Annotated in this window: 58 protein-coding genes and 1 riboswitch (1 of these 59 running past the window's edge); of the genes, 22 read left to right on the top strand and 36 right to left on the bottom strand. The window is 38.3% G+C overall.

Going from position 1 to position 57,671, the window contains the following annotated elements; translation table 11 throughout:
- Nucleotides 1–260 precede the first annotated feature (260 nt).
- Nucleotides 261–1,262, bottom strand: a complete 1,002-nt coding sequence (locus FFM51_RS05065; protein WP_137597556.1) for an NAD(P)/FAD-dependent oxidoreductase — start codon at nucleotides 1,260–1,262, stop codon at nucleotides 261–263.
- 180 nt (nucleotides 1,263–1,442) lie between these two features.
- Between FFM51_RS05065 and FFM51_RS05070 the strand changes: the two genes are divergently transcribed.
- The 5 genes from FFM51_RS05070 to FFM51_RS05090 all read left to right on the top strand — a co-directional run bounded on the left by FFM51_RS05070 (nucleotide 1,443) and on the right by FFM51_RS05090 (nucleotide 5,645).
- Nucleotides 1,443–2,399 carry a nucleoside hydrolase gene (locus tag FFM51_RS05070; RefSeq protein WP_137597557.1) on the top strand — a complete coding sequence of 319 codons (957 nt, stop codon included), beginning with the start codon at nucleotides 1,443–1,445 and terminating at the stop codon, nucleotides 2,397–2,399.
- A 43-nt stretch (nucleotides 2,400–2,442) separates the two neighbouring features.
- Nucleotides 2,443–2,531, top strand: a riboswitch (TPP riboswitch).
- A gap of 94 nt (nucleotides 2,532–2,625) precedes the next feature.
- Entirely contained in the window at nucleotides 2,626–3,189 is a 564-nt protein-coding gene (locus FFM51_RS05075) for an ECF transporter S component (protein ID WP_137597558.1), read from the top strand.
- Nucleotides 3,190–3,198: 9 nt separating this feature from the next.
- Nucleotides 3,199–4,605, top strand: a complete 1,407-nt coding sequence (locus tag FFM51_RS05080) for an ABC transporter ATP-binding protein (protein WP_137597559.1) — start codon at nucleotides 3,199–3,201, stop codon at nucleotides 4,603–4,605.
- Nucleotides 4,605–5,258 (top strand): energy-coupling factor transporter transmembrane component T family protein, encoded by a 654-nt coding sequence (locus FFM51_RS05085; protein ID WP_137597560.1) that lies wholly within the window; start codon nucleotides 4,605–4,607, stop codon nucleotides 5,256–5,258. Before FFM51_RS05080 ends, FFM51_RS05085 begins: the two co-directional genes overlap by 1 nt.
- 57 nt (nucleotides 5,259–5,315) lie before the next feature.
- Nucleotides 5,316–5,645, top strand: a complete 330-nt coding sequence (locus tag FFM51_RS05090) for a magnetosome magnetite crystal formation protein family (RefSeq protein WP_137597561.1) — start codon at nucleotides 5,316–5,318, stop codon at nucleotides 5,643–5,645.
- Between the two features lie 227 nt (nucleotides 5,646–5,872).
- Here the strand turns inward: FFM51_RS05090 and FFM51_RS05095 are convergent, their stop codons facing one another.
- A complete protein-coding gene (locus FFM51_RS05095; protein WP_137597562.1) occupies nucleotides 5,873–7,240 on the bottom strand; it encodes a glutamate--cysteine ligase in 1,368 nt (455 codons plus the stop codon).
- 193 nt (nucleotides 7,241–7,433) lie between these two features.
- On the opposite strand from FFM51_RS05095, the gene FFM51_RS05100 reads away from it, so the two are divergent.
- Nucleotides 7,434–9,395, top strand: coding sequence for a cation:proton antiporter (locus FFM51_RS05100; RefSeq protein ID WP_137597563.1), 1,962 nt, complete (start codon nucleotides 7,434–7,436; stop codon nucleotides 9,393–9,395).
- Here FFM51_RS05100 and FFM51_RS05105 read toward each other — a convergent pair.
- Complete coding sequence (locus tag FFM51_RS05105; protein ID WP_137597564.1) at nucleotides 9,392–10,330, bottom strand: alpha/beta hydrolase; 939 nt, start codon at nucleotides 10,328–10,330, stop codon at nucleotides 9,392–9,394. The two genes, FFM51_RS05100 and FFM51_RS05105, sit on opposite strands and share 4 nt — an antisense overlap.
- A gap of 91 nt (nucleotides 10,331–10,421) precedes the next feature.
- Here FFM51_RS05105 and FFM51_RS05110 point away from each other — a divergent pair, with 91 nt between their 5' ends.
- The 3 genes from FFM51_RS05110 (at nucleotide 10,422) to FFM51_RS05120 (ending at nucleotide 12,725) form a co-directional block, all read left to right on the top strand.
- Nucleotides 10,422–11,324: an alpha/beta fold hydrolase gene (locus tag FFM51_RS05110; RefSeq protein ID WP_137597565.1), complete on the top strand. Its 903-nt coding sequence runs from the start codon at nucleotides 10,422–10,424 to the stop codon at nucleotides 11,322–11,324.
- Between the two features lie 42 nt (nucleotides 11,325–11,366).
- Nucleotides 11,367–11,777 carry a helix-turn-helix domain-containing protein gene (locus FFM51_RS05115; protein ID WP_137597566.1) on the top strand — a complete coding sequence of 137 codons (411 nt, stop codon included), beginning with the start codon at nucleotides 11,367–11,369 and terminating at the stop codon, nucleotides 11,775–11,777.
- 93 nt (nucleotides 11,778–11,870) lie between these two features.
- Nucleotides 11,871–12,725 carry an SAM-dependent methyltransferase gene (locus FFM51_RS05120; RefSeq protein ID WP_137597567.1) on the top strand — a complete coding sequence of 285 codons (855 nt, stop codon included), beginning with the start codon at nucleotides 11,871–11,873 and terminating at the stop codon, nucleotides 12,723–12,725.
- Nucleotides 12,726–13,008: 283 nt separating this feature from the next.
- On the opposite strand, the gene FFM51_RS05125 is transcribed toward FFM51_RS05120, so the two are convergent.
- From FFM51_RS05125 to FFM51_RS05135, 3 genes are all read right to left on the bottom strand, one after another.
- The gene (locus FFM51_RS05125) at nucleotides 13,009–13,485 is read right to left on the bottom strand and encodes a hypothetical protein (protein ID WP_137597568.1); all 477 of its coding nucleotides are present in this window, start codon (nucleotides 13,483–13,485) and stop codon (nucleotides 13,009–13,011) included.
- Nucleotides 13,486–13,489: 4 nt separating this feature from the next.
- On the bottom strand, nucleotides 13,490–13,888 hold the full coding sequence (locus tag FFM51_RS05130) for a hypothetical protein (protein ID WP_137597569.1): 399 nt from the start codon (nucleotides 13,886–13,888) through the stop codon (nucleotides 13,490–13,492).
- Between the two features lie 135 nt (nucleotides 13,889–14,023).
- On the bottom strand, nucleotides 14,024–15,034 hold the full coding sequence (locus FFM51_RS05135; RefSeq protein WP_137597570.1) for a lipoate--protein ligase: 1,011 nt from the start codon (nucleotides 15,032–15,034) through the stop codon (nucleotides 14,024–14,026).
- A gap of 313 nt (nucleotides 15,035–15,347) precedes the next feature.
- Here FFM51_RS05135 and FFM51_RS05140 point away from each other — a divergent pair, with 313 nt between their 5' ends.
- Nucleotides 15,348–15,794, top strand: a complete 447-nt coding sequence (locus tag FFM51_RS05140; RefSeq protein WP_137597571.1) for a universal stress protein — start codon at nucleotides 15,348–15,350, stop codon at nucleotides 15,792–15,794.
- An 88-nt stretch (nucleotides 15,795–15,882) separates the two neighbouring features.
- Here the strand turns inward: FFM51_RS05140 and FFM51_RS05145 are convergent, their stop codons facing one another.
- Nucleotides 15,883–16,611 carry a GntR family transcriptional regulator gene (locus FFM51_RS05145; RefSeq protein ID WP_137597572.1) on the bottom strand — a complete coding sequence of 243 codons (729 nt, stop codon included), beginning with the start codon at nucleotides 16,609–16,611 and terminating at the stop codon, nucleotides 15,883–15,885.
- A 168-nt stretch (nucleotides 16,612–16,779) separates the two neighbouring features.
- Between FFM51_RS05145 and ybaK the strand changes: the two genes are divergently transcribed.
- A complete protein-coding gene (gene ybaK, locus FFM51_RS05150; protein WP_137597573.1) occupies nucleotides 16,780–17,277 on the top strand; it encodes a Cys-tRNA(Pro) deacylase in 498 nt (165 codons plus the stop codon).
- A 50-nt stretch (nucleotides 17,278–17,327) separates the two neighbouring features.
- Nucleotides 17,328–18,086 (top strand): hypothetical protein, encoded by a 759-nt coding sequence (locus FFM51_RS05155; protein ID WP_137597574.1) that lies wholly within the window; start codon nucleotides 17,328–17,330, stop codon nucleotides 18,084–18,086.
- Here the strand turns inward: FFM51_RS05155 and FFM51_RS05160 are convergent.
- The 9 genes from FFM51_RS05160 to FFM51_RS05200 all read right to left on the bottom strand — a co-directional run bounded on the left by FFM51_RS05160 (nucleotide 18,067) and on the right by FFM51_RS05200 (nucleotide 26,071).
- Nucleotides 18,067–18,738: an HD domain-containing protein gene (locus tag FFM51_RS05160; RefSeq protein WP_137597575.1), complete on the bottom strand. Its 672-nt coding sequence runs from the start codon at nucleotides 18,736–18,738 to the stop codon at nucleotides 18,067–18,069. The genes FFM51_RS05155 and FFM51_RS05160 overlap by 20 nt on opposite strands.
- Nucleotides 18,739–18,813: 75 nt before the next feature.
- A complete protein-coding gene (locus FFM51_RS05165) occupies nucleotides 18,814–19,080 on the bottom strand; it encodes a chorismate mutase (RefSeq protein WP_137597576.1) in 267 nt (88 codons plus the stop codon).
- On the bottom strand, nucleotides 19,073–19,588 hold the full coding sequence (locus FFM51_RS05170; RefSeq protein WP_137597577.1) for a shikimate kinase: 516 nt from the start codon (nucleotides 19,586–19,588) through the stop codon (nucleotides 19,073–19,075). Before FFM51_RS05170 ends, FFM51_RS05165 begins: the two co-directional genes overlap by 8 nt.
- A gap of 6 nt (nucleotides 19,589–19,594) precedes the next feature.
- Nucleotides 19,595–20,440, bottom strand: coding sequence for a prephenate dehydrogenase (locus tag FFM51_RS05175; RefSeq protein WP_137597578.1), 846 nt, complete (start codon nucleotides 20,438–20,440; stop codon nucleotides 19,595–19,597).
- Between the two features lie 13 nt (nucleotides 20,441–20,453).
- Nucleotides 20,454–21,746 carry a 3-phosphoshikimate 1-carboxyvinyltransferase gene (gene aroA, locus FFM51_RS05180; protein ID WP_137597579.1) on the bottom strand — a complete coding sequence of 431 codons (1,293 nt, stop codon included), beginning with the start codon at nucleotides 21,744–21,746 and terminating at the stop codon, nucleotides 20,454–20,456.
- Between the two features lie 12 nt (nucleotides 21,747–21,758).
- Nucleotides 21,759–22,934 (bottom strand): chorismate synthase, encoded by a 1,176-nt coding sequence (gene aroC / locus FFM51_RS05185; protein ID WP_137597580.1) that lies wholly within the window; start codon nucleotides 22,932–22,934, stop codon nucleotides 21,759–21,761.
- A gap of 153 nt (nucleotides 22,935–23,087) precedes the next feature.
- Nucleotides 23,088–24,152 carry a 3-dehydroquinate synthase gene (gene aroB / locus FFM51_RS05190; RefSeq protein ID WP_137597581.1) on the bottom strand — a complete coding sequence of 355 codons (1,065 nt, stop codon included), beginning with the start codon at nucleotides 24,150–24,152 and terminating at the stop codon, nucleotides 23,088–23,090.
- On the bottom strand, nucleotides 24,145–25,170 hold the full coding sequence (gene aroF / locus FFM51_RS05195) for a 3-deoxy-7-phosphoheptulonate synthase (protein WP_137597582.1): 1,026 nt from the start codon (nucleotides 25,168–25,170) through the stop codon (nucleotides 24,145–24,147). Before aroF ends, aroB begins: the two co-directional genes overlap by 8 nt.
- 1 nt (nucleotide 25,171) lies before the next feature.
- Nucleotides 25,172–26,071, bottom strand: a complete 900-nt coding sequence (locus FFM51_RS05200) for a shikimate dehydrogenase (protein WP_223875897.1) — start codon at nucleotides 26,069–26,071, stop codon at nucleotides 25,172–25,174.
- A 459-nt stretch (nucleotides 26,072–26,530) separates the two neighbouring features.
- Between FFM51_RS05200 and aroD the strand changes: the two genes are divergently transcribed.
- Complete coding sequence (gene aroD / locus FFM51_RS05205; RefSeq protein WP_137597583.1) at nucleotides 26,531–27,304, top strand: type I 3-dehydroquinate dehydratase; 774 nt, start codon at nucleotides 26,531–26,533, stop codon at nucleotides 27,302–27,304.
- 149 nt (nucleotides 27,305–27,453) lie between these two features.
- Here the strand turns inward: aroD and arsC are convergent, their stop codons facing one another.
- The 4 genes from arsC to FFM51_RS05225 form a co-directional block, all read right to left on the bottom strand.
- Nucleotides 27,454–27,855, bottom strand: a complete 402-nt coding sequence (gene arsC, locus FFM51_RS05210) for an arsenate reductase (thioredoxin) (RefSeq protein ID WP_137597618.1) — start codon at nucleotides 27,853–27,855, stop codon at nucleotides 27,454–27,456.
- Nucleotides 27,856–27,987: 132 nt separating this feature from the next.
- Entirely contained in the window at nucleotides 27,988–28,632 is a 645-nt protein-coding gene (locus tag FFM51_RS05215; protein WP_137597584.1) for a TetR/AcrR family transcriptional regulator, read from the bottom strand.
- A 15-nt stretch (nucleotides 28,633–28,647) separates the two neighbouring features.
- Nucleotides 28,648–30,267 (bottom strand): ABC transporter permease, encoded by a 1,620-nt coding sequence (locus tag FFM51_RS05220; protein ID WP_137597585.1) that lies wholly within the window; start codon nucleotides 30,265–30,267, stop codon nucleotides 28,648–28,650.
- Complete coding sequence (locus FFM51_RS05225) at nucleotides 30,257–31,180, bottom strand: ABC transporter ATP-binding protein (protein WP_170999573.1); 924 nt, start codon at nucleotides 31,178–31,180, stop codon at nucleotides 30,257–30,259. The genes FFM51_RS05220 and FFM51_RS05225 overlap by 11 nt, the downstream gene beginning before the upstream one ends.
- 209 nt (nucleotides 31,181–31,389) lie before the next feature.
- Here FFM51_RS05225 and FFM51_RS05230 point away from each other — a divergent pair, with 209 nt between their 5' ends.
- The 3 genes from FFM51_RS05230 to FFM51_RS05240 all read left to right on the top strand — a co-directional run bounded on the left by FFM51_RS05230 (nucleotide 31,390) and on the right by FFM51_RS05240 (nucleotide 35,087).
- Complete coding sequence (locus FFM51_RS05230) at nucleotides 31,390–32,817, top strand: C69 family dipeptidase (RefSeq protein ID WP_137597587.1); 1,428 nt, start codon at nucleotides 31,390–31,392, stop codon at nucleotides 32,815–32,817.
- Between the two features lie 304 nt (nucleotides 32,818–33,121).
- A complete protein-coding gene (locus FFM51_RS05235; RefSeq protein WP_137597619.1) occupies nucleotides 33,122–34,588 on the top strand; it encodes an MDR family MFS transporter in 1,467 nt (488 codons plus the stop codon).
- Between the two features lies 1 nt (nucleotide 34,589).
- Nucleotides 34,590–35,087: a DUF4811 domain-containing protein gene (locus FFM51_RS05240; RefSeq protein WP_137597588.1), complete on the top strand. Its 498-nt coding sequence runs from the start codon at nucleotides 34,590–34,592 to the stop codon at nucleotides 35,085–35,087.
- 216 nt (nucleotides 35,088–35,303) lie between these two features.
- Here FFM51_RS05240 and FFM51_RS05245 read toward each other — a convergent pair whose 3' ends face one another.
- Nucleotides 35,304–36,086, bottom strand: a complete 783-nt coding sequence (locus tag FFM51_RS05245; protein ID WP_137597589.1) for an alpha/beta fold hydrolase — start codon at nucleotides 36,084–36,086, stop codon at nucleotides 35,304–35,306.
- The gene (locus tag FFM51_RS05250; protein ID WP_137597590.1) at nucleotides 36,067–36,807 is read right to left on the bottom strand and encodes a type I pantothenate kinase; all 741 of its coding nucleotides are present in this window, start codon (nucleotides 36,805–36,807) and stop codon (nucleotides 36,067–36,069) included. The genes FFM51_RS05245 and FFM51_RS05250 overlap by 20 nt, the downstream gene beginning before the upstream one ends.
- 27 nt (nucleotides 36,808–36,834) lie before the next feature.
- Between FFM51_RS05250 and FFM51_RS05255 the strand changes: the two genes are divergently transcribed.
- Nucleotides 36,835–37,740, top strand: coding sequence for a LysR family transcriptional regulator (locus FFM51_RS05255; protein WP_137597591.1), 906 nt, complete (start codon nucleotides 36,835–36,837; stop codon nucleotides 37,738–37,740).
- Here FFM51_RS05255 and FFM51_RS05260 read toward each other — a convergent pair.
- The 4 genes from FFM51_RS05260 to FFM51_RS05275 all read right to left on the bottom strand — a co-directional run bounded on the left by FFM51_RS05260 (nucleotide 37,730) and on the right by FFM51_RS05275 (nucleotide 42,030).
- A complete protein-coding gene (locus FFM51_RS05260) occupies nucleotides 37,730–39,322 on the bottom strand; it encodes an acyl CoA:acetate/3-ketoacid CoA transferase (protein WP_137597592.1) in 1,593 nt (530 codons plus the stop codon). The genes FFM51_RS05255 and FFM51_RS05260 overlap by 11 nt on opposite strands.
- Before the next feature lie 11 nt (nucleotides 39,323–39,333).
- Nucleotides 39,334–40,545: an enoyl-ACP reductase FabV gene (fabV, locus tag FFM51_RS05265; protein WP_137597593.1), complete on the bottom strand. Its 1,212-nt coding sequence runs from the start codon at nucleotides 40,543–40,545 to the stop codon at nucleotides 39,334–39,336.
- A 100-nt stretch (nucleotides 40,546–40,645) separates the two neighbouring features.
- On the bottom strand, nucleotides 40,646–41,080 hold the full coding sequence (locus FFM51_RS05270) for a MaoC family dehydratase (protein ID WP_137597594.1): 435 nt from the start codon (nucleotides 41,078–41,080) through the stop codon (nucleotides 40,646–40,648).
- A gap of 209 nt (nucleotides 41,081–41,289) precedes the next feature.
- A complete protein-coding gene (locus tag FFM51_RS05275) occupies nucleotides 41,290–42,030 on the bottom strand; it encodes an MIP/aquaporin family protein (protein WP_137597595.1) in 741 nt (246 codons plus the stop codon).
- Between the two features lie 267 nt (nucleotides 42,031–42,297).
- On the opposite strand from FFM51_RS05275, the gene FFM51_RS05280 reads away from it, so the two are divergent.
- A complete protein-coding gene (locus FFM51_RS05280; RefSeq protein ID WP_137597596.1) occupies nucleotides 42,298–43,083 on the top strand; it encodes an enoyl-CoA hydratase-related protein in 786 nt (261 codons plus the stop codon).
- A 105-nt stretch (nucleotides 43,084–43,188) separates the two neighbouring features.
- Here FFM51_RS05280 and FFM51_RS05285 read toward each other — a convergent pair whose 3' ends face one another.
- The 5 genes from FFM51_RS05285 to FFM51_RS05305 form a co-directional block, all read right to left on the bottom strand.
- Nucleotides 43,189–43,980, bottom strand: a complete 792-nt coding sequence (locus tag FFM51_RS05285; protein WP_137597597.1) for a glucose 1-dehydrogenase — start codon at nucleotides 43,978–43,980, stop codon at nucleotides 43,189–43,191.
- Nucleotides 43,981–44,068: 88 nt separating this feature from the next.
- Nucleotides 44,069–44,758: a D-lyxose/D-mannose family sugar isomerase gene (locus tag FFM51_RS05290; protein ID WP_137597598.1), complete on the bottom strand. Its 690-nt coding sequence runs from the start codon at nucleotides 44,756–44,758 to the stop codon at nucleotides 44,069–44,071.
- Nucleotides 44,739–45,197: an HIT family protein gene (locus FFM51_RS05295; RefSeq protein ID WP_137597599.1), complete on the bottom strand. Its 459-nt coding sequence runs from the start codon at nucleotides 45,195–45,197 to the stop codon at nucleotides 44,739–44,741. Before FFM51_RS05295 ends, FFM51_RS05290 begins: the two co-directional genes overlap by 20 nt.
- Nucleotides 45,198–45,199: 2 nt before the next feature.
- Nucleotides 45,200–46,297, bottom strand: coding sequence for a zinc-dependent alcohol dehydrogenase (locus FFM51_RS05300; RefSeq protein ID WP_137597600.1), 1,098 nt, complete (start codon nucleotides 46,295–46,297; stop codon nucleotides 45,200–45,202).
- Between the two features lie 30 nt (nucleotides 46,298–46,327).
- Nucleotides 46,328–47,644: an MFS transporter gene (locus FFM51_RS05305; RefSeq protein ID WP_137597601.1), complete on the bottom strand. Its 1,317-nt coding sequence runs from the start codon at nucleotides 47,642–47,644 to the stop codon at nucleotides 46,328–46,330.
- A 234-nt stretch (nucleotides 47,645–47,878) separates the two neighbouring features.
- Here FFM51_RS05305 and FFM51_RS05310 point away from each other — a divergent pair, with 234 nt between their 5' ends.
- Entirely contained in the window at nucleotides 47,879–48,754 is an 876-nt protein-coding gene (locus FFM51_RS05310; RefSeq protein WP_137597602.1) for an AraC family transcriptional regulator, read from the top strand.
- A 44-nt stretch (nucleotides 48,755–48,798) separates the two neighbouring features.
- Here the strand turns inward: FFM51_RS05310 and FFM51_RS05315 are convergent, their stop codons facing one another.
- The 3 genes from FFM51_RS05315 to FFM51_RS05325 all read right to left on the bottom strand — a co-directional run bounded on the left by FFM51_RS05315 (nucleotide 48,799) and on the right by FFM51_RS05325 (nucleotide 52,839).
- Complete coding sequence (locus FFM51_RS05315) at nucleotides 48,799–49,791, bottom strand: aldo/keto reductase (protein WP_137597603.1); 993 nt, start codon at nucleotides 49,789–49,791, stop codon at nucleotides 48,799–48,801.
- 313 nt (nucleotides 49,792–50,104) lie between these two features.
- Nucleotides 50,105–51,532 carry an L-arabinose isomerase gene (araA, locus tag FFM51_RS05320; RefSeq protein ID WP_137597604.1) on the bottom strand — a complete coding sequence of 476 codons (1,428 nt, stop codon included), beginning with the start codon at nucleotides 51,530–51,532 and terminating at the stop codon, nucleotides 50,105–50,107.
- A gap of 224 nt (nucleotides 51,533–51,756) precedes the next feature.
- Complete coding sequence (locus tag FFM51_RS05325; protein ID WP_137597605.1) at nucleotides 51,757–52,839, bottom strand: GntR family transcriptional regulator; 1,083 nt, start codon at nucleotides 52,837–52,839, stop codon at nucleotides 51,757–51,759.
- A 229-nt stretch (nucleotides 52,840–53,068) separates the two neighbouring features.
- Between FFM51_RS05325 and FFM51_RS05330 the strand changes: the two genes are divergently transcribed.
- Together FFM51_RS05330 and FFM51_RS05335 are read left to right on the top strand one after the other, a co-directional pair.
- A complete protein-coding gene (locus FFM51_RS05330; protein WP_137597606.1) occupies nucleotides 53,069–53,725 on the top strand; it encodes a histidine phosphatase family protein in 657 nt (218 codons plus the stop codon).
- Between the two features lie 19 nt (nucleotides 53,726–53,744).
- Nucleotides 53,745–54,593: an aldo/keto reductase gene (locus tag FFM51_RS05335; RefSeq protein WP_137597607.1), complete on the top strand. Its 849-nt coding sequence runs from the start codon at nucleotides 53,745–53,747 to the stop codon at nucleotides 54,591–54,593.
- A gap of 78 nt (nucleotides 54,594–54,671) precedes the next feature.
- Here the strand turns inward: FFM51_RS05335 and FFM51_RS05340 are convergent, their stop codons facing one another.
- Together FFM51_RS05340 and FFM51_RS05345 are read right to left on the bottom strand one after the other, a co-directional pair.
- The gene (locus tag FFM51_RS05340; protein ID WP_137597608.1) at nucleotides 54,672–55,940 is read right to left on the bottom strand and encodes an oligosaccharide MFS transporter; all 1,269 of its coding nucleotides are present in this window, start codon (nucleotides 55,938–55,940) and stop codon (nucleotides 54,672–54,674) included.
- A 14-nt stretch (nucleotides 55,941–55,954) separates the two neighbouring features.
- Nucleotides 55,955–56,923, bottom strand: a complete 969-nt coding sequence (locus FFM51_RS05345; protein ID WP_137597609.1) for a glycoside hydrolase family 43 protein — start codon at nucleotides 56,921–56,923, stop codon at nucleotides 55,955–55,957.
- A 244-nt stretch (nucleotides 56,924–57,167) separates the two neighbouring features.
- On the opposite strand from FFM51_RS05345, the gene FFM51_RS05350 reads away from it, so the two are divergent.
- A protein-coding gene (locus tag FFM51_RS05350) for an ArsR/SmtB family transcription factor (RefSeq protein WP_137597610.1) crosses the window boundary here: on the top strand, nucleotides 57,168–57,671 show its 5' portion. The gene runs 387 nt beyond the window's last position; only the first 504 of its 891 coding nucleotides appear in the window; its start codon is at nucleotides 57,168–57,170; its stop codon lies beyond the right edge, outside the window.

Consider the following 57,671-nt stretch of genomic DNA (forward strand, 5'->3'; position numbering starts at 1 on the left):
CATAAGGATGTCATGTCCTTTTAATATGCAAAAAAATCTGATATTGGTTATTTACCAACACCAGATAGTGTAGACCCTAAAAAACCCGAAGATTCTTCAAAAACGAAGGATCTTCGGGTTTTTTAAATTTATACAGACCTCTGCAGTTAGTTTACACGTTTCAAATAAACGTATAATAAATGACTCTCAAGTTTTAAGCTGCCATAACTTGACGATATAGCAAAGTATATTCCAACATATTCAACAAGCCTTATACGACGCTACTGATTCTCACTTAATTTAATTGAAGTGCTATGAATCGGTGCCCGCTTACCTGGATAAATCTGATTAACAACTGAACTAATTGCTGTAGGAGCCTCGCCAAACGCGGTAGCAATCAATTTTACCTTGCCAGGATAAATGACTCCATCCCCGATGGCATACACTCCGGCAACACTTGTTTGCATGTCCGAATTAACTACAATGTCATGACGCTGCTCATCAAAATCAAGCGACCAGCTAGTAAGAGCCTTATTATCCGAAGTAAATCCATAATTAACAATGACATCATCAACCTCAAGATGCTTCTCTTCGTCTGATTTCATTTTCTTCATGGTCAAATCGAGTGCGCCTGCAGATGTCTTTTCGATTTGTTTTAACAAATATGGTACTTGTAAAGTTACACTAGATTGTTTTAGTAAACTAACTTCATGTTCTAAGCCACGAAATGTTTCCCGTCGGTGCATCAAGTGAACTTGTTTTGCAATTGGTTCTAGCATCAAGGCCATATCCACAGCTGAATCACCACCACCTGCAATCAACACCCGCCGATCACGAAAGTCTTCTTTGTGAGTTACATAATAAAACAGCTGCTTATTTTCAAGCTGCTCCACATTATCAATCGCTAATTTCCGCGGTGTAAAAGCTCCATTTCCCAGTGCAATAATTACCGTTTTTGAATATGAGGTTCGTCGATCAGTGACAATCTTAAACCCCTGCTCATCTTTGACGACATCAGTAACTGTTTCGCCAAGGAAAGTATCAATTGGTGTCTCTTGCATTTGCTGTTGTAACTGAGAAATCATTTGATTGGCCTGAATATTGGGCAATCCAGCAATATCTAAAATCGTCTTTTCGGGATACAATGCATCCACCTGTCCGCCAAGTTGGGGTAAACTTTCGATCAATTGTGCATTTAATTCACGCAACCCGGCATAAAAGGCAGCAAACATTCCTGCTGGCCCGCCACCAACGATTGTAACATCATATACTTGCTCTTCCATTCCAAACAACCTTCCTCATTAATTTAATTAATCTTACACTAATTAGCTAAAATTATCATTTCATTATGCCGAAACTCTAAAAATATTAACTAAATCCCGGATATCAATTGTCTTTTAGTAATTAGTTCGCTATGATTGAAATGTGATAAGGCTTTCATAAAATATATTGGAGGTAATTTGATGGCAACGAAGAAAATGATTCTTGATTTAGATACTGGCGTTGATGACGCGTTGGCAATTGCTTATGCACTGGCAGCTCCCGACGTAGACCTAATCGGAATTGTCAGTTCATATGGTAACTGTCTCATTGAACAGGCTGGAGCTAACAGCTTGAAATTACTAGAACTGCTAGGTGCAACCGATGTTCCCGTTTATCTGGGGCTCAGTCATTCCAGTACCACAGATCATTTTGATGTAATGCAAGTAAGTAAGGATATTCATGGTAATAACGGCATTGGTGAAGTTGAATTGCCAACCGCTAAACGGCCTATTGAAACAGAACCTGGGGTTGATTTTATCATCAAAGCAGCTCACGAATACGCCGAAAACTTAATTTTTGTGCCAACTGGTCCAATGACTAATCTTGATGCCGCACTGGCTAAAGATCCTGAAATTGCTCATCTAATTGGCAATGTTACATTTATGGGTGGTGCATTGACCGTTGAAGGTAATGTTACCCCCTATGCCGAAGCCAATATTAATCAGGATCCACAAGCTGCCGATCGCGTTTTACGCAGTGCTTTAAAAATCACCATGGTTGGTTTAGACGTGACGTTACGAACATTATTAACTAAGGCCGAAACACAAGTATGGCGCAACTTAGGAACCGATGCTGGTAAGGCATACGCTGACATTACCGACTTTTATATTGACGCTTACTACAATTTAGGAATTGATAAAACAGGTTGTGCCTTGCACGATCCACTTGCCGTCGGCGTTGCTCTAGATTCCTCGTTTGTTAAAACAATTGATCTTAATATGAAGGTTACCTCTGACGACAATAATTACGGTAGAACAATTGGTGATAACGCCCGATTAAACGATCCAACGACGAACGTGAAAGTTGCCGTTGATGTCGATAAAGATCGTTATCTCAGCACTTTCATGAACTATCTAACCACACTATTTAAAAAATAATAATTGCTTTTTAGTACTAAATAAATTATATTAACTATGAATCATCTTACATCTGGGGTGCCATTTGGCTGAGATATACCCATTGAACCTGCTCTGGTTAGGACCAGCGAAGGGAGATAATTAGTCAATCAATTCGATTAACGATTAGTTAACGTCTCTCCTTTCATTTGGAGAGACGTTTTTTACTCCAATTTGTAATTTGATAAAAAATTGGGAGGTTGATGATATGAATCAACGAGCACGTTGGCACGTTCGCGACATTATTTTACTAGCACTAATTGGGATTTTATTTGGCGTTATTTTTCTTGGCACCAATTTTATTTATGATGGATTAACAGTAGCACTAACACCAGTTGGCTTGGCGCCACTGGCTAATGACATTTCAATGGGGCTTTGGATTATGGCTGGCCCGTTAGCTGGCTTTATGTTAAGAATACCCGGTGCTGGCTTTCTAGGTGAATTTCTAGCTGCTGTAGGTGAAATGTTTTTTGGTGGCCAGTGGGGCGCTTCAACCATGATTTCTGGTGCCATTCAAGGAGTTGCAATCGAATTAGGCTTCACGTTAACTGGTTATCGCTTCTACAATTGGATTACTTTACTCCTGACCACCTTAACCTCTACGGTCGGAACGTTTGCTTGGGATATGTTTCGTAATGGTTATGCTGCATTTTCGCCAAAGATGTTATTTTTATTATTAGTCGTCAGATTTATTTCTATCTTTTTCTTTGGTGGTATTCTTGTTAAATTAATTACCAGTTTATTGGAACGAAGTCACGTATTACACCGCTAAGGAGACGTTATGCATTCACTAACCGTTAATAACCTTACATTTAAATATCAACCAGATGCGCCAATCTTTGAAAATGTAAATATCGCATTACCTCTAAATCAATTTAATGTATTGGTAGGCCCATCTGGTAGCGGGAAATCAACCTTGCTAAAAATAATTGCAGGGTTATATCCTCAATTTGGCGGTAATTTAATTAGCGGCAATATCACTATTGATGGTATCAATTTATCAACAAATCAGCATCAAATAGCGATGCTATTTCAAAACCCAAATCAGCAGTTTACCATGGATACACCTAGAAACGAACTTATTTTTGTATTGGAAAATTTACAAGTTAAACCCAGTGAAATGAATGCTCGTATTACTGAATCTTTGAACTTTGTTGACTGCACTGAACTTGCTGATCAAAATTTTAATACTCTCTCAGGCGGTGAAAAACAAAAAGTAGCTTTGGCGGTGATTGTAGCCATGGATAGCTCGGTAATCTTATTGGACGAACCCTTTGCAAGTATCGATCCCGGTGCCCGCAACCATCTACTAGCTAAACTGACTGAATTACGTGACAAACACCATAAAACAATAATCTTGGCTGAGCATGATCTACATGGATACCAAGAAATCGCCGATCAAGTTTTCCAAATTAATCCTGGCGATAGTAATATTGTTGCTTTGACACAAGATGCCAAAAAAAAATTATTTTCTCAATTTAAACCAATAACGATGACCACAAGAATCAAACTTCCCTCTGAATATGACCAGCCAGTAATTACACTAGATCATTTTCATTTGACTCAACAAAATAAAACTTTGTTGGAGCAATCAAAATTCACTTTCTTTAAAAATAAAATCACACTGATTACAGGTGAGAATGGAATCGGTAAGTCTACCCTGTTTAACGCCATCATTAAATTGACACCTTATCAGGGGAAAATTTTAGTCAGTGGTCATGATGTCAAATCAATGAAACAAAAAAAACTTACTCGTCAGGTTGGCTTAGTATTTCAGGAAGCTGAAAACCAATTTATGGCAATTACAGTTGCTGAAGAAATTGAGCTTAGCAAAAAGCACCGCTTAACTACTTACTTTACTGATCAACTAATCAAAGACTCATTGAGCAGATTGAACTTATCAGATCGCTTAGATCAGGTTGTCTATTCACTAAGTGAAGGTCAAAAAAAGAAGTTGCAGATCCTGCTTATGCTGATCAGTGGTCAACAAATTTTGTTATTAGACGAGCCGCTTAGAGGACTCGATATTGATTCGCTTGCCGCTGTGCTTGTTTTGATAAAAAAAGCTAGTCTTGCACAACAGCAAACCGTGATTATGATCAGTCATCAACTTACTGATTTAGCTAAGTGGATCGATTATCATGTTTTATTTGCGCAACAGCAACTTAGTTATCAGGAGGTGCTGTGATGAATGCCAGTCTAAAATTATTGTTAGTTTTGCTAATCTCATTAGAAGTATCTTTCACTCAAAGTCTCAGTGCTAATTTAATTTTGATCACAGGTAGTCTATTCTATTTAATGATTCACAAAACTTCATTCAGATCATTATTACTTTTAGGAGTTGTTCCATTTTTACCGGCATTAGGTCTGTTTGTGACAATTTATTACTTTAGCCCCGATCATGACCTACATTTTGCATGGGTGCTGTTCACACGAATGTACGTTTATGTCACCGCGGGAGCAAGCTTTACACTAACGAGTACACCACTAGATTTGGCTCTCAGTCTTGAACAAAATTGGCATTTACCATCGAAATTTGCTTATGGAACTCTGGCTGCTTTCAATATGCTACCAAAGATTAAATCAGCAATTGTTACAATCCGCACCGCTGGTTTAATGCGTGGCATTGTCTTATCTTGGTGGTCACCACAATTGTATTTTAAAGCTATTTTAGTTGCCCTAAACTGGTCAGAAAACCTTGCTCAAGCTATGATCTCTCATGGTTTTGTTGAAGATCAACCCCGAACGTTTTATCGTCAAATTAAAATTACAATCATCGACTACAGTATGTTAATAGTTATTATATTAGCAATTCAACTACCAATTTGGCTCTTACCATAGCAAAATATTTTATTCCGATACCCCTTATTGGTACAATTACAATAAGGGGTGAGTAAAATGGATTACAATGCACGCAACAAAATTATTAACGGTTTAAGTTACTTGAGTATCCTATTTTTGCCTGTTATTTTTCCACTAATTGTCTGGATTGTTGGTGGCAATCAAGCTGATATCCGCCACCATGCTAGTAGGGCTTTTTGGACTCAATTAATCCCAGCCATTTTGGCAATCATCCTAATTGTCATAGGTGCGGTGTACGGGTTTATTACTAATAACATTCAGTCAACTAGTTGGTTATTCATTGGTATGCTGGCCATCGTTGGTCTGATTTCAGTTGGGTTATTTTTGTATAATATTGTTAAAGCCATTCAGGTCTTTATTGACTAATCCTTACTATTTTAATTTATATTGCATAGGTACCCACGAGATTTCATATCTTAAAATCTGCAAGAAATTGCAGATGGTTATCGTATATAACAAGTGTGCTCGGACTCTTTATCTGAAACACACTCAACCTGCAAAAAACAATAAAACAGGGGGGATGATTCATAATTCGAATCATCCCCCTGTTTTATTGTTGCATTCCAATTTCTAACCACGGTTGTTTACGCTCTTTATTTATCCGTATCCGGGTCCCAATTTCCCGTAAATAATTGTTGTTTTAAATCATCTGCCGACAACTTCTTTTGAGATTCAAAACCACGAAACGGCCGAATTGTTTGCAATGCTGAATTTTGATATCGTTTAGCACGTTCTAGTGCATATTCACTTAATGAACCATTTTTGATATGCACAGTCAGTCGGGCACTAGGAGTTGTCTTTGGATTTTCTACTCGATCCTCTAAATCCTCTAATTCTTCTTGGTATTCTGGTCCTAACTGAATTTGATTAGCATAGCGTTCTAGGCGATCTAACATAGCACGCGCATTCGTTTGATACTTGCAAATTGCATCTGGCGATTCAGTTGCTACCTCTTCGTTCATTTGGTCAGCCCGCATTAACACCTTATTCACTTCTGCTTCGTGCAGAGCAGGCGTCATAATAAAATAACTAGCCATTAATCGGATAAACCGGAGGGTATTGGTTCGAACGCCAACTGAGCTACTAGGATCCAAATCTAGCATCCTTAACTCCAAGTACTTCACTCCAGACTGGGGCAACTCTGACAACTTACCAGCACCTTTAAATCGGACAGCTCCATGAAATTCATAATCTGAAATTAACGTCCCATCTTTAGCACCTTGCTCAATTCGCTGAACATAACGACTTACATTACTGTAATCACCGACAAACTTGGTACCAAAGCAATATGAACTTTGCCGTACACTTCTAATTGGCCCTGCAGGCCCTTCATTATTTTCAAAATAGTTAGCTTCAGCAATTGGACTAGCACCAAATAAATATGTAATTAACCAGCGATAACGCATAAAGCCTTGTGCAATTTTAGTATACATGTAATTTTCAAGTTCGGTTCTACTTTCAAATCGGTCCTTTAAGTGTGGATACACGAGTTCGAATACACGTGGGTCAATACTTAAATTAATATGTGCACCACAAGGTGTTCCTTCTGAAAAGCCATGCCGTTTCAGCCACTCTTTTAAATAGGCTTCTTTTTTAGGACCCATTTTAGCTAACAGCAATGATTGCTTATCCTGTGGCAATCTAGGTGGCATCGAAAGTGGCCATAGTAATTTACCAGGGGCTAATGCTGTCCGTAATGCATTATTAATACCAAACAAATAGTGCATTGCATCCAGTGCATGCGCAGCAGGTGGTGTAACAACTTCAGACATCGTCTCCAGAAAGTCATTTGTAACCCAAGGGTTGATTTGCTCATCTCCCACACCGGCTGGATATGGTTCCTTACTTAACTCACCATTCTCATCGACACGTTGCATCTCAATTTCTAATCCCATAGTAAAATCTTGTGTCTTAGCTACAGCTTCATTATCAAAAATTAATTGTCCAATCTCACTAAACATTTTAATCGCTTCCTCATTTTGCAATCAATGATTTGTATCAGTTTACATACTGCAGAACGTAAAGTCAATTGAATCATTAATATTTTTCTTACCAAGTTTTAATTTAATAGTTAGTATTTGCTTATATTTAAACCATAATTAGTCATCATTTGGTACAATAGATGCCAAATTAATAAAAAATCGAGGCCCACAAATGGAATCTATTCTTTCAATTATGCTTCTGACCGTTGCAGTTGTAGTGGCAAATATTTTGAGCTTGATCTGGCCAAAAGTGCCATTAGCAGTTTACCAAATTATAGCTGGTCTATTACTATCACTTGACCCCCAGTTTAACCACTTCGCGCTCGAACCAGAGTTATTCATGTTAGCAATTATCGCCCCGTTAATGTTTAACGACGGCCAAAACCAGTCAACTAGGAGTTTATCAAAAAATATATCTTCAATTTTATCAATGTCTGTTTTTTTAGCTATTTTCACAGTTTTAGTGGTTGGCTTTTCAGCTCACATGCTCTGGCCTACCATGGCTTTACCTATTACTTTAATGTTAGCAGCAATCATTACACCCACTGATGCAGTTGCAGTAAATTCGATCACTAAAAATGTTATCTTACCCGAGCGAGTTCACACGACTCTTACGCACGAATCGTTGTTTAATGACGCTTCTGGTATTGTTTTGTTTAATTTAGCACTTGGCGCATATACCACTGGCTCATTTTCACTGGGCTTAGGTATTTTAGACTTTATTAAAGTTTTCTTTGGGGGCATTTTCTTTGGTTTAATCGTCGGTACATTAATTGTTCAGTTGCGCTTGCATTTGACCCAGTCACATGCGGATATCAGTGCAATCGTTATTCCAATCAATATCATGACCCCACTCGTAATCTATTGGTCAGCTGAACGGCTAGGACTTTCTGGTATTTTAGCGGTTGTTGCCACCGGTCTGGTTCACAGTATATTGCACGACCGTCTCCAGCTTACTTCAACTAAATTGCAGATTGTCACATCCACCACATGGACGATTATTGAGGATATTCTAAACGGCTTTGTGTTTGTCTTATTAGGTGCCACGCTGCCAACAGTTATCACATCAAATAATATAACTAATATTAGTCTTTTAGTTTTGATTGCAGTTGGTTTGTACCTGACACTATTTTTAATTCGATACCTTTGGGTTCGCTTTGGGCTTGTAAAACTAAAACGACATACTGCCAATGAACATCAATCCGCTTGGCAAGTTGCTTTAGGCGGTGTTCATGGTACGATCACCTTAGCCATGGCTTTCTCAATTCCAACTATGATTAACCATCACTTATTTGTCTATCGTGATCAAATTATTTTAATTGCAGCTATCGTTATTCTAATTAGTCTGCTAGTGCCAGCTATTGTTTTCCCATTGACATTGCCTGTCAAACAAAAAAGCTACACAGCTGCAGAGTTTGACCACCATGTTAACCGCTTGGTTTCATTTGCAGTAGCTGAACTAAAACAAAATAACCAAACCACTGAAGAATTACGACAAGCCACGGAAACGTTAGCTAGTCAGGCTAATATCAAGCAAACAGTTGATCGCAAACAATTTTTCGCCTTGGCTAACCAGGCCCGCCAAATTGAGCAAACAACCATTGAACAGTTAAATGATCAAGGCCAGATATCTAATCAGACCCAAGCCTACTACGAACGCTTTTTAGAACGAACGGCCTTTCGTTCTAGTAATCGGAGTTTCACTAAGCTCCTGTGGCACCGGTTAAAACGAAGCCTAAACAAAAGACTAATTCGCCGCCACAAGCCAAAGTTATCTACTGCAGAAATAATACAAAAAAAAGCCGCCTTTAAAACTAAACAAGCAGCCACAATTGAGGTCTTAGGCAATGTTAGCAATGCTGTAATTACCTACCTAGATTCTATTGAAAATGCTGATAATCGAACTGAAGTTGCCATGTTACGTCGTACTTATACGGCCCGTACTAGGTTTATTAATGATCGACAAACATTAGAAAGTGATTTATTACAAAATTTATTTATTCAGGCATTTCAATCGGAACACACCTACGTTCAACAAGAACTGGCTAGTCAAAACATTTCCCAAGAACTCGCCAATCACCTTAACGAAAAAATATCAACCGATGAACTAGTCTATATGCAATCAATGACTTAATGCATGTATTGTGCCAAAAAATTGGCAATATGTTTACGGTACTCCTTTGGTGCAGTAGCGTAAGATTTTGCATGTTGCGCGTTTTTAACAACCCATAATTGTTTTGGTCCCTTAGTAGCACGATAATTTTGATAAACCATTTCAGTTGGCACAAATGTATCTTTAGCTCCGTGAATAAATAACATTGGTCGATGATTATGTGATAATTGATTGAGGGAACTGGCTGAACCAAAGAAATAGCCAGCACGCACGCGGGTAATCAAGCTAACCACGTCAACTAATGGAAAGCTAGGTAAATTATACATCTGCCTTGCTTGATAGCTAATTTCTTGTTTAACCCCTGTATACCCACAATCTTCAACGAAAGCTTTTACCTGTGTCGGCAGCTTTTCCCCACTGGTCATCATCGTCGTAGCACCACCCATACTAACACCGAACATAACAATTTCAGACTGTTGGCCATTAGCAGCAATAATTTTGTTGATCCATTTTTTATCGTCCAAGCGATCTGGCCAACCATAACCAATATAATTTCCCTGGCTGTTTCCTTGGCCGCGAGCATCTGGTAATAGTACGTTATATCCTAGTTGATGAAACAAATAAGCGTAGGCTCCCATACTTTCTTTGTTACCCATAAACCCGTGGGCAATCAAAACAGTTTTATTTGTTTTTGTTTGTGCTGGAACATAGTCAGCAACCAACTTTAAATTTCCAGTTGCTGATTGCATAGTCCAGTGTTGTTTATTAACTTGCTGAAACCATTTTTTTTGATGATATAATGGATCTGACTTTTTGATTACCGTTTGATTACTGATAAAACTTTTATGACTAGGTACTACTGCAACCTGATAAAAATATAAACCACCTGCTAGTAGGCCTCCGGTTAAAATAACAATGACAGTAATAATTACAATTAACCAACGTTTAACTTTCATTTACAAATCTCCATTTCTAGATATCTATGTACTAATTTAACTAAAATTTTTCTTTAAAGAAGGTCTTCTCGTACCCACTGAATTTCATTTTATGTCTTCCGATCACCAAACTAACTTATACGCTAAAATGTGGCTACCAACCGGCAATCCCATTGGGGTAATTCAAATAATTCACGGAATGGCAGAACACATTAACCGGTATCAAGAATTTGCCTCGTTTTTAGCCAAACAAGGATTCATTGTGGCCGGTGATGACCATCTTGGCCATGGACACTCAGCTACCAATAATAACTTGGGTTATTTTAGTCACGGCAATGCCGTTCATTTCTTATTGCAAGATGAAATCAACCTGTGTCACAAATTAAAAAAAGACTACCCTAGTTTACCATATGTCTTACTCGGACACAGCATGGGTTCGATGATGGCTCAATGTCTTTTACCTATTTTAGATCACGAAATTGACGGTGCAATTTTAATTGGGACTAGTGCCGTTCATCGTGAATTAGTTCCAGCTTGGCCAATAATCAGTTCACTAAATCAAATTGCTCCTCATCGTATTGGTCGCTTTCTAGACGCAATGGCATTTGGGAGTTTCTCAAAGCCCTTTAACCGCCACGTTAAATTTTCCTGGTTGACCCATTCATCAGAAATTATTAGTCAGTATGATCAAGATCCGTGGTCCGGGTTTACGTTTACCAACAATGGATTCTATACTTTATTTTCACTAATGAAGCGGGCTACTAGTTCAGCATGGATTAATGGTATTCGTTCTGACCTACCAATCTTGATAACTAGTGGTACCCATGATCCAGTTGGTAAGTTTGGCCGTGGCCCCAGCTACCATTTTAACTTATTAACAAACGCTGGTTTTTCCAAAACAACTTTAAAACTTTTTGATGGAATGCGCCACGAAATCCTAAATGAGACTCATCGAGAACAAGTTTATCAATTTATTGCACGATGGTTAGGCAAAAATGTGCTACATTATAGGTAAGTAAATTTACATGATCAAGTAAACGTGCAAGGAAGTGAGTAAATGTTTCCAGAACGATTAAGAGCATTGCGTCGCGGGCAAAATATCACCTTAAAAGAATTAGCAACTGCCCTAAACCAACATTTGACCAGTGGTGAAAAAGCTAATACTCCGTCTCAAATTGGTAACTGGGAACGCGGTATCCGTACCCCTTCATATATTGAAGCTCGTAAGTTATCCGAGTATTTTGATGTTAGTTTGGATTATTTAACTGGTAAATCTGATCAAAACGATTACGATCTAGGAAAACTATTCCTTTCAGGAAAGGAATTATCGTTCAATCACACTACCTTAACCAGCCAGGACCGTTATGAGATATTTCAGTTAATTGACGGTTACCTCCATGGTCGCCAAAAACGTCGTGAAACAGAAAAATTCTATGCAACGCAAGAAGAATTGGACTTGGATTTATAAAAAATTATGAGCAGGACCTGAAAATGTCTAGGTTAGACATCCAGTCATGCAAATAAGTCTACAAAAACCACAACCTAATGAAGGAAAGACCCTATGAATCCTAAACAACGTAAACGACTGAAAAAAGTCATCAAACAACATAAGCAAGTTAAAACTAATAATTATATCAGTGAACTGACTCATTATCGCGATTTATTTGATTTCTTTCCAGCAATTAAATATTTAATTAATAATGTTTTGGAGAGTAATCGTTTATTACAAAATGGGCTGCTACCACAACCTCTTCCAAAGTTATTACTGCCCGATAATATTCAAGACACTATTTTTAATGCAATTCAGTCCAAATATGCACCAGACGATCCTGCCGGTGACCAACAATGGTCACTTTATGTTGATGCATTGCCTAAATTAGACCGTTTATTACGTAACTATCGTGATTATTTAGAGACAACATACGGGATGTGGTCGTACACAAATTCATTATTCGTTAAGCAACTATCACAGTTAACTGATGGCCAACCAGTACTAGAGGTAATGGCCGGTAATGGATATATTTCAAAGGGATTAAAAAACTTAAATTCACAGCAAATCGTTATTACCACCGATAGTCAAGCATGGACAACAGAAAACGAAACCGGCAAACATCCGGTAACCACAATTGAGTCGCTGGATGCATTATCCGCTTTTGACAAATATGAATCACAGATCAAATACGTAATTATGTCATGGGCGCCAGATAAACAAACAACCGATTGGGAACTGCTACAAAAAATCAGAAATAGTGCTCGGAATATCAAATTACTAGTTATTGGCGAACAAAATGGAGCAACCAACTCCTCTGCCTTTTGGAATAACGTTGAAATCATCCCAAATAGTACCATTGACCAAATTAATACTCAGTTTAAGAGTTTTGATTTAATTAATGAAAAACTATTTGAGTGCGCATAAACGGCTTTACCATTGCTCAATGTATCAACCAATTGAAATAAAAAATAGAACTGCATCCCATAACAGGATCGCAGTTCTATTTTTGATGTGTATTGGTAGCAGTGCTACCTCAGATTAACAGCGCTCCACAACGCTAATAATCGGACGCCCTACATAATCCGGTAGGAATATGCGCCCCACCCGAAATGTCACTAGTCGCTTGCGCGAAACAACCAAAAGATTGTCTGACTTTCTCGACTCATCGCATGCAGTCATTGTATCATCTTCCGTGCCATAATTCAAATTACTTTTTTTCTTCCTTAGCGGCAGCTCGATTGCTCTCAATGGTGGTTAATTGGGTAGTAATCCATTCTTTGGCCATTTTTCCAGCACTATCTGGATCATCCGCTAATGAAGTTAGCGAAGCACACTGGTCAATTCTCAGACCTGAGCGATTCAAATCGGCGGCCTCACAAACTAAATACACATTTACTTCACGTTCCTCGTTAACGTCCAATATTTTAGTAATTGTTTTTGAGTTCATCAATGGCAAATTAATAACACTGGTCTCTAACCGAACCGAAACATTTTCACCGGCAGGTACCTTAACAATCCATTCAAATTGAGATAATTCATTTTTGTTGGCATTATCGCTAAGATACTTTAATCCAGCTTCAATTGCTTTAGTTTCCTCAACTTGCTTAACAGTTACTGTTTCTTTTTTTGTTTGAAATTTATCAGCAAGAATTTGATCCACAAATGTTTGAACGTTGATTTTCATTAAATTACTTCCTTCTTAATCTCGGACTAATATATTGTCCTCGTTGTCTAATTGCTGCAATTCCCGCCATAACATTCATTACAATCCCAATGACACTTAAAACATCAATACTTAATCTAAAAACAGAACCAACTTTGGCATGAAAGTTAATTTCAAAAAATGCCCCAAATAATGCAATTGTATAGATCAGTAGCACAAAGATGGTTAAGTACACAGAGAAACGAAAGTTAAGCGCACTAAATATAATTACTAGTAAATATAGTACAATCGCTATGCCGATATGATTAATCACTTCGCTACTTGCTAAGGAAGTTCCGCTAAGATGATACATCATCAAACTAACGATACAGTAAAGTAATAGTGAAATTGTTGAATATGAGATTACTTGTCTAGCTGCTTTCACGTTGGATCCCCCGTTTAATTGAATATAGTTTTATTCTACTATTAATGAACCCCAAGAGCTACTTCAATTAAAATTGCCTAAGAAAAAAGTCCATCCCAGTGTGAGATAGACCTAAAATTTAATATCAATTAAATTTTATGCTAATAAATCAACCAACTGTGCAACACTGACTCCAACAATGTATTGCGTAGTATCTGCGTTTGTTAAGACTTTCGTCAAAGTTTCTCGATTGTAAGTAATGCCCTTCAACTGCTCAGCTAGCTGACTAATATCCTGTGGGCCAAAGAAATCACCAAAGAATTTGATGTTTTTGATTTTACCATCTTCAACTTGGATACGAGCATCAACAGTCCCCATATCAAAATGCTGGCGCTTTTGCACTGAAAATTCTGGTGATTTACCATAAACCCAATCCCAGTTATTATAGTATTCTTCATAAATTTGATCGATTTTGGCCTGTTCTTCATCAGTAACTACATATTCTTGTTCTTTTATTTGAGCTAGGTCATCGACATGGAACAATTTTTTTAACAAGATATCTCGAAATTCCGGCACTGATAAGTCTTGATATTCAGGTGATAAAAATGGTTTCAAATTAGTGACCCGCGAACGCACCGATTTAATTCCCTTTGACTTAATTTTGTCTTCTGGAACATTGAGGGCATGAGTCACAACATCTAAATCAACATCCAGCATTAACGTCCCGTGTGAAAAAGTTTTTCCATTGCGAGTATACATCGCGTTACCAGAAAACTTACGACCATCAACTAAGATATCATTACGCCCACTTACTTCGGCAGTGGTGGCTCCCATTTCGTGTAATGCATCCACAATCGGCTGTGTAAATGACTTGAAGTCCCCAAAATCTTCACTATCACTATCTACCACAAAACTAAAACATAAATTGCCCAGATCTTGATAAACAGCTCCGCCACCAGATAATCGGCGGGTCACCCGAATATTATGATCCTGCACATATTTTTGATTAATTTCTTCTAATGTATTTTGATTACGGCCAACAATAATACAAGGTTCTTCATAATAGAATAATAGTAATGGTTCACCAAAATTTTTGTTGTTCATTAAATATTGTTCAGTTGCCAAGTTCTCCCCAATATTATGAGATTTCATTGCCACATAACGCATATTTTTTATCCTCCAACTACAATATATTAGCTAACTCATGGTGCTGCTGCCTTGTCTTACAAACAAATTTTAGCACCCAGTGAAACCGATTACAATAAACTATTGAACAGATTACTTCAAACTAGCTTGCAGATAGTAAGATAGTGAAAAAAGTTCCTTGGTCTATCAATTAAAAACTAGTTAATTAGGCATTTTTGGCTGTTTAAGTTAATTAATGTTTACAAAATCACAATAAAATAAATTGAAGGGCTTACACAAAGCTCAATCAATAGTATAATTAAGTCAGATAAGAATTGGAAAGAAGGTTTTTGTTATGACACAACAGTATCAAAATATTCTTGCTCCAGTTGACGGTTCTAAAGCAACCGCTCAAGTAATTGATAAAGCAATTCAAGTTGCTTTACAAAATAATACCCATCTCGATATTTTAAATGTCGTTGAAGTGAACCAGTTTAGTGACAGCTATGGTGGCGCAGTTAGTGGCGACGTCATCTATGGACTTGTTGAAGAAATTGAATCACGTCTAAACGATTTAAAGAAAAAAGCAACTGACGCCGGATTAACCGATGTAAGCATCCATGTTCGGTTTGGTAATCCAAAACCGGTTATTGCAAGGGAATTCCCTGCAGATCATAACAATGAATTAATTGTTATTGGAACTACCGGATTATCAGCTGTCGAACGATTCATGGTTGGCTCAGTGACAAGTTATGTTAATCGAACGGCTAAATCAGATGTATTGGTTGTAAAAATCAAGTAAGATTTTACAAATCAGTTAATAATATAAAAAAATACTCATACCTAGTGTTTTATACTAGGTATGAGTTTTTTTACGAGCCTGTAATTTGTTATTCTTCACCCAAGCTAACAAACGTATTGTATTTCAAATATTTATAATGTAGTCTCATATTCGAAACTTCAAATGGGGTCCCATCATCTAAAAAGAAGATCCCTTCCATAATGCCGACGGGTTCCTTTTCAGTTAACCCTAGTAACTGCTGATCCTCTTCATTTGATGGTTCGGCTAAAATCGACATAAATGATTTGGTAACTGATTTGCCCTCAATATCTTCTAAATAATTGAAGATTGATCCTTTTACTATATCTGGTGTCAATGCGGGTACCACTTTAATCGGAATGTATCCAGTTTCAATAATGATCGGTTTATTATCAAATAAACGTAATCGCTTGATTTGATAAACAAAATCGTTATCATTTAAAAAGAGGTCTTGTTGTAGTTCCACACTTGCAGGAACCACCTGATAGTCTAATAGTTTTACTGTTGGCGTTTTTCCCTCCAAGTGAAAACTATCGGTAACCCCTAAGTTAGTCCCCTCATAATTGAATAAAGATTGATTCTTCAAATACAGCGGATTAATAAAAGTTCCCGATCCACGCTTTTTGAAGATAATTCCCTGCTGTGCTAACACATTCAATGCTCGCTTAATCGAACTACGACTGACGCCATATGTCTCGCTTAGACTTCGCTCATCAGGTAATTTTTTGTTATTAAATTCATTTTTAAATATTCGCGTTTTGAGATCATGCATGACCTTGCGATATACTAAGTCTGCCATCACACTAAACTCCTAATTTTACGACAATTGCTTGCTTATCCTGACATGAGTATAACAGATTTTTATAATTGGTTGTATACTTTTAAAAAATTGGTGCGAACCACGATCAAAAAAGTTCGAAACACAGCACTTAGTTCTTATAAAAATATCCGGAGGAATCCATACAAAATGAGTAAAAAGAAAAAAATTAAAAAAACACTAGTTGAACAAATCCTAGATAAAAATAAAATCACTTACGAGCAGGCAGCATTCCCAACTCATCAAGATGGTGATGTAGCTCAGCTGAGTGTTGATCACAGTGATATTGACGAGCATTTAATCTATAAAACATTAGTTTTAGAGGGTAACGCTACTGGCCCAGTTGTCGGCGTTTTACCCATTGACTACCATTTAGACGAAAAAAAATTAGCAAAAGTTTCTGGCAATAAAAAAGTTAATATGGTGCCATTAAAAGATCTTCTAAAGACTACTGGGTATGAACATGGTGCTAACACGCCGGTGGGAATTTACGAAAAGTTTAAATATCCGATATATATTGATCAATCGGCCCAAGAACCAGCGACAATTTACGTTTCATCTGGTAAAATCGGACGATCAATTAAAATTAATGCCACAGATCTTGCTAACTTAGTTCACGCCGATTTTGTAGATTTACGGCAAAATTAAAGCAGCAACTGCTACTAAAAGCACCAACTAGTATTGCTTGGAGGATTAGTATGTTACAAACGATTGCAACTACACTTGGTCAAACAATTTTATATTTAATTATCATCCCTGGCCTGTTGGGAACCGGATTAGTTATCATTAACCGAAACAGTAAAAGCCAAGTGGTCAACTACTTTGGTTTTCGTGCCCAGATTATTGGTGGCTGGTTTGGGGTTATTATCCATGAAACGAGTCACCTATTAATGGCACTGATTTTTGGCCACCACATTACTTCGTTTCGGCTTCTCAGAAATCCCAAGCAATATGATCCAACTGATAACTCCCTAGGTTACGTTAACCATACCTGGAACAAGCATAATTTTTATCAACAATTTGGTAATGTCCTCATTGGGATTGCACCAATCATTGGTAACACTATTGCCATTTACTTTATTACAAAGTGGTTGTTACCTAGCAGTCTATCATCTTGGCAAAATTTGTTAACCAATCATGAACTAACTTCACCAATGTTAATTACACCCACCTATGGCTTCTGGGGATTTTTAATTTGGGTATTATTAGTCATCAATATTTGTCTTGGTGGCTTTGATCTTAGTCAAGCAGATTTAAAGAACTCAGCTTTAGGATTAATTAGTTTGACCATTTTTATCGTTTTAGTTGCAGCACTATTTAGTTTGCTTAGCTGGTCTACTGCGCTGATTAACGTAATACAGTCGCTTATGATTCCATTTATTACAGCAATGCTGTTTGCACTGCTAATCGCAATAATCACTAACTTAGTTCTCCGAATTATTGGCCACTTTCTGTAGTACCGTTCCATTCAGCCTTAAATTCAGCCAAAAATGTTTGCATTACTTGTTGGCGTTTTTCCCCAATTTTTTTCGCCGTAACAGTATTTAGTTGTGGCGCCAGTAATAATAGTTTTTCGTAAAAATGATTAATTGCAGTCCCAGGTTCATGACGATATTGTTCTTTAGTCATGTTCAACCGGGGCTTTTTTTGTGGATCATAAATATCTTCACCAGTGTGTCCACTATAATAAAAAGCACGTGCAATCCCTAATGCACCAATGGCATCTAATCGATCCGCGTCTTGAACGATCTGTCCTTCAATTGATAAAGTTTTTGCCTTGCCATCTAGTGATTTTGCAAATGACATATTCTTGATAATTAGCATTACTGCATCAATTTGGGCCTGCCTTAATCCAATATCTTGTAAAAACTTAATTACCTTATCTTGTTGGCCATTTGGATCATCAGTCAACTTGTCATCAATCACATCATGTAACCATGCTGCAATCAGGGCAATAAATAAATCCGCTGGTTCTGTTTGACAAATTTGCTCCACCATTTTGGTCACTCGGCTCAAATGATCCATTCCATGACCGCTCTTATCTTTGCCCTCTTCAAGCTGAACAAATTGCTTAATCTGTTGTAATTGTTCTGTCTGTTCTCTTTGCATTATTAAATCTCCTTTACCGTTCTTATTGTATTTAGTTTACAACAAAAAATAGTATCCGCCGCTTCAAAGTGGATACTATTTTTGTTCTAATTCAATTGCATAGTCCATAATTAATTGATACAACTTTTTAATCAACACTGGCGATAAGTTATCATTACTGTATTGTTTGATTAATCGATCGGTGAGTTCCGTCATTCGCTTTGGTTGCCTGATTGGCAGCTGATGTTCCTCTTTATATTTTGCCACCTGTTTCACGATTTCTAATCGTCGGTCCAATGCTTTCATGATCTGATCATCACACTGGTCAATTTGATCTCTTAATTCATCAATCACTTCATTCATCCTCACTTACACTGATTTTTGCAACTATTTCATCGGCAATCTCACTAGGAGTCAAATTATCAGTATCAACGACAATATTAGCAACCTCTTGATACAATGGCTCACGATAATTCCACAAATCAATAAAAGTTTCACGGTTTAATTGTTTCAGTAACGGCCGTTGCATATCATTTGCTAGCCGTTTCAATAACTGCTGTGGCTGTGTTCGTAAGTAGACAACAGTCGCCTTGGTAGCACCTAGCATGCTTCGATTGGCCGCCTGCATTACAATACCACCACCAGTCGATAAAATTCCGGGGGTGTCTAAGTAATCTTGTAAAACCCGCGTTTCAAAGGACCGAAACACTGTCTCACCATTGCGCTCAAAATAAGTGGCGATTGATTCACCCAACTGTTGCTCAATCAACTGATCTAAATCATATTGAATGGTCTTTATCCGACCAGCAAGTTCTTGACCAACCGTTGTTTTACCAGCACCCATAAACCCGACTAAAATTAGTTTTGACATGTCATTTCACTCCTCAAACTTGGACCTAATTTGTTTTGACGATTCAAAAAACGAGTGAATTTGTTTTGCATCATCCCTTTTTAAGCCATCAATGATCTGTTGGATTTGCTGCTGGTACCCTTCTAGTGCTGCCAAAGTAGCATCTCGATTAGTTAATAAAACATCAGTCCACATTTGCGGGTCAGCAGCACCGATTCGCGTAGTATCCTTGAAGCCACCAGCGGCAAACCTTGGTAATTGTGGTTCGTCATTGAGGGTTGCTTCAGTGCTATTCACCAGTGCCGCAGCAGCGATATGTGGCAGATCGCTTAGTTGTGCCATAATATGATCGTGTTTTTGGGCCGTGATATCCACAAAATTAACATGCAATGGCCTAAGCAATTTTTTTACTCGTTGTCGTGCAATTTTATTTTCCGTAATCAAAAAATATGGAACCTGGTCATACAAATTCGCATTAACTGCTTCAATTCCTGCTTTTTGCGTCCCCGCCATTGCGTGTCCACCCACAAACAAAATTCCATGCTCAATCAATGGTTTAGCAGCATTCATCACTTGCACCTTAGTACTGCCAGTGTCGGTGATAATAACATTTTTCTTTAACTGTAAGTGCCTAAGTTGATGCAGTAACTCAATAATTATCTTGGTTGGTGTTGCCAAAACTATCACATCCGCAATTTCTGCAACATCCCCCAGCTGTTTGGCAACTTGGGATGTCAATCCAATTTTCTGAGAACGTGTCAATGTTTGTTCGTCAGCATCAACTCCGATGATCTCACTATCTGGTTGACTATTCTTAATTGCGAGCGCTAATGACGCACCCATTTCTCCTAAACCGACAACCACTATTTTCATCTTCTCGCCTCATTTACCGTAATTGATCCAAATCCTGCCAAAATTCTGGGTAAGAAACGTTGATTGCTTCAGCATTTTCAAGTTTCCCTGCTCCTGCTGCAATTAAATTAGCAATTGCCAACATCATTCCAATTCGGTGATCCCCATGTGAATCGACAGCCACATCGGGGGAATGTAATTGTGTCTTACCTTCGATAACAAACCCATCCGGCCGCTCTTCAATTTTGGCACCAAATTTTTTTAATTCTGCAGTTACAGTTTTAATTCGATCAGTTTCTTTGACCCGTAATTCTTCGGCGCCACTAATAATCGTGGTACCTGTAGCTTGAGTTGCTGCTAATGCTACCAGTGGTAATTCATCCACCAATGCTGGAATATCCTCGGCTCCTAAGTTAAGTGCATGAATATTTTGTGATCTTATCGTCAAATCACCAATTGCTTCAGCTGTATTAGAACGATTAGTAATTTCGTATTTAGCTCCCATCTTATCCAGTGCAGTTAAAATTCCAATTCTCGTTGGATTCAATCCTACCTGTTTTAATGTCACCTGGCTATTGGGAACACAAATTGCTGCTACAATGAAAAACGCTGCAGATGAAATATCACCTGGAACAGTAATATGTTGCGACTGAAAATCACTCTGTGGTTCAACTTCAATGTCCAAACCAGCTTGTTTAACTCGTCCGCCAAATTGGCGTATCATCTGCTCAGTGTGATCACGTGTAACCAATTTTTCTGTCAGATGACTATTATTGTTTGCCTGTAATCCCGCCCAAATTAGTGCGCTTTTAACTTGAGCACTGGCAACCGGTATTTTGTAATCAATGCCCACAAGTTCATCATTTGCGTGTAATGTTAGTGGTAAAAAATTATCGGCTGTGGCGGTTACTTTTGCTCCCATTGCTGTCAAAGGATCAATTACTCGCTTTAAGGGTCGCTTGCTTAAAGAATCATCGCCAAACATTTCAATATCAAATGGTTGGTTGGCCAACAAGCCTAACAATAAGCGAGTTGATGTACCAGAGTTTCCCATGTCTAGTGGCTGATTTGGTTTAGTGAAATTTTGAAATCCACCCTTACCTTCAATAGTTACTTGATCTTCATCGATATTAATCTCGACACCCAAGGCCTTGAAGGCCGCGATCGTGTGGAGACAGTCATCTGAAGACAAAAAATGATCAACCACGGTTGTTCCATGACTGATGGCCCCTAACATAATACTACGGTGGGAGATACTTTTATCCCCTGGAACGGTTAACATTCCATGAAGGCCATTTTCTGCTTGTGGTAAATCAATTGTTGTCATCAGTTTCATCTCCTAATATTTTACTAGTTCCTCACGATAGTTTGTAACTTGTTCTTTTAAACGCTCCATTGAATCTGTATCAAATTTATCTAAAATAGCTTTCGTAAGCGTAATTGCTACCATTGCTTCAGCAACCACTGCTGCTGCAGTTACGGCAGTGGTATCAGATCGTTCCACGTTGGCCTTGTAGGCCTCTTTGGTCTTGATATCCACACTCATCAAGGGCTTATACAAAGTCGGAATAGGCTTCATTACAGCCTTCACAATTACTGGCATGCCATTAGTCATTCCACCTTCAAAACCGCCCAAGTGATTAGTTTTTCTGAAGAAACCGCGTTGTTCTTCCCAGAAAATCTCATCCATGCCCTCACTTCCAGGACGATGTGCAAATGTAAAACCATCACCAAATTCGACGCCTTTAAACGCGTTAATACCCACAATTGCAGCTGCTAACTTAGCATCTAGCTTCGTATCAGCACTCACATAACTTCCTAGCCCAGCTGGCATTCCTGTCGCAATCACTTCAACTACTCCACCTAAAGTGTCGCCCGCACGTTTTGTTTCATCAATTAAATCACGCATTTTTTGATCAGCTTGTTCATCAAAAGTTCTAGTTTCGCTCGCGTCAGTGACTTGCTTTAATTCTTTTAAATCAGTAAATTGTTCTAATTTATTTGCATCAGATTCAATTCCGCCAATTTCTCGTACAAATCCCAATACTTCAACACCAAGCTGCGACAAAATTTGTTTGCATAAACTGCCCACTGCCACCCGCATTGTTGTTTCACGTGCACTTGACCGTTCCAATACATTTCGTAAATCAGTATGCCGATACTTCATACCCCCGACTAAGTCTGCGTGACCTGGTCGTGGTCGAACAACTTGACGAACACTGTTGGCGGGAGTCGCTTCAACCATAGGATCCATGATCTCATTCCAGTGGGCGTGGTCTCGATTAGTAACATTCAATGTAATTGGTGACCCCATTGTGATTTGATGTCTAACACCAGATAAAATCTTAACTTGATCAGTTTCGATTTTCATCCGATTGCCTCGCCCATATCCTTGCTGACGTCGTGTTAAATCAGCATTGATTTCATCAACTGACAGCGTAAGTCCAGCTGGTACACCTTCAATAATGGCGGTTAATTCCGGCCCATGTGATTCTCCCGCAGTTACATAACGCATTTTATTTGCTCCTTTATTAGTATAGAGTGCTAATTAAGCCGCTTAGGCTTCGTAGGCTAAGATAATTAAATGATGTTCGCAGTCTTAGCGAATGGCATTTAATTGGCTTAGCCCTAGAAGACTGGCTTAATTAGCACGTTTTAAAATAATTAATCAACCCTCAAAAAATTCCTGCACCTGATCACTATTAATCGGATATATTTTTGGCTTCCCGATTGCAGAAATGTAAATCAAGTTTAATTTACCATTTTTATTCTTCTTGTCATTTTTTATCTTGTCATAAAAAGCAGCTGTGTTGAGTAACTCAGAGTCTGTTGGTAATCCGACAACCGTAAGCCGATCATTAATTTCACGAGTTATTCCATCCTGAGCTAACCCTAATTTCTCAAAAATCCGTGTTAAATGCACCATACCCACACTAATGGCCTCACCATGGGCAAGACTACCATGGGCCAATAGTTCAATCGCATGCCCCATCGTATGACCAAAATTCAGCAATTGACGATTCCCGGCTTCTTTTTCATCATCCATCACAATTCGCGCCTTAAACCCAATACTACGTTGACTTAATTCAGTCGCATGTTTACGAATATCTGCAACAGAATTAATCTGTTCGATCAGCTGCCAAAACTCCAGTGAATCTAGTGCGGCTGTCTTAACAATTTCAGCATAGCCTTCTGCCACATAGCGATCAGATAACGTTGCTAAGGTCTGTGGATCAATAAAAACTGCATCTGGTTGATAAAAGGTCCCAATAATATTCTTAGCTTCCCCCAAATCAATTGCAGTTTTACCACCTACAGAACTATCAACTTGTGCAAGCAGTGACGTTGGAATTTGGATAAAACTAATTCCTCGCATGTACGTTGAAGCTACAAAGCCTGCTAAATCACCGACTACCCCGCCACCTAATGCAATTACACCATCCGTACGCGTAAAATGGTCGGCGGCCATTCTAGCAGTTAAGTCGGCAGCCACATTCCATGCCTTAGAACTTTCGCCAGCTGGAACAACGTAGTTTTTTACACTAAAGCCGCTACTAGTTAATCGATGCTTTACGTCTTCTTGATACAACGGTGCAACGTTTGAATCACTAATCAAAGCAATCTGACGATGCTGCCACACATTGGTCACCAATGAGCCAATCTGTTCTAATAACCCGGATTCAATTTGAACTTCATAATGTTTATCAGGTAATTCAACTGTTACTTTAGCCATTTACAACGGCTCCTTTTTGACTGACAAATGAATTTAAAACTTCATGTAGTGCAAATACTTCTTTAGTCATTTCTCTGAAAATTTCTGGTTTTAATGCTTGTGGTCCGTCTGAAAATGCTTTAGCTGGGTTATCGTGAATTTCAACTACTAACCCGTTGGCACCACTGGCAGTACCAGCAAGCGCCATTGGTGTTACTAGATCCCAGTGACCCTCAGCATGACTTGGATCAACTATGATGGGGTAATGCGTTAGCTTTCTCAAAACAGGAACCGCACTAACATCAAAGGTGTTTCGTGTGTATTTATTATCAAAAGTACGAATACCTCGTTCAGATAAGGCAATTTGGTGGTTCCCACCAGCTGCGATGTATTCTGCCGCATTCATTAAATCATCAATCGAAGCAGACATCCCACGTTTTAATAATACCGGTTTATTAGTCTTCCCGACAGCTTTTAATAAAGAAAAGTTTTGCATATTGCGGGCACCAATTTGAAGCATATCGGCGTATTGACAGATCACATCTAAATGCTCTTCATCCATAACTTCAGTGATCATGTCCATCCCCTGCTGGTCAGCTGCTTGTCGCAAAAATTTAAGTCCGTCCACACCTAATCCTTGAAATGAGTATGGTGATGTTCGTGGTTTGAAGGCTCCACCCCGTAAAATTGTTGCACCTCCATCATGAGCAACCTTCGCCATTTTAGCAACATGTGTTTCTGATTCAACTGAGCAAGGTCCAGCCATCATTGTGAAACCTGCCGGGCCACCAATTATAGTATGAGGGAGCTTAATAATAGTATCTTCAGGGTGCAATGCTCTGCTGCCTTGAACAGCAGCCGGATGATCCATAATGATCTCTTGTACTCCTGCTTGTTCTTCAACAGTCAGATCAGCTTCATTTACACCATTAATGGCAACACGATTTTTGTGAATGAAGAGGTCTGTTTTATTACCAAAATGCTGTTGTAATCGGTTCTTGGTTTGAGCGGCTGTTTTTTCTTTTAGAATAATTATCATATTAAATTCCTGCTTTCTTTGTTTGAGTTAGTTGATTGTTAATTGCTTGAGTTACTTCATTAATGGGCATTGCTTCATTTGTCCACCATTTAAAACTAAGTGCGCCTTGATGAATCAACATTCCCAGTCCGTTAATTGTTTGGCATCCTCTTTGTTGGGCAAACCGTAAAAATTTCGTTTCTCGTGGTGAGTAGATAACATCACAAACCACTTGATTGCCGTCCAGAACGTTCAAAACATCTGGTGCCACCGGCATTTGTGATTCTTTCGTTCCCATTCCGAGGTTAGTTGTATTAATTACCAAATGGCTCCTTGCTAATGAGTGTTTCATTTTAGCTTGATCCTCATAGTCAATAAGATTGACTTCTGTATCTGATCCTTTTGCCAGTTGATGCAATTGTTCTTTTCGTTGTATGAAAGTTTCATTTTTTCTTTTAAAGACATCAATTTGGCTAATCTGATTATTAATTGCTGCTTGAATAATTGATCGCCCTGCTCCACCAACACCTAACACTGCTATTCGCTGCTTTTTAAATTTAATTTTTTGAGCTGTTAAGCTTTCAAAAAATCCCTGGCCATCAACACTATCACCAATAAGCCGTCCTGCTTGATTTAAAATAACGTTAACAGATTGTAATTGGTGGGCCCGCGGGGTAATCTCATCTAGTAATGGAATCACCGCTTGCTTGAACGGCATTGATAAGTTGGCGCCGGCCAAATTTAATGTTCTAATTGCTTGCACTGCCTGTTTGATTTCACTTGGCTGAATATCAAATGCGAGGTAACGGGCATTCAGACCTAACTCATCAAAACTAACGTTGTACATTAATGGCGACAAACTATGCTGGGCCGGATGAGCAAAGAACCCGAACAGCCTTGTTTTTCCATTGATTTCATTCACGGTAATCCCTCCTTTGATAAAAATAAAAGCCTCACAGTTTAAACACTGTGAGGCTTCAATTCACCATTGGATTAAAAGATTCCATTGGCCCATGAAAATAAAAAAACCACACAATGTTTAAAATCTTCCAAACATCTATGTGGCAATTGTTTTTTAATATGCTTAAAAACTATTGGTCACTAGATGCAAACGTGATGTTTGCGTCTAGGATTGACCCAAACATCACTTCATAAACCAATAGTAATAATAACTATTCAAATTTGAATTATTGAACTGCTGCATATTAAAATCTCCTGTGAATTTGATTAAGGACATCTTAGCAATTATTTAGATGACTGTCAACCGTTCTTTGAAAATAGTTTTGTAATTTTCAAAAAACGGTTGGTAACCAGCCTAGTAACCTTGCTCGGACTAATTGAAACGTGGTATGCTCAGGAAAACAATTAAGTGAGGTTACTCATGAATCAAAAACTTGATAAGTCAATTAAACTAAAACAGTTAATATTGGGCACCAACGCCCCTCAACGTATTATTGCTCCAATTGTTGCCGATAATTTTCGTGACGTACTGATGCAGGCCCAAACAATCGTCGACTCACCTGCAGAAATCATCGAATGGCGCATTGACTACCTAGGTGAGATGACTGATTTTAGCCAACTAGTAACGACCGGACAGTCCCTGCAAGCATTAATTGGTAACATTCCTTTAATTGTCACTAACCGTACTAGTGCGGAAGGCGGCCAATTAGAATTTGTTGAAAAAAACTACCTTGACGCGTACGAACAATTAATCGAAGCTGATGTACCTGATGCTATTGATGTAGAATTTGCTCAATCAGACCACATTATTACTCATCTAAAACATCTAACCAATAACAGTAAAACTAAATTGATTTTAAGTCACCATGATTTCAAAGGAACTCCATTAAGAGACGATTTAATTTTCTTATATTCCCGAATGGCAAAATTAGAACCAGATATTGTCAAACTAGCTGTTACCCCTAACAGTCACGAAGACGTGCTACATTTAATGACTGCTACCACCGCTGCTGATCACCAAATTAAAATGCCAATTATTGCCATATCAATGGGTGATCTGGGTAAAATAACTCGCGTCTCAGGTAGTTTATTTGGGAGTATAGCTACCTTTGCTGCGGTGGTTGAAAGCTCGGCTCCTGGTCAAATATCTGCTGAACATCTTAGAACCGTGATGGAGCTGATTGATTTAAACTAAAGTGTAAGCAACCAGTAATTTACACAAAAAATCTCTAGTGACCTTCAAAAATTAAGGGACACCAGAGATTTTTTACATAAAGTTTTATGTGGGTTTGACCTCTTTATCTAACCGAAACAATAAATTATAATTGAAATTTTTTTAATATTTTAAACTAAGGTTTTAATTTTTGCCTCAATCTCATCACGTACTTGCCGAAATACCATCAATATTTCTTCTGAATTTCCAGTTGCTTGCGCTGGATCTGGCAGAGGCCAGTGAAGCTTTTTAACACTTGCCGGTGTCAATGGGCAGCGATCGCGAGCATCCCCACATAACGTTATAACCAAATCACTGCTTGCTAAATAAGTTGGGTCGATTAGCTTAGATTGGTTGTGAGAAATATCAATTCCTTTTTCCGCCATTACTTTAACTGCCAGTGGATTTAAGCCATGCGACTCAATGCCTGCACTAGCAATTTTCCAATTCGATCCAAGTATTTTATGGGCGAATCCTTCAGCCATCTGGCTCCGACATGAATTACCGGTACATAAAAAATAAACTTGTTTTATCATCAGCTGACCTTTCACGTTGTTATTTATTGTTAGAATAGCAGATGAACTGAAACCAGACAATAGATTCGGTTTATTGGCGAAATGCAGGAATGATCATAAAAGTTTTCACGTAACACATTTTTTCACGCTTTACTTTAGTATCCCATTCTCCAGCACACTGACATACTTTTTAGCGTTATCAATAATCTCTGTAAATTCATTTAACTTTGCATGCGGATGATTTTTCATAAACACCTTTGTTTCCTTTTGAATTTGCTCCATTACAGCGTTCATCATTACAAAAATAGTTTGGCGCTCAACATCCTCACGTAATGACAACTGATCTAATACAGGTGAAACTAATTGTTCAATACTGTTATTGGTAGCATTTGCGTAAATTTTTTTAATTGCTTGCTGGGCATTACTCGGTGCCTTCTCAGCACTGACATACCCATTTATTAGGATACCAAATTCGTCAGGATATTCTAACTCCAACTCAATTTTATATTTAGTTGCTCTCACAATCATGTCTACTAAATCATGGGCCCCACGCCATACACTGTAGTCTGCTACTGATTGTAATTTATTTGTTGCTTGTTGCAACGCTGTCACAAATAACTCGGCCTTGCTGCCATAGTAACGAAAAATAATTCCCTTAGAAACATCTGCTTCTTGTGCAATTACATCCGTCTTAGTCGCCCGATAACCATGAATTGCGAAATTGTGCATCGCACTTTTTAAAATTCGATCCACTTTTTCCGGATCTTTTGGAATTGCAGTCATATCTTCAACCACTAAATCACTCTTCTCTTAATTTTCAACCATATCTCTTCGTTTATAAAAGATAAATCCAAGTACAAATAATACTACTGCAATCAACACTAATTCCCAAGTTAAATTCCACTGAACCGCCCGCAACGGCACTTTGTTAACCCAGCCATAAGGAGTTAAATGGGTTGCCCATTTTGGTAAATCTAGCAATCCGCCCAGATATAGTGAAATAAAACCGTAAATCGGTACTATCCAGCTAATTGCTTGAATTCTTGGTACCACTCCCATTAATAAGGCACTGATACCAATCGTTACTAATTGCGCAGGTAAAAAGCCATAGAAAGCCCTCAAAAACCGGTCCAGTGGGATTGGTGCATCCATTACGGACTGACCAGCGGTGTACATACCTAGGATTCCTAAGAGTAATCCTAGAGTGCCTGTAATCAAAGCCACTGCTACATAACTGCAATATAAGTGTAGTCGTGATATTGATTTAGCATGAATTTGTTCCAGCCAACCTTTGCGTTCATCTGTGTTAAGTTTTAAAACCGTCTGCATTGCTGGTACCGTGCTTAACACCACAAATACAATTGATAACAGCGCCGCAAAGTTCAAAATAACAGTTTGATTAGCAGCATCAACTGCGCTGCCACCCATCAGCTTAGCCATCATTGGATTAGTTTTCATGATATCTCCCACCGTACTAAAAATGGAACCGTAACTCGCCCCTAGGACAAACATCCCAATCATCCAAACAATAAAACTGGTCCGTTCTAAGCGAAAAATCAAGGTAAACGGTCCCGCTAATAAAGCTGACGCTCGGGTACGTCCAGGTCTGGTTGCCAAAAGCCCAGCTGTCACATCGCGACGGGCATAAGCATAAAATGCCACCCCGACTGTCAATATTGCTACTCCCAGCATTGCAAATACTGGCCACCAAATATTTTCATCGTAAACTGATAATTTTTCAATCCAGCCAAACGGTGACCACCAGGTATAATCTGGATTAGAAACATCAGTCATCATCCGAACTAAAAATAACAACGCCAAAATCAAATAGCTTAACATGGTAGCGCCACGAGAATTATCACTTAACTGAGCCATTAATAACGTAAAGCCGCCAAACATGAATCCCACTGCAGCTAAACCTAAGCCAAATATCAAACTACCAGTATTATCAGCTCCTGTCATATTAGCGGCTATCAGGCTAAGTGTCTCTAATACACCAGTGATTAAGTTGATGATTAAAAGCTCAATCGTAGCTGCTAGTAACGGGGCATATTTACCAACACAATGGGCTCGAACTAACTCTAAAATACCACTATCTTCTTCTGCCCTCGTACTTTTTACAGCAAAGTAAATATTCATCATGGCCATAAATAATCCCATAAAGACCATCATTTCAGTCGCAAAAATCAATGCAGAATTATATGGTGGATTGGCCGTAAATGGGCCAAACATTGCTACCATGGCTGGTGTCTTTAGCGTTGTAACAATTGAATTCATCGCTGACTTAGTTCCATATAAACCATCAAATTTACCAGCAGCTGCACCCATTAGACCCACTAAACCAATCAACCAGAACACAATTTTTAACCAGTCGCGGCGCAAGTAAAACCGGGTTAAAAAACCAGCTTGGCTAAAATCACTATTGTGCATTGTCATTCACCTCTTGACTATCATTGTTATAGTAACGTAAAAACAAGTCCTCAAGCGTGGGTGGTGTACTTTGCAAACTCAAAATTACTTTAGTAGCTAATACCTCCATAACGATACCAATTTGATCTGAATCAACCGCAAATGAAACTTTATTTTGTTTAGCAGTATCTGTTTTAACATCATGAACTCCTTCCAATTGGGCAATATCACTCAATGAGTCCTTAGTTTGTACTTGAATTACCGTGCGAGTTAGATGTCGCATTTCCTCTAATGAACCAGTTTCAATAATTTCCCCTTGTCGGATAATCCCGATCCGGTCACACATTCGTTCTACTTCAGATAAAATATGGCTCGATAATAGAATACTTTTGCCTGCTTGTTTGAGCTCCAAAACTCGCTTTTGAAAAATTTCTTCATTCAGAGGATCCAACCCCGAAGTTGGTTCATCGAAAATGTACAGATCGGCATCAGTTGAAAACGCCGCAATTAGTGCTACCTTTTGTCGGTTTCCTTTTGAATAAGTTCGTGATTTTTTGGTTGGATCCAATTCAAATTGCTCGATTAGTTCATCTGTTTTATCGGAGTGCTCTTGATGATTCAATTTTAAAAATAAATCAATCACTTCACCACCGGTTAAATTGGGCCATAAATATACATCCCCCGGAACGTAGGCTAACCGTGAATGAATTGCTACTGCGTCATGCCAAACATCTTGACCAAAAATAGTAGCTGATCCACCACTAGCTCGTAAAATACCCAACAAAGTCCTAATAGTCGTCGATTTCCCAGCACCGTTAGGACCAATAAATCCAAAAACTTCCCCTTTATAAACATTGAATGTAATGTTTTTGAGCGCCTCAACTTTACCAAATTTTTTTTGAAGTTGATTGATTTTAACCACTGTTTCTACCATGCTTACCGCTTCCTCCCTGAAGTCGTAAATCATCTTTTTAGTGCGTACAAATCATTTTATTTTCGTTTGCGCCACGAGTATAAATCTCTTTGACTCATTAGTCAATGACTGGCTAGTCATTTTATTGAAATTAATAATTAATCTAGATTGACTAATCAATCTGGCGCGTTAAACTAAATAACAGTACTCAATTGAAAGGAACATAATCAATGAAAAATTTAAAAGCATGTACCACTGTTCTGGTCGGTAAAGACGCAACCATTGATGGTTCAACCATGGCTGCTCGAAACGATGACACCTTTTTGCCATTAACTCCACAACGATTCGTCGTTTATCCAAGCGTTACTGGACGTCATGAAACTCTTACCTCCAATCAAAATGGATTTAGCGCTCCATTACCAGAAAACGGCTATCGCTATCAAGGAACTCCAAATGTGGATGTTGAACATGAGGGTGTTTACGATGAAAATGGTTTTAACGAAAAAAATATTGGCATGAGCGCAACCGAAAGCGTCTACGCTAACGAACGTGTGTTAGCTGCAGATCCACTGATAAAAAACGGCTTAGCAGAAGATTCAATTGTGGCCATGGTTTTGCCATTTATTAATTCTGCCAAAGAAGGTGTTACTTATCTCGGCCAATTAATAGCTAAATATGGTTCACCTGAGGGTAATGGCGTTATTTTCAGTGATGCATCTGATATTTGGTACATGGAAATCGTCACTGGCCATCACTGGGTAGCTCAACGGATTCCTGACAATGCCTATGCTGCCACTGGCAATCGTGTTGCGATCCAAACAGTCGATTTTGATGATCCGGACAACTTTTTGTGGTCTGACGGCATTCAAGCATTTGTAGCTGATAACCATCTCAATCCCGACAAAACTGGCTGGAATTTTCGGCATATTTTTGGAACCGCTACAGAATTTGACCAACATTACAACACTCCACGTCAATGGTATGCTCAAAAAACATTGAATCCTGAAATAGACCAATCTCCCGAAGATTTAGACCTACCTTTCATTCGCCGCGCCAATCATAAAATTAGCCTTGAAGATGTTGAGTCTATTTTAAGTAGTCATTACAATGGCACTCAATTTGATCCGCTGGGGCATGGATCCGAGGCCGACAAAAGGCGTTATCGGCCAATTTCCCTCAGTCGGACGCAGAATTCACATATTCTGCAAGTTCGCAATGATGCACCCGTTGAAGCTAGTGCCATCATGTGGTTGTGTTTTGGAATTCCTGCTTTCACCCCTTACGTACCATTTTTCGGCAATGCTAATGAAACAGACACCAGTTACCATGAAACACCACTGGAACTTAACATTGATTTGAAGAGCGCGTATTGGATGTATCGAACATTGTCAATGTTAGTCGAATCTCATCATGCCAAATTTATTCAAGCTGATTTAGATTACCTCAAAGCCAGTCGTGAATATCATTATCATTTTGTTAATGCAACGATTAACCAATCACAAAATTTACACGGTACCCAGTTAACTGAATTTTTAACCAACCAAAACAAAGCGATAACTAAAGAAATGGCAGTTAGGACTAAATTGCTGATTGAACAATTAATCATGCATGGTTTGCAATTATCTGAATTGACCTTTACAATGGATAAGAATCTATAAACGGCAACTGATTGTTAATTAATAATTTTTTGTTTGCGAGAATTCGGGCACTTTTACCGGATTCTTTTTTGCTGGAACTGACTGCATGTGGGTTCTTACTTGTTTAAGTATGTTTTAACACGCAGCTAAAGCATAAATAGCAATCAATAAATCACGTGTTGATTTATTAATCGCTACTTATGCTTTAGCATTCGTGTTGGCGTACTTTTTATTTTGTCGCAACGTGTTTATAACCATGGATAATTCCAACGATGGAATGGTGCTATGGTTGTTTGCACTCTTATTACATGAGGTGAATATTTCCATGAACAACATTGATACAACCGGTCAACCTGTTGACCAAAATGGCAAACCATATAATCGACTTGCTCTCGTTTTTACCCTATTAATTGGGACTTTTAGTACTTTTTTGACTTCAACCATGTTAACAACGGCTTTTCCAACTTTAATGAAGTCATTTAACATTTCAGCCACTACCGTTCAGTGGCTAACCACTGGCTTTATGTTGATGATGGGGATTGTAATTCCCATTACGGGGTTTTTCCTACAACGATTTGATTCACGTAAATTATATTTAGCTGCAATTGTTATTTTCTTTATCGGTACCGTGATTTGCTATTTTGCCAATAGCTTTTGGATTATTCTAGTAGGCCGATTAGTCGAAGCAGCTGGCGTGGGAATCACATCACCAGTCTATCAGACAATCATGACTTCGATCTTTCCACCATCGCAACGTGGCGCAGCAATGGGAAGTGCCGGGATTGTCGTTGGTTTGGCTCCTGCCATCGGTCCTACTTTTGCTGGATGGATTTTAATTCACTACTCATGGCGCATGCTGTTTCTATCAATCATGCCAATTTCTTTAATCGTGATGATTATGGGTTTTTTCACTCTGCGAAAAGTATTACCAACTAGAAAAGCACCGGTCGATTGGTTTTCTGTTATCATGTCCATGTTAGGATTTGGTTCAATGCTGTTTGCCTTTTCTTCAGTGGGACAATATAGCTGGGGGGATCCCATAGTTTATGGAACCCTAATCATTGGTATTTTCATTGTTGGAATGTTTATCTGGCGTTCACTTAAAATCAAGAATCCATTATTACAATTTAAAGTATTTGAACATTCTGACTTTACTTTATCTGCCATTCTTGTATCAGTTTCTTTCATGTCAATGAATGGCTTCACACTAGTTTTACCACTATATCTGCAAACTATTCGTGGTGAATCACCGCTTGCATCAGGTCTAACCTTATTACCTGGCGCAATTACAATTGGAATTATGAATCCTATTACTGGTCGGATTTTTGATCGTCTGGGTGCTAGAAATATGTCTATGGCAGGAATGTTAATTCTAACAATTACCACAGCCTCCTTTATTCCCATCACATCGCAAACACCAATCTTATATTTGGTTAGCTTATATACAGTTCGTATGTTCGGTATTTCAATGGTGATGATGCCCGTTACCACAACTGGGATGAATGCTTTGCCACTGAACTTAATCGGTGATGGAACCGTCGTCAATAACACGGCTAGACAGGTATTTGCATCGATGGGAACCGCAGTGTTGGTTTCTGTAATGGCCAACGTCACATTGAACCACACGCCCGCCGGAACAGTAGCCAAAGCTACACCAGTTCTCTTTAAAAAATTAGCACTGGATGCTAACGTTTTGGGATTTAGATATGCCTTTTTCATTGCTACTATCTTCTCTGTGATTGGGTTTATTCTGACATTCTTCCTAAAAAAAGACACACGGGAGGCATACTAACATGATTGTAATTTTCTTATTTGCTGGTGCATTAATCTTTGCAATCAGTATGATTTTTATCCGCCCAGGAATGAAAAAAACACTTTGGGTTACCGCTGGTCTAATTCTCAGTATTGGTAGCATTGTGATGTTAACCTTGAACTACAATACCTATCTGGGAATGAAAAAGGTTAGCTCAACTACTACCTATCCTTTGACATCCAGCGTTAAGGGTCAGCACGTCTTGCTATATCGCCAGCTTGGAACCAAAAACGAACGAGTTTACTATTATCAAACTAATCCGCTGCAAACCAAATTGGCAAAGACCAACCCTAACACCAGTACTGTGACCATCAATAAAAATGCACGCCACAATCAATTAAAAGTAACCCGTTCTTACCGTATCTACCGCAATGAAGAAATGCGCCTATTATTTGGTGCCGGTGTTCCGAACAACCACTTTGCGGGGCAACATTACGATTTTGATTTAAAACCTGGTTGGAAAATCATTGCTAAATAATTAACCGATTTGATTTTCTAAACGAAACTAAATAACAAAGAAGCTGAACAAAATCTATGTTTTTGTTCAGCTTCTTTGTTATTTACAAATTATTATAAAACGTAGTAAGCTAGCTTCTCTTAGCGATCCAGATTAGCAGTTTTGTTCTCTGCACAACACTGTATGCTCCAAATCTAAACGTAATATTTTTCGCTCTAATCTATCAAATATTTTTAATTATTTCGCAAAAAATTTCAACATTAATTGATTAAATCGATCCGTCTGTTCTGCCATTACAATGTGGCCCGAATGTTCAACCACCGCATACTCACCATGTTCGACCAGTTTTGCAGCAGCTTTAGCATGATCGCTTGACCAAAAAGGGCTTTGACCACCTGCAATAAATAGCTCGGGAACCGATAATTGTCTCAAAATGTCACGCCAATCTTGAAAAGCATGATCATATAAAAGTGGCGTATTTAACGCATAATCAAACGAATAACCCTTTTGTGCTTCTTTCAAAACTCCATAAGTCTCATCATCAATTCGTTGTACTGTTGTTTTGACAGCATACATTTCTTCAGCTGCTTTAGGAAAATTATCCCAATTCAAGTCTAGCAATCCATAGGACCAGGAATCATCCGAAATCATTTTTGGTGACTGGTCGACTGAAATGATTTTGTTGATTTTTTCATCCCCATAAAGTGAACAGTAAGCCCAGAAAACAGACGCACCCATAGAATTACCCATTAAATTAACATGCTCAACATGCAGGTAATCTAACAATTCAGCGATATCTTTTCCCTGTCTACTCATGCGTAATCCTTTTGCAGTTGCCTGCGAACGGCCATGATTACGCCGATCTAAATTAATAACACGATAGCCATTAGCAACTAACGTTTTCACCTGCTGATGCCAAATCTCTTTAAAGCCGGCATAACCCGTAGTAATCAAAACTGGCATTCCAGCTCCTTGATCCGTATATTCTAACTGAATACCATCACTCGTCAAAAATTTCATGTCTTTCCTCCCGTTTAATTTGATAACTTGATTGAATTTGAATTTGTTGCACCTCATGCTCACTATCCAACTGCAATACTAAATCAGCTTGTGAGCGTACTGGTTCCACATTGATTAGATAATTTCGTACATCAACATTTTCCCATGTTTGAAGTGCGTACGAGTAAAAGTCCTCTGGTTGTAACTTCATTTTCTGATCTAACTTAAGATCAAAACAACGTTTAATATACCATTCTTGCACAATCTGTGGGTTTGCGTCCAAAAAAATACTCTTAGTCAACAGACTCTTCAATGGCTCCTGTAATACAATTAATCCTTCTAATACTATGATGTCTGGGCGATTAACAGTAACTACTTTAGCTGGGTTTATATCAGCTATTCGATGATCATAAGCTGTCAACTCAACTGCTTTTTGGTTTAAAATTGCTGATTTAAAGCGCTCAATTTTTACTTGGTCATAACTAACCGGAAAACCCTTTTGCTCAAAAAGACCATGTTGTTTTAAATATTGATTGCTTTGTAAAAAGCTATCAGTACAAATTGTTTTAATCTTCTTTTCAGGAAAGTTGGCTTTTAAATTTCTGACGGTATTTTTAGCAAATGTTGATTTACCAACAGAAATATTTCCGCAAATCCCAATAATAATCGGATTGGAAGCGTTTGATTTGTGTATAATGGAAGTAAGCATATCGTGATAAAAGTAATTAGTTAATTTTTTCATCTTTGCTTCACCCCTGGGAGGATAATTATGGATATTAAGCACATCGAGTACCTAATTAACATTGTTGATAATGGATTTAATTTAACAAAAAGCGCCGCATTACTTCATATTTCACAACCAGCCTTAAGTAAGTTCATCAATGAACTTGAAAAAACAGAGGAAACTAAGATTTTTACTCACAGTCGCAATCGGATCACAGGATTAACCCACTCAGGACAAGACTTGATCGATCGCGGACGAAAAGTTACCCAAGAATTCACTGATATGATGAATTCGTTTCACTCGGCGGCCATTGAAAAGCAGGGAACTGTTCGAGTTGGTATCGCACCAGTGATTATTTCAACACTATTTACCAACGCCATTCCAAAATTCATTCAAGAAAATCCAAAAATTGACTTACAAATCGTTGAAACCGGTGCCTATGATCTTCAAAAGATGCTAATGCTACAAGATTTAGACATTGCAGTTATCGTTTCCCCTGTTACCTATCCAAGCATTAAAGAAGACGTCATCGTTAAGGATTCCGTCTCTGTTTGGTTTAACAAAGAACACCGTTTCCACGATTTTAAGGGACCAATCCCCTTTAATCAAATTGCCAAAGAAAAGATTGTTTCGCTTGATGATAGTTTTATGGTTACTTATCAGTGGAAGCAACGCTTACGGAAACTAGGTTTATCACCTAATTTTTTCTTCCAATCTGGTGCTTGGGATCTAATATTAAATATGTGTCAAGAACTAAATGTCGTTACCTTGATGGCTTCTCCAATTGGGCACAACTTTGCCGGTGATAAAATTGAACATCGCCAAGTAACACCATTTTTTCCTTGGAATATTAGTTTATGTACGCTGGATACAGTTCAATCAAGTTACTTAGTCAACTATACCCAACAATGGTTCCATAATTATTTTAAGCAATCAAATGCTAGCTCGTAACAGCAACTGACTTACTAGCTTTATTGATAATGCTACCCATTTTTTCTGGGGCAAAGATTCTTGCATCCATGTATTTCAAATCATCGCTAATTTTTGGTCTAAATTCCATATGTTCTAACACATCTTTTTGTAAATCTACTCCGGGAGCAATTTCAATTAGCTCAATCCCATCATCGACTAGTTCGAACACCGCCCGTTCAGTGACATAGTAAACATGTTGACCATTTTCCTGGGCAACATGCCCACTAAACGTTACCTGCTCGACATCTTTAACTAGCTTATCAGCTTTACCTTCTTGTGTAATATGAAGTTCTCCATCTTCAATATTGGCTCTAAAGCCACCGGCGGTAAAGGTTCCGGTGAAGACAGTTGTCTTTGTGTTCTGAGTAATATTTACAAATCCACCAACACCTGCGATTTTTGGTCCAAACTTAGAAACATTAATATTTCCTTTTTGATCTAACTCTGCTAATCCAAGGAATGTTGTATCGATTCCACCACCATCGTAAAAGTCAAACATGTATGGTTGATCAATTGTTGATTGCGGCGAAATGGCACAACCAAAGTCGCCACCTCCTAGCGGCACTCCACCAAATGTACCTGGTTCAACAGTAGTAATAATATTATCTGCTGCATTTTCTTCCTTCAGTACTAATGAAACGGTTTCTGGATACTTCCCAATTCCGTAGTTAACTACTCGATCTTTCGGTTGCAGGAACATCGCTGCCCGACGAGCAATTACTTTCTTAACATCTAAAGGAACATCAATAGCTCCTTCGGCACGGATAACAGAAGCTTTAACAAAATCTGGGTTGTAAACTGTTGAAGTACTTTGTTGTGTCATCGATACATCATCAGTTTCGCAAACGTAATCAACCAATAAACCTGGAATGCGGATATCTTTTGGAGCCATAGAACCACGATCAACAATTCGTTTAACTGAAACAATTACCTTACCGCCATTATTATGGGCAGCCATTGCGATAGCAGTGGATTCCAAGGTTAACGGTTCATCCTCAAAAGTAATATTGCCATCCTCGTCTGCATAAGATCCTCGCAACAAAGCAATGTTAGGCTTTGGCACCTCGTAAGCTAAATAATCCTTTCCTTTAATTTGCATCTTTGAGACTAAGTCTTCACTGGCAGCAGAATTCAGTTTCCCACCTTGAAGGTCCGGATCAATAAAGGTTCCTAGCCCCACTCGCGTGATATGCAGTGGTTTGTGTGCAGCCGAATCACGGAAAATTTGTGATAAAACTCCTTGTGGAAAACAATATGCTTCAATTTTATTCTCTTCTACCAGTGGTTCTAACTTAGGCGCTAATGCCCAATGACCGCCGACAATCCTTTTTACCATCCCTGGTTCAGCCAGATTATTGGTTCCGCGCTCCTTACCGTCGCCAATTCCTGATGCATGATAAAAAGTTAAATTCTTTGGATGCCCAGTTTTTAAATAAACAGCATGCAGCTTCTCCAAAATTTCTTCTGGTACATCTGATCCTAAGAATCCTTCCAAGGCAATTGTGGCACCATCAGGGATTTTGCTGATTACCGATTCACTATCAATAAATTCAACTGACATAGTTATCCCTCCTATGGTTCTAGTTTAGTAATTTCATCATAATCAACTGTGTCATTATCAACACCATCAACTTCAAATCCATTAATTTGTAAAAATTCTTTTCGGAATGTTGCATAACCGGTTAAGTCAGAATTGAAGTTTTCTGGTGTAATTTGTTGCATCAATGCAACAGTCTTTTTTTGTGTATCTTCATCTTGTTCCCAAGCGTCTGGACGTAGTCGGCCACGGTCGTCAATTTCAGGTTTGTTACCATAGACCATGTCTCTAAATAGTCGGTCCTTATGCATAATTGGTGTTTCATGTGTTCCTTTTTCCTGCATTACTTTATACAGTGCGATGCAATACAATGGGAAAATTGGAATAACAACAGATGCTTTTGTTGTCACAGCCTTGGAAACACTAATCCAAGCTTTCCCATTAATGTCATCAATCGTCTTTTGAATCTTGTGTGATGATTCTTCGGCTGCATCTTTGGCCTTTCCTAAAGTGCCTTCATGATAGAAGTCGTATGTTACAGGGGCACCAATATATGAATACAGAATTGTCTTAAAGCCGTCTGCTAACACACCGGCTTCTTTTAACATGCTAACCCAAAGCTCCCAATCTTCACCGCCCATTACATGAATGGTTGCGTCAACTTCTTCTTGAGTGGCGCTGTCGATACTTTGTTCGAATAACTCATTTTTTTCAAGATTAATGTTGTAACCAGTGACAGACTTTCCGATTGGCTTAATTTGTGAGCGCCATACTTCATCTGGATTTTCTGGATTAACTCGTTTTGGTGCTGCAACTGAGTATACTAACAAGTCGATCTGTCCGCCGAATTCGTTTTTGATATAGTCCAAAACTTGTTGCTTAATTTCCTTAGTAAAGGCATCACCGTTAAAATTCTTAGCAATCAAGCCTGCTTTTTCTGCTTCTTGTTTAAAGTAAATATTATTCCACCAGCCGGCAGTTCCGAGCATTGTTTCATCTTTAACTGGCCGTTCATAAGCAACACAAATTGTGTCAGCACCTGAACCAAAGGCTTGCGTAATTCGACTGGCTAAGCCATAACTTGATGAACCACCAATCACTAACGCTTTCTTGGCACCATTATAATGGCCCTGTTTCTTTACATAATCAATTTGGTTCAAAACTTCTTGTCTACATCCGTATGGATTTACTGAACGTGCAACATTACCCTTTAGTTTTTCACTAATCTTAACCATTTTTCCTGCCATCGTAAAAACTTCCTTTTCATTTTATTAAAATAATCCCAGTTAGTAACAAGTAGTGCGAAAATGTTTATTGCCAATATCTCATTTATTTATTTTTTTATGTTTAGTCTTTAGCTGGAATTACAGTTGCTTCTCCATCAGTAACTACTGTTCCATCCTGGTTTGTCACGGTAGTCTTTAATGTCACAATTTTAAATTTAGTCTTTTGCTTAATCTCGCTAACTTCAGCTTTGGCAACCAGGACATCCCCAAAATGCACTGGCGCCTTAAAAGTTAAAGTTTGACCTAGATAAGTGGCCCCCGCTCCTGGCATTTTCATGCCAATCACTGCTGAAATTAATGCTGCAGAATACATTCCGTGAGCAATTCTGCCACCAAATTGAGTTGTTTTTGCAAACTCATCATCCATGTGGAGTGGGTTTTCGTCACCCGTAATATGGGCAAACTGTTCAATGTTTTCCTGCGTCACTTCCTTAACAAATTCATCAGCCATTCCGACTTTAATCTGTGATTCTGTAATTGATTGATATTTTTTCATTATGAACTCCACCTTAATTAAAATATTCACAAATGACAATCAACTTTGTGCCTAAACAAGCTTGTTTGTTAGATAATTATCTCTGTCATTAATGTAAGCCCTTCCAATAAAGAAAACAAATATAGATTTTTCATATCTTCAATAACAATATGTTATGTTATTGATTTCATCAACTTTAGTGTTTACAAATGCGTTTAAATTCACAAACTTTATTTTATTGAGAAGAATGCCGCAAATAAAATTGCACCGATAACACCACCGACAACTGGTGCTACTACAGGGACCCAACTGTATGTCCATTCGGATCTACCTTTATTTGGAACCGGTAACAGCGCATGAATCATTCGTGGCCCTAAGTCTCTGGCCGGATTAAGGGCTGGTCCAGTTGCTCCCCCCATCGAAATGACTAGCGTCATAATCAAGAGCCCAACTGCAACATTTGCAATATCAACATTCGAAGCAATAAACATTCCATGATAGGCCCCAAGAGCACCAAATACTAAGAAAAAAGTTCCTAGGCATTCATTCACGAAACCATTAAATGAGCTTTTAGCTCCATCACCGGTCGAGAACGTCATCAATACCGCAGTCTCATCTTGCGTTTTTTGATAAAATGGCCAATAACATGCGACCACAATTAATTGCCCAACAATAGCTCCTGCGAATTGTGCCACAATATATGGAACAACTTCACCCCAAGGAAATAATCCAATCGTGGCAAAAGCAATTGTAATTGCTGGATTTAAATGATTCCCTGAAATCGATCCAAACATAAAAGCTGGAATCATAACCCCAAATCCATATCCTAATGCCACAAACAACCACCCACCGTCATGACGCCCAGTTGTTCCATCCAGTGCCATATTAGCTACAGCCCCATTCCCAAAAACAATTAGAATCATTGTGCCAAAAAACTCTGCCATCAACCTTGTATCTAAACCACTTGCCATTGCAAAACCCTCCTTTAATTTGTGTAAACGTTTGCAAATGCAATTTATCATGGACTTTGAAACTCGTAAATCTACAATTAAATTCATATAATCCATAACTATTTGTTATAAACGCATTTAATCCAGCATTGTATCGCCTTTTTTAATTTTGTTCGCAAGTTAAAAATTAAAAAAGATAAAAATTACTCTTGCTTTTATCATTGTGAATAATTTATCATAGTAAGTGAAAATGTTTATTGATCAATATCCATCTGGAGGATATTAATCATGAAAAATTATAACAATCTATTATTTGAAGTTACTGATGGAATCGGCACATTAACAATTAATCGACCAAAATCGCTCAACGCTTTGAACTCAGAAACGTTAACAGAAATTGGCGAAGCATTGGCAGAAATAAAAAATAATTCCGATGTTAAAGTTCTTATCATCACCGGTTCTGGTGAAAAGGCCTTTGTTGCTGGCGCCGATATTTCGCAAATGGTTTCAATGAATTCACTGGAAGCTGCTGCTTTATCTGAATTAGCGCATAATTCATTTAAGACAATTGAATCATTATCACAAATCACGATTGCCGCTGTGAACGGCTATTGTCTTGGTGGTGGATTTGAGTTAGCCAACTCTTGTGATATTCGTGTCGCCTCTTCCAAGGCTAAGTTTGGCCAACCAGAAGTTGGCTTAGGGATCGTCCCAGGATTTGGCGGAACACAACGTTTAACTCGTCTTGTTGGTCGTGGCAAAGCTAAAGAAATTATTGCTACTGGTACACAAATCACTGCACAGGAAGCTCAATCAATTGGTGCAGTCGAAGAGGTTGTAGAACCAGATCAATTAATGGATAAAGCCACTGAAATTGCCAAGGCAATCATGAAAAACGGTCCAGTTGCCGTTCGAATGGCCAAATATGTCATTGATAAAGGTGCCGATCTCGACTTGAACACTGCCATTTCGTTTGAAACTCAAATGTGGGCACAAACATTTGCTACCAAGGATCAAAAAGAAGGCATGCAAGCCTTCCTAGAAAAGCGTCATACTAAGTTTAATGGTGAATAGATTCTAATTAATTAGTTACTACCTAAAAAAAGAGCTCCTCAATAAATGAGAAGCTCTTTTTGTGATGCAAGATATTTAACTAATGTTACATCAATAACGATCAGTTCAACGAACCAAATATCCTCCATCAACTACCAAAATCTGTCCATTAACATAATCCGAAGCATGACTGGCTAGATATATTAAGGTTCCCGAAAGTTCAACGGGGTCCGCAAACCGTTTGTCAGGTAAATGGTCCATTATCTCTTTCATCCTAACCGGATCGTCTTGGACGGCTTGAGAAAGTGGCGTTTTGATATATCCAGGAGCAATTGCATTGATCTGAATATGTTCCTCACCTAACTCAGTTGCCAGCGATTTAGTGATCCCGGCCACTGCATGCTTAGTTGCTGTATAAGCAACAATTCCTTTAGCGGCTACAAAAGCCGCTAACGAAGCAATATTAATTATTTTACCTGACTGTTGCTGTACCATCACGCGTCCAACCGCTTGGGACAAATAAAACAGAGCATCAACATTAAGCGAAAACAGTTTTTGCCAGTCTTCAGAAGGGAAATCTATCAGTTTATCACGGTGTTGCATTCCAGCATTATTAACCAAAATATCTATTCGACCAAATCGCTTAATAACTTCTGTTACTATTTTTTCGGCAGCACTTGGATTTGTAATATCCAGTTGCAAGAACTCAATTTTTTGGCCAGTCTGTTCGATAGCTCGTCTAGTCTCTTCCCAACCATTCTGGCTTGCACTAACACTAAAAACATCTGCACCTGCTTTAGCCATTGCGATTGAATAACTTTTACCAATTCCACTTGCACCACCAGTAATTAGGGCAACCTTATTTTTCAAACTGAACCAATCTAAATCAAAATTTTGTAAAGCTATTTTATTATCCATTATGAAACACCTCTTAATATCTGGCCCAGCTAGTGAACCAAAAAGATCTGCAGAAATTACCAACCTTTTCCACAGATCCATCATTAACTTACTTTCTCAACTTTTCATAATCGGCAAAAATCAGATGTTCTGGGACCACGTCTTCTTCTATTAACGGAATTCGCGGTAAATTTTCAAAAAAACGATTATCAGTATTATCATCATTAGTTGATGACACTTCAAATAACATAATCTTACCAGTCCCTTTTTTACCACGCCATCTATGATAGATACGTTGGGTTAACGTAATGCTTTGCCCCGGTTGTAATTCAACCGTTGCACCTGCTGCAACACTAACTCGGTGTCCATCCATAACAACCGTGACGGGTGACTTCGTATCAAGTTCCTCATCCGCAGTTGCCTTGTATAATGTCAATTCTAACACTCCACCACCACGGTTAATGATATCTTCTTCTTTGTACCAGTGAAAATGAAATGGTAACTCTTGACCATCTTCTACTGTTAGTAATTTTTCACAGTAAGGCTTGGGGTACTTTTCCTTATCATTAAAATTACCATTACGAAATGTGAAGGTTGCTAGACCGCGTTGATAATAATTATCTTCGTTAAAATCGGTAACATCCCAACCTAGCATATTATCTAAAATTTCATCATACGATGAGTCTATTTTTTGCCAATCAGCTTGATTCCAATAAGCAAATGGTGGTAAAAACAATCCTCTATCGTCAGCAAATTCAATTGTTTTATCAATAATTTGATTAATTTCTGATCGTTTCATATGCTTCCTCCAACTCACTACGCAGTGCTTCAATTAATTTTTCATTTTTTTCGTCACTTAAATACAACGGGTGTTCAGGATTATTAACAAACGCATCATCCCAATCTTCATCACCCGGCACTTTAGGGACTAAATGAAAGTGAAAATGTGACACTGTATCACCGTATATCCCGTAATTGATTTTGCTAGCATGAAAATGGTCTTTAATCACTTGTGCTGTAATGGCCACCTCATCCACAAACTGACTCCGATCCTGCTTTGACAGTTCAAATAGTTCATCAACATGCCAATTAAGAGCCACAATCAATCGACCTGGATGCGTCTGATCTCGATTAAAAAACACAGTTGAAGTTCCAAATGTCACAATCGGCAGCATTCGCTCATGTTGCGTTGCATTGTGCTCACAATAAAAACAACCTGTTCTAAATCTTGATTCCATTATTAGATCACCTCTGTTGGCTCGTTTACCGACGCTGGAATTGTTCCATTGGCGTAACGACCATCATTATGGGAGGCGTCACAGTCAATCATCACGTGGATGACATCTGCTCTTGTTTGGTTTCGTAAATCAAATGCATCCGCAATTTTAGCCAGTGGGAAAACGTTAGTTACTGATTTTTCTGTGTTAATCAAACCATTAACTACCATGTCTCGTCCTTGACGAAGTAACTTATGATTATCAACATCGCGTTTTGGTTCCGTAGTTAAAATATCAACACGCCGACGATGCATTTTGAAAAAGTCCATTGTTTTACTTGTTTTTCCAATCCCGCCATACATAATCAATTTAGCGTTTTGAGCACAGGCATCAAGGGCATCAATTACCGAATCCCCTTCCAACAACGCTGGAATGACAACATCAAATCCATCTGGAAAATCTTTACCAACCACATCCATTGTTGGTGTATCAGGAGACGGAATTTTATAAGTTTTAGTAGCCCCAAATTCCTTTGAAATTGCCAGTTTTTCATCAAACAAATCTGTTACCACTAGATTCTTAGGACTATAAAGATGTGCAAATTGAGTCAACTGCAAACCGCTGACCCCTTGGCCCATAATCAGCACGTTTTTAGCTTGGCTTATCTCAGCATTTTCCAATCCAGTTTGAATCGTTGGCGTAATTTCGATTAACGAACCATGCATTAATGGAAATTCTGGCGGTAACACAACTGCTGAGAATGGATCACAGGTAATATATTCGGCAAAAGCGCCCCAAACATATCGCAGGGCGACGTGATCACCGACCTTCAGCCCAACTACATCTGGACCTACTTCATCAATAATACCAGCTACTTCATGGCCTAATCGCATCGGATAAGTTAAGAATTCTGGTGTTCTGGCACCACGATAAACTTCTAGGTCACTACCACAAATTCCAACCCACTTAACATCAACTCGAATTTCGCCTTGTTTAGCATGCGGAATTTTAGCAAATTTAATATCAATTTTACCAACCGTTTCCATCACTGCTACTTGTTGTGTGTTTTCTGCTTGCTCGTCGACCCATTCCATTTCTGGTACTTCCATTTTTCGAACCATATCGATTTCTCCATTCTATATTGACTTTGCTCAAATTTCTTCTTGTTCAACCTTAATGACCGGATCGTCACTATGCCTTAATGTTAAGACAATCAGACCTGCCAAAATCAGTGAACCGGATAAGAAAAACATCGCAGCAACCTGTGAACCAGTAAAATCTTTCAGCCAACCCACAACATAAGGTCCCACGAAACCACCTAAGTTACCTAGCGCATTAACAATTCCCAAACCAATAGCAGCAATTCTAGGATCCATCATTGTAGTAATTGCCCAGTAAGGGCCCGACCATGCATAGATCCCGATCGCTGCAAAACATAGAAAAACCATTGAAATCCACGGATTATGCGATAATGCCGCACCCATAAATCCAATACCACCAACAAATGCACCGCAGGCAGTATGCCAAATTCGTTCATGAGTCGCATCTGAATGGTGTGAATTCAACACCAGTGCAATCGCTCCTAACAGGTATGGCACAGCTGTTAACCAACCAGTGGTCATCGTAGAAAAGTTAGATGACAATGCTTTGATCATTTGAGGCAGCCAAAACGTTAAGCCATACAGCCCAACAACATAGAAGACATTGATGAAGGTCATTTTCCAAACCCTTCCATTTTTGACAGCTTCCTTCATTGGTGCGCCAACAATGTTATCTTGTGAAGTCAACTTTTGATCTAAATACAGCTCGTCCATTAAAGCCTTCTTCTCATCGCCATCAAGCCATTTTGCTTTATCTGGTTTGTCTGCCAAATACCAAAAGGTAAAGAAGCCAAGTAAGACAGCAGGAATACCGACCACGATGAATAACCAGCGCCAGCCATCTAAGTTCAAAAACATATGGACTTGTGTGATTACCCAAGTAGCAAGTGGTGCGCCAAACGAATTGGCTAAAGGTGGTGCAATCATAAACAGCGCCACTGCTGCAGCACGATCAGCAGACCTAACCCAATAAGTTACAATTAACGTAATTCCGGGAAATAACGCTGCCTCAAAAACACCCAATAGGAATCTTAATATTGCGAGCTCAAACGAAGATTGAACAAAGGCAGTAACTAATGTCACCAATCCCCATAGAATTAGAATTAATCCAATCCATCGACGGGCACCCACTTTTTCCAAAATCATGTTGCCTGGGATTCCAAAAATGAAATAACCGATAAAAAATATTCCTGCAATAAACCCATAAGTTGTTGCAGTCAGTCCTAAACTCTTATCCATTCCTCCGAGGGAAGCATAAGTTATACTACTACGATCCAAAAACGCAACAAAATAAATAATAAACAAGTAAGGAAGTATGCGCCATCGCACTTTTTTTCTCGCGCTTAAAATGACATCGCTTGTTTTCATATTTCCGCTCACCCCTGTAGTCTATCAATAGATTGTTATCAACCTATTAAACATAGTTGTTCTAAGACAATCCGGTTTCCAGTAATCGATTGCGCAATCTTTGACTTTCAACTCCCACATAGAATAACATCATTAAAGCGCTTTCAATCGATGAAAAAATGAATTCTAACCGCTAATTATTTTACATGCGATCATAATTAATATATATTTACCCTGAAGTGGGAGGTGCGCGGATTGATATTACGAGATAACCAATTAGTAACGCTTTGGATGAGCGGAAAGGGTTATTCAAAGGATTTCAAAGTTAAACAACACAGACATGATTTTTATCAATTACAGTACTTAATTACGGGTGAAGAAAATATTTCGATCAATCAACAAAAGTATATTCTTAAGCCCAATAATATTGCGCTAATGGACAGCAATGTTTATCATGAATATTCCTTCAATAAAAACGCCAAACTAATCGATATAAAATTTAATTTAGATAATGAATTACGGCACTTCTTGTCAAACTTATTTTTGAAACCTGTTTTTCCAGTAAATGACGCATTTTTAAGAAATAGCTTCAGTCAATTAGTTGAACAGGCAGTTAATTATCAGACATCTGAAAATTCAGAGTTACTACTTGATTTAGATACACAGGTTAAATTATTGCTCCTACAGCTATTACATTCTTCACGCAAAACAACTACCGTTTCCGGAAATTCAATGAACACGTCAATATTCAGTGAGATATTACAAGACGATAGTTTTCCAATGCTCGATTTTTTAGAACAAAATTACGACCAACAAATTACTTTAGATGATCTTATGGAAAAGTTTCATTATAGTAAAGGACAGATCATAAAAATGTTTTCTGACACACTCCATCAAACACCCATGCAAGTACTTCAAAAAATTCGTATTGAACATTCAATCTATTTACTAAAAAACACCAATTACTCAATTGGTAAAATAGCTAATATGGTTGGTTTTAGTGATAACTATTTCACGAAAATATTCTTTAAGTACGAGCATCAAGTGCCAAATAAATATCGTATTACTGCCAAAAAAGCCAGTGAAGACATTATTTTAAACAGATCTTTTGATATTGCGACACAACCATAAAAAAAGACCGAAAAACCAGTTTAACTGTTTTTTCGGCCTTTTATTTATTCATGATTAAGTATTTTATCAATTTCTGCTAATTCATCTGTTGAAAAATCCATTTTGACTAATGATTTTAAATTATCTTCTAGTTGACTAGATCGGGAGGCCCCAACAATCACACTGGCAACAACCTCATTTTTAAGATCCCATGCTAATGCCATCTCAGCCAATGATTGATTTCTACTTTGTGCTAATTCATTCAATCGTGTTGCAATTTTTATTGTCGGTTCAACCTTATCCTTATCCAGAAACGGGCTACTACTTCGACTAGCACGTGAATCTTTAGGAATTCCGTGGAGGTAGCGATCGGTCAATCTGCCCTGTGCTAAGGGACTAAATGCAACCATCCCTTTACCCAAATCTTTAAGCGTATCTAACAAACCATCTTCAACCCAACGATCAAGCATATTATAGCGAGCCTGATGAATAACAAATGGCGTTCCAAGCTGTTTGAATATTTTAGCGATAGCCGCAGTCTGTTCAGCTGAATAATTGGAAATTCCAATATACAGTGCCTTACCCTGTCGCACTAATAAATCCAAGGCTTGCGCGGTCTCTTCTAATGGGGTATTTGGATCTGGACGATGATGATAAAAAATATCAACATAATCAAGACCAAGGCGTTTTAGACTCTGATTACAACTGGCAATAATGTTTTTCTTAGAGCCCCATTCTCCGTATGGCCCTGGCCACATGTAATATCCTGCCTTCGATGCGATTACCATTTCATCCCGATAAGCTGTGAAATCTTCATGCAGAATTCGACCAAAGTTCGTCTCGGCTGATCCTGCCGGTGGACCGTAATTATTAGCTAAATCAAAATACGTAATACCATTGTCAAATGCAGTATGCACAATATCACGTTGATTGCTGAGTGCATCAACGTCCCCAAAGTTATGCCAGAATCCTAATGCAATGGATGATACCTTTAACCCTGAGGACCCGACATAACGATATTGCATGTCATCATAACGCTTTTGCGCTGCAAGATACATAATATGATCGCTTCCCTTTTAAATAATATGTTCAAAAAGAACAACTATTCTTTTCAAACATTTAACCCAGCTCTATCATAAAGCAAAAAGTCGATCGTTACCAATCGACTTTTTTAATTTATTAATCTTTTTCATCAAATCATGTTTGTATAGGTATTTAGCACCTTTACTCACACTTTGTTCCTAGACGTGTTCACGCAGGCAGACGCTTAGGACTAATGTTAAAATACCAATCAAGTAATTCACAGACCAAATTTCTTAATCGGTATTTTAACATTAGTCTACAGCATCACAACGCCTTTACTCACACTTTTTAGTCATCGATACCAACAAAATCAAGATCAACTAATTGCGCAAAATCAGCCAACTGTTGTTCTGTCAATGCTAATGAGAATACTGTATGATGGCCGCCACCTTCGCGAATCCATGCTGTGGCTCCCTTCTTCAAGCCAACTTTTGGTGTCCAAAGTTGCTTTGCGACAGGTAAGTGTGGTGTATCTTCAGTTGGAGTATTTGCGTCAACACCATAAGAAATCATCTTGAAATCAGTACCCATGTCTGAGATAGTGACGTCAATTGCATCACCAGCAGAACCACTAAATACTAAACGTGCAGGATCATCCTTACCACCAATATCAAGTGGGTGCACTTCAACACGTGGCTTGTCGCTAGCAATTGTTGGGTCAACTTCGAGCATGTGAGAACCAAGAATTGCTTCCTTACCCTTACGTAACTCTAATGTGTAATCTTCCATAAAGGCAGTTTGCTTGTTGTGGGACATAATCTTAAGCAAGCGTGTCAAAGCAGCTGTCTTCCAATCACCTTCAGCACCGAAACCATAACCTTCAGCCATCAATAATTGAGCAGCCAATCCAGGCAATTGCTTCAAGCCCCAAAGGTCTTCGAAGTTAGTAACAAAAGCACTGTAGTTGTTACGTTCCATGAATGCCTTCAAACCAAAGTATTGACGTAATTGTTCCTTAACTGATGCTTCAAATTTTTCTGGGGTATTATCACCAACTACGAATGTATAATCTTTTTGCAGATCCTCGTACTTGGCATTCACATCATCTTCAGAAACATGTTTAATTTCTTCAACTAAATCGCCAACACCATAGTAGTCAACAGTCCAACCAAATTTAATTTGGGCTGAAACCTTGTCACCTTCAGTAACGGCAACATTACGCATGTTATCACCGAAACGAACAACCCGAAGCTTCTGGCTTTCGTTGTAAGCAACTGCGACATCTTCCCATTTGCCAATTTCATCTTGAGTTTCTTCATCACCCCACCAGCCATAAACAATCTTGTTGTTTACGCCTAGACGAGCATTGATGTAACCATACTCACGATCACCATGGGCACTTTGGTTAAGGTTCATATAATCAAAATCAATTGTGTCATATGGGATCTTATTCAAAAATTGAGTTGCTAAATGAAGTAATGGCTTTTGGAGCAACTTAGTTCCTTGAATCCAGTTTTTGGCTGGTGAGAACGTATGCATCCAAGTAATCACACCGGCAACATTATCGTTGTAATTAACTTCCTTCATAAACTTAGTAATACTGTCTGCGGTTGTTGCCACAATCTTGAAAACAACTTTATATGGTAATTTACCGCTTTCATTTAACTTTTCAACAATTTCACGGGCATCTTTTTCAACTGACTTTAACTGTTCTTCACCATACAAATGCTGACTACCAACAGCAAACCAAAATTCATAATCTGGTACCTGTAACATATCGCAGTCTCCTTTAATCAAATTTGTTCACAAACCACACTTAGTAATGTTCACAAACCAAGTGTTCCATATCTTTAAAGCGCTCACAAGTACAGTGTAAAATATTTGTCCGTATAAATCAAGAAGAATTTATTTATTTGTATAAAAAACACAACAGCGCATGAGTAGATTATACAAACAATAACCTGCTCGTTCTCTGTCGTGCTTTTAATCGATAAAATCAGTCACTTCTCCAACAATTTACCTGAAGACTTTCTGATAATCATCTCCGGTTGATATACCATGGATTTAACATCCTCATTTTGAATCATCTTAATAATCATATTACCGGCATCAATGCCCATTTTCTCTTTTTCGTGATTCATTGTCGTTAGACTTGGTTCAATGAACTTACTCAATTGATAATCATCAAATCCAACCACAGCAACATCTTTAGGCACCTTTAAATCTAATGAACGAATAATATCAATCAGTTGAATTGCCAGTTGGTCATTATAGCAAACAAGAGCTGTTGGTCGGTCATCTCGTGATAAGATCGTCGAGATTTTTTCGAAAATCTTCGACATTTCATCACTAGATTGGTACATCACAATTTCGCTCAAATATGAAATCTCTGGATGTTTAGAATAGGCTTGAACAAAGCCATTCATCCGATGCACGCCTTGAACGTCATCGATTTGAAATGCACCAAGAATACGTTCGTGTCCTTGCTTCAGTAAATATTCTGTCAATTGCTGCTCTGCAGCCATATCTGCAGTACCAATATAAGGGAAATCCAAATCTTGATAATGGGCATTAATAAATAGCGTTGGTATCCCGCTCTCTTTAATTCGTCGATAAATATCTAAGTTGGGGTTAGGCAATGCACTTTGAGTTGGTTCAACAATCAATGCATCTACATTAATATCTAACATCCGAATTAAGCTCTGACGTTCCTTATCATGATTATTGTGCGTATTACTAATGATTATCGAATAACCGTTATTGGATACCACCCGGTCGATTCCACTGATGATATTGGGGAAGATATAGTCAGCAATGTGCGTTGTAATCACACCAACCATTTTATTATTAACCTGTACGACTCGTTCTTTTTGCCAATCATCGACATACATCCCGCCACCTTGAATGCGATAGATATAGTGTTCATTTTGCAAATCACCGATCGCCCGTCGCACCGTATATCTACTAACACTAAACTGATTCATTAACTCAGATTCAGTTGGCAACTTATCAGATACTTGATACTTACCGGAAATAATATCGTTTTTTATTCCCTGTTTTACAGTTTCATATTTAGTTTCCACAATTTTATTGCTCCTCGATAAAACGCTTTAACTTATACTATAGCATGTTGTTAGGTCTTTTTCATATTTAATTCATCAGATAAATAATTCATTACCGTTTATTTATCCGTATAATATCATTTCCCAATACTATTAACAGGTCACAGTAATTATTTTTTAAATTCATAGTGTTTATATGAAAATGTCGTTATAATTGAAGTTATTAAGTAGAATTTTAAGGAGGTCTACCATGAAAACTATCACTGCATATTTTGTACGTCACGGTCAAACAATGTTAAATCGTTATAACAAGGTTCAAGGATGGATTGACTCTCCATTAACCGATAAGGGAATTGCTGATGCCATTAGTGCCGGTAAACGTTTAGCTGACATTGATTTTTCAGCTGCCTTTAGTAGTGATTCTGGTCGTGCAATTGAAACTAACCGATTGATCTTAAAACAAAATCCGCATAATATGCATATAATTTCATATCAATTTCCGGAGCTGCGCGAACAATGTCATGGCTACTTTGAAGGTAACGATTTAAGCCAAATGTGGCAGTTCGTTGGCGAACAGGTGCAAACCACTTCAGAAGCTGGTATTATGGGCAAATTTGGCCTTGAAAAAGCTCGTGATTTAATTTACCAAGCCGATCTCTATCACGATGCGGAAAATAATGCTATGTTTTGGAAACGACTCGACCGTGGTTTTCAAAAACTCCTGCAAAACTCTAGTAACGGAGATAATATCTTAGTTGTTTCGCACGGTAATACCATTCGCTCAATCATTTCGCGGTACGCTCCTGAGCTCGATTTGGGAATTCCAACTCAAAATGGTAGTGTCACTAAAATTACTTTAACTGAACCACAAAAACTGCAAATTCAATATTTCAATAAATTAGACTAATTTAGGAGGCTATCGATTCATGAATATTTCAGATAACTTATTAACATTAGCTGATGGCAACAAAATGCCTCAGCAAGGATTTGGTGTTTATAAAATCACCAATCACCAAGAATTCTCAGATTCCATTAAGGCTGCCTGGGAGTCTGGATATCGACTATTTGATACAGCTCAGATGTATGAAAATGAACAATTTCTGGGTGAAGCTTTGCATAATTTGCAAGTGCCACGAGCAAAAACATTTATCACTACCAAAATTTCGGAGGCTAATCAGGGGTATAATAATACTATTGTCTCACTAAAAGCATCGCTGACTAAGCTTCAAACAGATTACGTCGATCTATTATTAATTCATTGGCCAATTAATACTGAATTTTTTGATACTTGGCGAGCGTTTGAAGATTTGAAAAAAGAAGGCTTGACTAAGTCAATCGGAGTCAGCAACTATGGTATGGTCCACCTACAATACCTAGCCACCCAAGCACACGAATTGCCAGTTGTTAACCAAATTGAAGTCAGCCCTTACATGAGTCAGAAGCCATTATTAAAATTCCATCAAGAACACAACATCGTTACTCAAGCTTGGAGCCCATTGGGACGTGGTAAGATCTTAAATGATCCCGTGCTAGTTGAACTTGCCCAAACAAAAAAACGTTCAGTTGCTCAAGTCATTTTAAGATGGCACTTGCAAAACGGGGTATCCTTCATTCCTAAATCAACTCACGCAACCCGAATTGCCGAGAATGCTGCTATCTATGACTTTGAACTATCCAAATCGGAAATGGCTATTGTAGATTCTGCTAATAAAAACCACCGAGTTAGTAAGGAACCTGAATTGGTGTATGAATTCGGCGAACAATATCCGTATTAGAACAAATAGTTAATAAAAAGCCGCCAGATCTTTGCAGATCTGACGACTTTTTATTTGAACATTAATGAGATCAAACGCTTAGGATTCTGGCGCCTTCACCTCTCCAGCTTGAACTGGATCTTCTTTTGTCATACCAACTAAGGCAATGATGGTAACGACAGCAACTAATGCTGCAAGAACAAAGTATGTGTGTTGGAAACCAATGGAATCGTACAGGTCACCGGCAACTGTCGAGAAGATAAATAACGAAATTTGCTTAGCAAAATTAAAGGCTAACGCGTAAATTGTTGCATAAAGCTTCAAGTCAAATGCACCAGCAATATACTTCATAGTTGAAACTAAGAATAAAGGCATTTCGAATGATGCAATTAAACGAACAAATGTTAAGAACCAGAAATTTGGAGCAATAGCACTTAAAGTAATTCGTAAGAATGTTAATACCCCATAAGCAATCAAACCGTTCTTAGCACCAATCTTGTTAATAATCCATGGCATTGGAATCATCAAAATAGCTTCCAATGCAATTTGAGTAGTCAACAGACGACTGTATGCCACAGTACCAGCATTGGCACTGCTAAAGAATGTTTGATAGAACACAGGAAACTGTTGATCGAAAACATCATAAATAGCTGAAGTACCCATAAAGAAGATACTTAGAAGCCAGAAATTACGAATCTTGAAAATTGATAAAATAGTCTTACGGTTAAGTGGGGCTGAGCTTGTACCTTCAGCAGCTTTAGCATTATCAAAATTAATCTTGTCGCCAAATAATACTAAACCAGTCAAAATAATACCAGCTAAAGAACAAATCCAAAATACCATGAATGGGTTCTTAACAAACACCAATCCAGCAACAAATGATGCTAAGGCACCACCAATTGAACCACCCATTCGTGAGTGGCCATATTCGAATCCATTAGCTAAGCTAGCACGTTCAACGTAAGATTCAATAACAGCAACCCCACCATTAAGAACATAGGCTAACGCAAAACCGCCAATAACAGCACCAACTACAGCATTAAAATGTAAAATTGGAATAAATACCCATTGGAAGAATGGTCCAATTAAAATAGCTGCACAGGTAATTGATAAGAGCAAATTCTTTTTAAAAACCAGTTTATCAGAAACAATCCCGAAAACAGGTTGATAAAATAGTGAAGCAAAAGCTAAGAATGAGAACACGAATCCGGCTTGTCCACCAGTTAAATTAGCCTCTTGTTTCAACCATAGAACTAAAAATCCTTGAACAATTTGCCAAATGAAGAAGTAACTAACATCCGTACCAAAGAAACTCCAAAAATGTTTTTTCGGTGCCGACGAATTATTGTTTTTATTTGTTGCGTCCATATTTTAACACCATCCTATTCATAATTATATGGAACTGGCTTCCCAAATACTGGGTTGCCTTCAGCATCATAAGTAAACGTTTGCACTTTAGTGTGACGGTTTGGATCATATAGCGGATCACCTTTAATATCTGAATAATTGCGGCAGTGATAAACCATCACATCTTGAGTACCATCTTCTGAGACAGTAAACGAATTATGCCCTGGGCCAAGCTGATCGGTGCTTAAATCGCTTTGGAATACTGGTTCTTTTGATTTATGCCAACTCTTAGGGTCCAACACATCGTCAGTATCCTTGGCAGTTAGCATCCCCATGGCATAATTTTCATCGGTTGCACTAGCTGAGTATGTCATAAAGAACTTACCATTACGATGTAAGACCGCTGGTCCTTCGTTAACCCAGAATCCCTTAATTTCCCAATCATATTCAGGTTTTGATAACATTACTGGTTTAGTTTTAAGTGTCCAAGGATTTTCCATTTCAGCGATATATAGGTTTGAATTACCCTTAATTGCCTTATCCTTTTGGGCCCAAACGTAGTAAAGTTTGTCGTTGTGTTCAAACACGGTTGCATCAAGACAGAAAGTGTCCTTGTCAGTTTTAACTTGGCCCTTTTCAACCCAGTTATCTTCAGTTTCCATAGGATCCTGAGCATCACATTCGATGCAATACATACGATGAGTGAACATTCCAAGCTCGTCCAAATCTTCTGTATCCGTTGCAGCAAAATACACATACCACTTATTATCAATATAATGCAGTTCTGGAGCCCAAATGAGTTTGCTCATCTCGCCACTATCATGCTTGCGCCAGATCGTACGTGGGGTTGCATGTGCTAGAGCGTTAAGAGTCTTTGCCCTTCTGATTTCAATCAAATTATATGCAGGTACAGAAGCAGTGAAATAATAATAGCCGTCAGTATGTTTATAAATATATGGATCAGCTCGCTGAATAATCAGTGGGTTGATATATTTTTCTGTCATAACTTTTACCACCTTTTAAAATTAGATAGCTATAAAAAGATATGTGGGTTTGTGAACAATGTTATCTTAAACCGAATCGAAACCGTTTTCAACACCTTTTTGTTGATTCTAGGAAAAAATTTATACTACAATTAACTAAAAAGTTACTTATTTTTCAATTAATTCGTCTTTTTATTTACTAAAAATCATATAAAAGTTATACTAATAATATAAAATAACGTTTTCATTAATTGTGGGAGGAAGCATGCAACTAGATATTTCCAATAATTCATTATTAGTTTATAAAGCATTAGCCAATCCAATGCGACTCAAAATCATTCAGATTTTAGCTCACGAACGGCTAAATGTTAAAGAAATTGCCAAGAAGTTAGGGATCAGCAACACAATTACCTTAAAACACCTTCAACAACTCGCGGATGCTGGTATCATCAACTTTGAAAAAGAAGGGCACAACAAAATCTCACGGCTTAAAGTCGATAACATCTCCATTAGATTTCCAGAGCGAATCTATCCATCTTTTGAAGTCCATGAATCTAACATTCCAGTTGGGCACTATACTGATTTTTCAGTAGAGCCATCATGTGGTTTAGCAGGAAAAACAGCTTACATCGGAAAGGTTGATAATCCGACTTATTTTATGGATCCTCATCGAATGGAAGCGGGTATGATTTGGTTTTCAAACGGATTTGTTGAGTACCAGGCGCCTAACTTCTTGACACAAAACGAACATTTAGAGATGTTAGACCTT

The sequence above is a fragment of the Paucilactobacillus kaifaensis genome, assembly GCF_005405145.1.
GTDB lineage: Bacteria > Bacillota > Bacilli > Lactobacillales > Lactobacillaceae > Paucilactobacillus > Paucilactobacillus kaifaensis.

What these genes read in the sequence shown, in the direction of transcription:
- FFM51_RS05125 (WP_137597568.1), bottom strand. Translation starts at nt 13,485, where the DNA reads ATGAAAATCAACGTTCAAACATTTGTGGATCAAATTCTTGCTGATAAA.
- FFM51_RS05230 (WP_137597587.1), top strand. Translation starts at nt 31,390, where the DNA reads ATGAAAAATTTAAAAGCATGTACCACTGTTCTGGTCGGTAAAGACGCA.
- FFM51_RS05145 (WP_137597572.1), bottom strand. Translation starts at nt 16,611, where the DNA reads ATGGCAGACTTAGTATATCGCAAGGTCATGCATGATCTCAAAACGCGA.
- FFM51_RS05240 (WP_137597588.1), top strand. Translation starts at nt 34,590, where the DNA reads ATGATTGTAATTTTCTTATTTGCTGGTGCATTAATCTTTGCAATCAGT.
- FFM51_RS05345 (WP_137597609.1), bottom strand. Translation starts at nt 56,923, where the DNA reads ATGACAGAAAAATATATCAACCCACTGATTATTCAGCGAGCTGATCCA.
- ybaK (WP_137597573.1), top strand. Translation starts at nt 16,780, where the DNA reads ATGAGTAAAAAGAAAAAAATTAAAAAAACACTAGTTGAACAAATCCTA.
- FFM51_RS05115 (WP_137597566.1), top strand. Translation starts at nt 11,367, where the DNA reads ATGTTTCCAGAACGATTAAGAGCATTGCGTCGCGGGCAAAATATCACC.
- FFM51_RS05285 (WP_137597597.1), bottom strand. Translation starts at nt 43,980, where the DNA reads ATGGATAATAAAATAGCTTTACAAAATTTTGATTTAGATTGGTTCAGT.
- FFM51_RS05065 (WP_137597556.1), bottom strand. Translation starts at nt 1,262, where the DNA reads ATGGAAGAGCAAGTATATGATGTTACAATCGTTGGTGGCGGGCCAGCA.
- FFM51_RS05165 (WP_137597576.1), bottom strand. Translation starts at nt 19,080, where the DNA reads ATGAATGAAGTGATTGATGAATTAAGAGATCAAATTGACCAGTGTGAT.
- FFM51_RS05100 (WP_137597563.1), top strand. Translation starts at nt 7,434, where the DNA reads ATGGAATCTATTCTTTCAATTATGCTTCTGACCGTTGCAGTTGTAGTG.
- FFM51_RS05270 (WP_137597594.1), bottom strand. Translation starts at nt 41,080, where the DNA reads ATGAAAAAATATCAATCAATTACAGAATCACAGATTAAAGTCGGAATG.
- FFM51_RS05295 (WP_137597599.1), bottom strand. Translation starts at nt 45,197, where the DNA reads ATGGAATCAAGATTTAGAACAGGTTGTTTTTATTGTGAGCACAATGCA.
- FFM51_RS05175 (WP_137597578.1), bottom strand. Translation starts at nt 20,440, where the DNA reads ATGAAAATAGTGGTTGTCGGTTTAGGAGAAATGGGTGCGTCATTAGCG.
- FFM51_RS05235 (WP_137597619.1), top strand. Translation starts at nt 33,122, where the DNA reads ATGAACAACATTGATACAACCGGTCAACCTGTTGACCAAAATGGCAAA.
- FFM51_RS05120 (WP_137597567.1), top strand. Translation starts at nt 11,871, where the DNA reads ATGAATCCTAAACAACGTAAACGACTGAAAAAAGTCATCAAACAACAT.
- FFM51_RS05105 (WP_137597564.1), bottom strand. Translation starts at nt 10,330, where the DNA reads ATGAAAGTTAAACGTTGGTTAATTGTAATTATTACTGTCATTGTTATT.
- FFM51_RS05155 (WP_137597574.1), top strand. Translation starts at nt 17,328, where the DNA reads ATGTTACAAACGATTGCAACTACACTTGGTCAAACAATTTTATATTTA.
- FFM51_RS05220 (WP_137597585.1), bottom strand. Translation starts at nt 30,267, where the DNA reads ATGCACAATAGTGATTTTAGCCAAGCTGGTTTTTTAACCCGGTTTTAC.
- FFM51_RS05255 (WP_137597591.1), top strand. Translation starts at nt 36,835, where the DNA reads ATGGATATTAAGCACATCGAGTACCTAATTAACATTGTTGATAATGGA.
- FFM51_RS05330 (WP_137597606.1), top strand. Translation starts at nt 53,069, where the DNA reads ATGAAAACTATCACTGCATATTTTGTACGTCACGGTCAAACAATGTTA.
- aroF (WP_137597582.1), bottom strand. Translation starts at nt 25,170, where the DNA reads ATGATAATTATTCTAAAAGAAAAAACAGCCGCTCAAACCAAGAACCGA.
- FFM51_RS05340 (WP_137597608.1), bottom strand. Translation starts at nt 55,940, where the DNA reads ATGGACGCAACAAATAAAAACAATAATTCGTCGGCACCGAAAAAACAT.
- FFM51_RS05260 (WP_137597592.1), bottom strand. Translation starts at nt 39,322, where the DNA reads ATGTCAGTTGAATTTATTGATAGTGAATCGGTAATCAGCAAAATCCCT.
- FFM51_RS05085 (WP_137597560.1), top strand. Translation starts at nt 4,605, where the DNA reads ATGAATGCCAGTCTAAAATTATTGTTAGTTTTGCTAATCTCATTAGAA.
- FFM51_RS05305 (WP_137597601.1), bottom strand. Translation starts at nt 47,644, where the DNA reads ATGAAAACAAGCGATGTCATTTTAAGCGCGAGAAAAAAAGTGCGATGG.
- FFM51_RS05135 (WP_137597570.1), bottom strand. Translation starts at nt 15,034, where the DNA reads ATGCGTTATGTGGCAATGAAATCTCATAATATTGGGGAGAACTTGGCA.
- FFM51_RS05110 (WP_137597565.1), top strand. Translation starts at nt 10,422, where the DNA reads ATGTCTTCCGATCACCAAACTAACTTATACGCTAAAATGTGGCTACCA.
- FFM51_RS05225 (WP_170999573.1), bottom strand. Translation starts at nt 31,180, where the DNA reads ATGGTAGAAACAGTGGTTAAAATCAATCAACTTCAAAAAAAATTTGGT.
- FFM51_RS05070 (WP_137597557.1), top strand. Translation starts at nt 1,443, where the DNA reads ATGGCAACGAAGAAAATGATTCTTGATTTAGATACTGGCGTTGATGAC.
- FFM51_RS05315 (WP_137597603.1), bottom strand. Translation starts at nt 49,791, where the DNA reads ATGTATCTTGCAGCGCAAAAGCGTTATGATGACATGCAATATCGTTAT.
- FFM51_RS05300 (WP_137597600.1), bottom strand. Translation starts at nt 46,297, where the DNA reads ATGGTTCGAAAAATGGAAGTACCAGAAATGGAATGGGTCGACGAGCAA.
- FFM51_RS05245 (WP_137597589.1), bottom strand. Translation starts at nt 36,086, where the DNA reads ATGAAATTTTTGACGAGTGATGGTATTCAGTTAGAATATACGGATCAA.
- araA (WP_137597604.1), bottom strand. Translation starts at nt 51,532, where the DNA reads ATGTTACAGGTACCAGATTATGAATTTTGGTTTGCTGTTGGTAGTCAG.
- fabV (WP_137597593.1), bottom strand. Translation starts at nt 40,545, where the DNA reads ATGGCAGGAAAAATGGTTAAGATTAGTGAAAAACTAAAGGGTAATGTT.
- FFM51_RS05140 (WP_137597571.1), top strand. Translation starts at nt 15,348, where the DNA reads ATGACACAACAGTATCAAAATATTCTTGCTCCAGTTGACGGTTCTAAA.
- FFM51_RS05095 (WP_137597562.1), bottom strand. Translation starts at nt 7,240, where the DNA reads ATGTTTAGTGAGATTGGACAATTAATTTTTGATAATGAAGCTGTAGCT.
- aroD (WP_137597583.1), top strand. Translation starts at nt 26,531, where the DNA reads ATGAATCAAAAACTTGATAAGTCAATTAAACTAAAACAGTTAATATTG.
- FFM51_RS05075 (WP_137597558.1), top strand. Translation starts at nt 2,626, where the DNA reads ATGAATCAACGAGCACGTTGGCACGTTCGCGACATTATTTTACTAGCA.
- FFM51_RS05290 (WP_137597598.1), bottom strand. Translation starts at nt 44,758, where the DNA reads ATGAAACGATCAGAAATTAATCAAATTATTGATAAAACAATTGAATTT.
- FFM51_RS05160 (WP_137597575.1), bottom strand. Translation starts at nt 18,738, where the DNA reads ATGCAAAGAGAACAGACAGAACAATTACAACAGATTAAGCAATTTGTT.
- FFM51_RS05170 (WP_137597577.1), bottom strand. Translation starts at nt 19,588, where the DNA reads ATGTCAAAACTAATTTTAGTCGGGTTTATGGGTGCTGGTAAAACAACG.
- FFM51_RS05335 (WP_137597607.1), top strand. Translation starts at nt 53,745, where the DNA reads ATGAATATTTCAGATAACTTATTAACATTAGCTGATGGCAACAAAATG.
- FFM51_RS05250 (WP_137597590.1), bottom strand. Translation starts at nt 36,807, where the DNA reads ATGAAAAAATTAACTAATTACTTTTATCACGATATGCTTACTTCCATT.
- FFM51_RS05090 (WP_137597561.1), top strand. Translation starts at nt 5,316, where the DNA reads ATGGATTACAATGCACGCAACAAAATTATTAACGGTTTAAGTTACTTG.
- FFM51_RS05275 (WP_137597595.1), bottom strand. Translation starts at nt 42,030, where the DNA reads ATGGCAAGTGGTTTAGATACAAGGTTGATGGCAGAGTTTTTTGGCACA.
- aroC (WP_137597580.1), bottom strand. Translation starts at nt 22,934, where the DNA reads ATGCGTTATGTAACTGCGGGAGAATCACATGGGCCGGAATTAACCGCC.
- aroB (WP_137597581.1), bottom strand. Translation starts at nt 24,152, where the DNA reads ATGGCTAAAGTAACAGTTGAATTACCTGATAAACATTATGAAGTTCAA.
- FFM51_RS05080 (WP_137597559.1), top strand. Translation starts at nt 3,199, where the DNA reads ATGCATTCACTAACCGTTAATAACCTTACATTTAAATATCAACCAGAT.
- aroA (WP_137597579.1), bottom strand. Translation starts at nt 21,746, where the DNA reads ATGACAACAATTGATTTACCACAAGCAGAAAATGGCCTTCATGGAATG.
- FFM51_RS05280 (WP_137597596.1), top strand. Translation starts at nt 42,298, where the DNA reads ATGAAAAATTATAACAATCTATTATTTGAAGTTACTGATGGAATCGGC.